Annotated in this window: 62 protein-coding genes and 4 pseudogenes (2 of these 66 only partly in view); 45 read left to right on the forward strand and 21 right to left on the reverse strand. The window is 46.3% G+C overall.

Features of this window, described 5'->3' with window-relative positions:
• The 20 genes and pseudogenes from ACYQ3L_RS18245 to ACYQ3L_RS18340 all read left to right on the forward strand — a co-directional run.
• Positions 1-1,594, forward strand: partial view of a sensor histidine kinase gene (locus tag ACYQ3L_RS18245; protein ID WP_380000886.1) — the 3' portion only. The gene continues 158 nt to the left of window position 1, outside the view; 1,594 of the gene's 1,752 nt are visible here — the last part of the coding sequence; its start codon lies beyond the left edge, outside the window; the stop codon is at positions 1,592-1,594.
• Positions 1,591-2,307, forward strand: coding sequence for a LytR/AlgR family response regulator transcription factor (locus tag ACYQ3L_RS18250; protein ID WP_380000884.1), 717 nt, complete (start codon positions 1,591-1,593; stop codon positions 2,305-2,307). The genes ACYQ3L_RS18245 and ACYQ3L_RS18250 overlap by 4 nt, the downstream gene beginning before the upstream one ends.
• Positions 2,308-2,336: 29 nt before the next feature.
• On the forward strand, positions 2,337-3,188 hold the full coding sequence (locus ACYQ3L_RS18255; protein ID WP_044164916.1) for an RteC domain-containing protein: 852 nt from the start codon (positions 2,337-2,339) through the stop codon (positions 3,186-3,188).
• A complete protein-coding gene (locus tag ACYQ3L_RS18260) occupies positions 3,169-3,618 on the forward strand; it encodes a helix-turn-helix domain-containing protein (protein WP_380000881.1) in 450 nt (149 codons plus the stop codon). Before ACYQ3L_RS18255 ends, ACYQ3L_RS18260 begins: the two co-directional genes overlap by 20 nt.
• 12 nt (positions 3,619-3,630) lie before the next feature.
• A complete protein-coding gene (locus tag ACYQ3L_RS18265) occupies positions 3,631-3,888 on the forward strand; it encodes a hypothetical protein (protein ID WP_380000879.1) in 258 nt (85 codons plus the stop codon).
• A complete protein-coding gene (locus ACYQ3L_RS18270) occupies positions 3,885-4,244 on the forward strand; it encodes a TIGR04076 family protein (RefSeq protein ID WP_380000877.1) in 360 nt (119 codons plus the stop codon). Before ACYQ3L_RS18265 ends, ACYQ3L_RS18270 begins: the two co-directional genes overlap by 4 nt.
• 79 nt (positions 4,245-4,323) lie before the next feature.
• The gene (locus ACYQ3L_RS18275; protein ID WP_380000875.1) at positions 4,324-4,800 is read left to right on the forward strand and encodes a GyrI-like domain-containing protein; all 477 of its coding nucleotides are present in this window, start codon (positions 4,324-4,326) and stop codon (positions 4,798-4,800) included.
• A gap of 6 nt (positions 4,801-4,806) precedes the next feature.
• Positions 4,807-5,559: a subclass B1 metallo-beta-lactamase gene (gene bla / locus ACYQ3L_RS18280; RefSeq protein WP_380000873.1), complete on the forward strand. Its 753-nt coding sequence runs from the start codon at positions 4,807-4,809 to the stop codon at positions 5,557-5,559.
• Position 5,560: 1 nt separating this feature from the next.
• Positions 5,561-5,884, forward strand: coding sequence for a carboxymuconolactone decarboxylase family protein (locus ACYQ3L_RS18285; protein WP_380000871.1), 324 nt, complete (start codon positions 5,561-5,563; stop codon positions 5,882-5,884).
• Between the two features lie 7 nt (positions 5,885-5,891).
• Complete coding sequence (locus ACYQ3L_RS18290; RefSeq protein WP_380000869.1) at positions 5,892-6,374, forward strand: flavodoxin domain-containing protein; 483 nt, start codon at positions 5,892-5,894, stop codon at positions 6,372-6,374.
• A gap of 6 nt (positions 6,375-6,380) precedes the next feature.
• Complete coding sequence (locus ACYQ3L_RS18295; RefSeq protein ID WP_380000867.1) at positions 6,381-6,803, forward strand: DUF3788 family protein; 423 nt, start codon at positions 6,381-6,383, stop codon at positions 6,801-6,803.
• A 25-nt stretch (positions 6,804-6,828) separates the two neighbouring features.
• Positions 6,829-7,602: a class I SAM-dependent methyltransferase gene (locus ACYQ3L_RS18300; RefSeq protein ID WP_380000865.1), complete on the forward strand. Its 774-nt coding sequence runs from the start codon at positions 6,829-6,831 to the stop codon at positions 7,600-7,602.
• A gap of 99 nt (positions 7,603-7,701) precedes the next feature.
• Positions 7,702-8,376: an HAD family hydrolase gene (locus ACYQ3L_RS18305; protein ID WP_380000863.1), complete on the forward strand. Its 675-nt coding sequence runs from the start codon at positions 7,702-7,704 to the stop codon at positions 8,374-8,376.
• 13 nt (positions 8,377-8,389) lie between these two features.
• Positions 8,390-9,547, forward strand: coding sequence for a class-III pyridoxal-phosphate-dependent aminotransferase (locus tag ACYQ3L_RS18310; RefSeq protein WP_380000861.1), 1,158 nt, complete (start codon positions 8,390-8,392; stop codon positions 9,545-9,547).
• A gap of 3 nt (positions 9,548-9,550) precedes the next feature.
• Positions 9,551-10,162 carry an NAD(P)H-dependent oxidoreductase gene (locus tag ACYQ3L_RS18315; protein ID WP_380000859.1) on the forward strand — a complete coding sequence of 204 codons (612 nt, stop codon included), beginning with the start codon at positions 9,551-9,553 and terminating at the stop codon, positions 10,160-10,162.
• A 14-nt stretch (positions 10,163-10,176) separates the two neighbouring features.
• Positions 10,177-11,016 carry a CPBP family intramembrane glutamic endopeptidase gene (locus ACYQ3L_RS18320; protein WP_380000857.1) on the forward strand — a complete coding sequence of 280 codons (840 nt, stop codon included), beginning with the start codon at positions 10,177-10,179 and terminating at the stop codon, positions 11,014-11,016.
• 17 nt (positions 11,017-11,033) lie between these two features.
• Positions 11,034-11,381 (forward strand): SH3 domain-containing protein, encoded by a 348-nt coding sequence (locus tag ACYQ3L_RS18325; protein WP_380000855.1) that lies wholly within the window; start codon positions 11,034-11,036, stop codon positions 11,379-11,381.
• A 309-nt stretch (positions 11,382-11,690) separates the two neighbouring features.
• On the forward strand, positions 11,691-12,302 hold the full coding sequence (locus ACYQ3L_RS18330; RefSeq protein ID WP_380000853.1) for a DUF1349 domain-containing protein: 612 nt from the start codon (positions 11,691-11,693) through the stop codon (positions 12,300-12,302).
• Between the two features lie 114 nt (positions 12,303-12,416).
• Positions 12,417-13,023, forward strand: a pseudogene (locus ACYQ3L_RS18335) (AraC family transcriptional regulator).
• Between the two features lie 432 nt (positions 13,024-13,455).
• Positions 13,456-13,788: a helix-turn-helix domain-containing protein gene (locus ACYQ3L_RS18340; RefSeq protein WP_380000851.1), complete on the forward strand. Its 333-nt coding sequence runs from the start codon at positions 13,456-13,458 to the stop codon at positions 13,786-13,788.
• Between the two features lie 108 nt (positions 13,789-13,896).
• Here ACYQ3L_RS18340 and ACYQ3L_RS18345 read toward each other — a convergent pair whose 3' ends face one another.
• From ACYQ3L_RS18345 to ACYQ3L_RS18360, 4 genes are all read right to left on the reverse strand, one after another.
• Positions 13,897-19,662, reverse strand: coding sequence for a helicase-related protein (locus ACYQ3L_RS18345; protein ID WP_380000849.1), 5,766 nt, complete (start codon positions 19,660-19,662; stop codon positions 13,897-13,899).
• Positions 19,649-20,095: a DUF1896 family protein gene (locus ACYQ3L_RS18350; protein ID WP_380000846.1), complete on the reverse strand. Its 447-nt coding sequence runs from the start codon at positions 20,093-20,095 to the stop codon at positions 19,649-19,651. The genes ACYQ3L_RS18345 and ACYQ3L_RS18350 overlap by 14 nt, the downstream gene beginning before the upstream one ends.
• Before the next feature lie 147 nt (positions 20,096-20,242).
• Positions 20,243-22,345, reverse strand: coding sequence for a type IA DNA topoisomerase (locus ACYQ3L_RS18355; protein WP_380000844.1), 2,103 nt, complete (start codon positions 22,343-22,345; stop codon positions 20,243-20,245).
• Positions 22,346-22,377: 32 nt separating this feature from the next.
• Entirely contained in the window at positions 22,378-24,255 is a 1,878-nt protein-coding gene (locus tag ACYQ3L_RS18360) for a DUF4099 domain-containing protein (protein ID WP_380000841.1), read from the reverse strand.
• A gap of 225 nt (positions 24,256-24,480) precedes the next feature.
• Between ACYQ3L_RS18360 and ACYQ3L_RS18365 the strand changes: the two genes are divergently transcribed.
• Positions 24,481-25,128 carry a hypothetical protein gene (locus ACYQ3L_RS18365; RefSeq protein WP_380000839.1) on the forward strand — a complete coding sequence of 216 codons (648 nt, stop codon included), beginning with the start codon at positions 24,481-24,483 and terminating at the stop codon, positions 25,126-25,128.
• Between the two features lie 86 nt (positions 25,129-25,214).
• On the opposite strand, the gene mobC is transcribed toward ACYQ3L_RS18365, so the two are convergent.
• On the reverse strand, positions 25,215-27,224 hold the full coding sequence (mobC, locus tag ACYQ3L_RS18370) for a conjugal transfer protein MobC (RefSeq protein WP_380000837.1): 2,010 nt from the start codon (positions 27,222-27,224) through the stop codon (positions 25,215-25,217).
• A 255-nt stretch (positions 27,225-27,479) separates the two neighbouring features.
• Between mobC and ACYQ3L_RS18375 the strand changes: the two genes are divergently transcribed.
• Both ACYQ3L_RS18375 and ACYQ3L_RS18380 read left to right on the forward strand, forming a co-directional pair.
• Positions 27,480-29,219, forward strand: coding sequence for a DUF262 domain-containing protein (locus ACYQ3L_RS18375; protein WP_380000835.1), 1,740 nt, complete (start codon positions 27,480-27,482; stop codon positions 29,217-29,219).
• Between the two features lie 4 nt (positions 29,220-29,223).
• Positions 29,224-29,781: a hypothetical protein gene (locus ACYQ3L_RS18380; RefSeq protein WP_380000833.1), complete on the forward strand. Its 558-nt coding sequence runs from the start codon at positions 29,224-29,226 to the stop codon at positions 29,779-29,781.
• A gap of 18 nt (positions 29,782-29,799) precedes the next feature.
• Here the strand turns inward: ACYQ3L_RS18380 and mobB are convergent, their stop codons facing one another.
• The 6 genes and pseudogenes from mobB to ACYQ3L_RS18410 all read right to left on the reverse strand — a co-directional run bounded on the left by mobB (position 29,800) and on the right by ACYQ3L_RS18410 (position 34,050).
• Positions 29,800-31,089, reverse strand: coding sequence for a conjugal transfer protein MobB (gene mobB, locus ACYQ3L_RS18385; RefSeq protein WP_380000831.1), 1,290 nt, complete (start codon positions 31,087-31,089; stop codon positions 29,800-29,802).
• Between the two features lie 10 nt (positions 31,090-31,099).
• A pseudogene (locus tag ACYQ3L_RS18390) lies at positions 31,100-31,207 on the reverse strand (plasmid mobilization protein); the annotation flags it as partial.
• A 73-nt stretch (positions 31,208-31,280) separates the two neighbouring features.
• Entirely contained in the window at positions 31,281-32,831 is a 1,551-nt protein-coding gene (gene tnpC, locus ACYQ3L_RS18395; protein ID WP_380002139.1) for an IS66 family transposase, read from the reverse strand.
• A gap of 71 nt (positions 32,832-32,902) precedes the next feature.
• Positions 32,903-33,265: an IS66 family insertion sequence element accessory protein TnpB gene (gene tnpB, locus ACYQ3L_RS18400; RefSeq protein ID WP_380002141.1), complete on the reverse strand. Its 363-nt coding sequence runs from the start codon at positions 33,263-33,265 to the stop codon at positions 32,903-32,905.
• A 6-nt stretch (positions 33,266-33,271) separates the two neighbouring features.
• Positions 33,272-33,658, reverse strand: coding sequence for a hypothetical protein (locus ACYQ3L_RS18405; RefSeq protein WP_459952242.1), 387 nt, complete (start codon positions 33,656-33,658; stop codon positions 33,272-33,274).
• A gap of 26 nt (positions 33,659-33,684) precedes the next feature.
• On the reverse strand, positions 33,685-34,050 hold the full coding sequence (locus tag ACYQ3L_RS18410; protein WP_379994335.1) for a plasmid mobilization protein: 366 nt from the start codon (positions 34,048-34,050) through the stop codon (positions 33,685-33,687).
• Between the two features lie 761 nt (positions 34,051-34,811).
• Here ACYQ3L_RS18410 and ACYQ3L_RS18415 point away from each other — a divergent pair.
• The 19 genes and pseudogenes from ACYQ3L_RS18415 to ACYQ3L_RS18505 all read left to right on the forward strand — a co-directional run.
• Positions 34,812-35,588, forward strand: a complete 777-nt coding sequence (locus ACYQ3L_RS18415; protein ID WP_379994336.1) for a ParA family protein — start codon at positions 34,812-34,814, stop codon at positions 35,586-35,588.
• Positions 35,581-36,036, forward strand: a complete 456-nt coding sequence (locus ACYQ3L_RS18420) for a DUF3408 domain-containing protein (RefSeq protein ID WP_379994337.1) — start codon at positions 35,581-35,583, stop codon at positions 36,034-36,036. Before ACYQ3L_RS18415 ends, ACYQ3L_RS18420 begins: the two co-directional genes overlap by 8 nt.
• A 23-nt stretch (positions 36,037-36,059) precedes the next feature.
• Positions 36,060-36,350: a DUF3408 domain-containing protein gene (locus tag ACYQ3L_RS18425; protein ID WP_379994338.1), complete on the forward strand. Its 291-nt coding sequence runs from the start codon at positions 36,060-36,062 to the stop codon at positions 36,348-36,350.
• Positions 36,351-36,413: 63 nt separating this feature from the next.
• Complete coding sequence (locus ACYQ3L_RS18430) at positions 36,414-37,100, forward strand: hypothetical protein (RefSeq protein WP_379994340.1); 687 nt, start codon at positions 36,414-36,416, stop codon at positions 37,098-37,100.
• A gap of 163 nt (positions 37,101-37,263) precedes the next feature.
• A complete protein-coding gene (locus ACYQ3L_RS18435; protein ID WP_379994341.1) occupies positions 37,264-37,563 on the forward strand; it encodes a DUF4134 domain-containing protein in 300 nt (99 codons plus the stop codon).
• Positions 37,564-37,584: 21 nt separating this feature from the next.
• On the forward strand, positions 37,585-37,920 hold the full coding sequence (locus tag ACYQ3L_RS18440) for a DUF4133 domain-containing protein (RefSeq protein ID WP_379994342.1): 336 nt from the start codon (positions 37,585-37,587) through the stop codon (positions 37,918-37,920).
• Positions 37,913-40,417 carry a TraG family conjugative transposon ATPase gene (locus ACYQ3L_RS18445; protein ID WP_379994343.1) on the forward strand — a complete coding sequence of 835 codons (2,505 nt, stop codon included), beginning with the start codon at positions 37,913-37,915 and terminating at the stop codon, positions 40,415-40,417. The genes ACYQ3L_RS18440 and ACYQ3L_RS18445 overlap by 8 nt, the downstream gene beginning before the upstream one ends.
• Before the next feature lie 42 nt (positions 40,418-40,459).
• Positions 40,460-40,648 (forward strand): hypothetical protein, encoded by a 189-nt coding sequence (locus ACYQ3L_RS18450; protein WP_379994344.1) that lies wholly within the window; start codon positions 40,460-40,462, stop codon positions 40,646-40,648.
• A 12-nt stretch (positions 40,649-40,660) separates the two neighbouring features.
• Positions 40,661-40,966, forward strand: a complete 306-nt coding sequence (locus ACYQ3L_RS18455) for a DUF3876 domain-containing protein (RefSeq protein ID WP_379994345.1) — start codon at positions 40,661-40,663, stop codon at positions 40,964-40,966.
• A gap of 62 nt (positions 40,967-41,028) precedes the next feature.
• Positions 41,029-41,649: a DUF4141 domain-containing protein gene (locus ACYQ3L_RS18460; protein ID WP_379994346.1), complete on the forward strand. Its 621-nt coding sequence runs from the start codon at positions 41,029-41,031 to the stop codon at positions 41,647-41,649.
• 2 nt (positions 41,650-41,651) lie between these two features.
• Positions 41,652-42,698, forward strand: coding sequence for a conjugative transposon protein TraJ (gene traJ / locus ACYQ3L_RS18465; RefSeq protein WP_379994347.1), 1,047 nt, complete (start codon positions 41,652-41,654; stop codon positions 42,696-42,698).
• A gap of 27 nt (positions 42,699-42,725) precedes the next feature.
• A complete protein-coding gene (gene traK / locus ACYQ3L_RS18470) occupies positions 42,726-43,349 on the forward strand; it encodes a conjugative transposon protein TraK (protein WP_379994348.1) in 624 nt (207 codons plus the stop codon).
• Between the two features lie 7 nt (positions 43,350-43,356).
• The gene (locus ACYQ3L_RS18475) at positions 43,357-43,647 is read left to right on the forward strand and encodes a TraL conjugative transposon family protein (RefSeq protein WP_379994350.1); all 291 of its coding nucleotides are present in this window, start codon (positions 43,357-43,359) and stop codon (positions 43,645-43,647) included.
• Positions 43,625-45,028, forward strand: coding sequence for a conjugative transposon protein TraM (gene traM / locus ACYQ3L_RS18480; RefSeq protein ID WP_379994351.1), 1,404 nt, complete (start codon positions 43,625-43,627; stop codon positions 45,026-45,028). Before ACYQ3L_RS18475 ends, traM begins: the two co-directional genes overlap by 23 nt.
• Positions 45,029-45,085: 57 nt before the next feature.
• Complete coding sequence (gene traN / locus ACYQ3L_RS18485; RefSeq protein WP_379994352.1) at positions 45,086-46,048, forward strand: conjugative transposon protein TraN; 963 nt, start codon at positions 45,086-45,088, stop codon at positions 46,046-46,048.
• A gap of 2 nt (positions 46,049-46,050) precedes the next feature.
• Complete coding sequence (locus ACYQ3L_RS18490; protein WP_379994353.1) at positions 46,051-46,635, forward strand: conjugal transfer protein TraO; 585 nt, start codon at positions 46,051-46,053, stop codon at positions 46,633-46,635.
• Between the two features lie 2 nt (positions 46,636-46,637).
• Complete coding sequence (locus tag ACYQ3L_RS18495) at positions 46,638-47,099, forward strand: DNA N-6-adenine-methyltransferase (protein WP_379994354.1); 462 nt, start codon at positions 46,638-46,640, stop codon at positions 47,097-47,099.
• Between the two features lie 29 nt (positions 47,100-47,128).
• Positions 47,129-47,563, forward strand: coding sequence for a DUF3872 domain-containing protein (locus ACYQ3L_RS18500; protein WP_379994355.1), 435 nt, complete (start codon positions 47,129-47,131; stop codon positions 47,561-47,563).
• A 209-nt stretch (positions 47,564-47,772) separates the two neighbouring features.
• A pseudogene (locus tag ACYQ3L_RS18505) lies at positions 47,773-48,153 on the forward strand (M23 family metallopeptidase); the annotation flags it as partial.
• Positions 48,154-48,262: 109 nt separating this feature from the next.
• Here ACYQ3L_RS18505 and ACYQ3L_RS18510 read toward each other — a convergent pair.
• The 8 genes and pseudogenes from ACYQ3L_RS18510 to ACYQ3L_RS18545 all read right to left on the reverse strand — a co-directional run bounded on the left by ACYQ3L_RS18510 (position 48,263) and on the right by ACYQ3L_RS18545 (position 52,070).
• A complete protein-coding gene (locus tag ACYQ3L_RS18510) occupies positions 48,263-48,583 on the reverse strand; it encodes a hypothetical protein (protein WP_379994356.1) in 321 nt (106 codons plus the stop codon).
• 165 nt (positions 48,584-48,748) lie between these two features.
• Positions 48,749-49,360: a hypothetical protein gene (locus ACYQ3L_RS18515; RefSeq protein ID WP_379994357.1), complete on the reverse strand. Its 612-nt coding sequence runs from the start codon at positions 49,358-49,360 to the stop codon at positions 48,749-48,751.
• A gap of 245 nt (positions 49,361-49,605) precedes the next feature.
• Positions 49,606-49,815, reverse strand: a pseudogene (locus ACYQ3L_RS18520) (DUF3873 family protein); the annotation flags it as partial.
• Positions 49,816-49,828: 13 nt separating this feature from the next.
• A complete protein-coding gene (locus ACYQ3L_RS18525; protein ID WP_379994358.1) occupies positions 49,829-50,308 on the reverse strand; it encodes a DUF7258 domain-containing protein in 480 nt (159 codons plus the stop codon).
• Between the two features lie 26 nt (positions 50,309-50,334).
• Positions 50,335-50,949: a hypothetical protein gene (locus tag ACYQ3L_RS18530; RefSeq protein WP_379994359.1), complete on the reverse strand. Its 615-nt coding sequence runs from the start codon at positions 50,947-50,949 to the stop codon at positions 50,335-50,337.
• 5 nt (positions 50,950-50,954) lie between these two features.
• Entirely contained in the window at positions 50,955-51,329 is a 375-nt protein-coding gene (locus ACYQ3L_RS18535) for a hypothetical protein (protein WP_379994360.1), read from the reverse strand.
• A 46-nt stretch (positions 51,330-51,375) separates the two neighbouring features.
• Entirely contained in the window at positions 51,376-51,807 is a 432-nt protein-coding gene (locus ACYQ3L_RS18540) for a hypothetical protein (protein WP_379994361.1), read from the reverse strand.
• A gap of 14 nt (positions 51,808-51,821) precedes the next feature.
• A complete protein-coding gene (locus ACYQ3L_RS18545; protein ID WP_379994362.1) occupies positions 51,822-52,070 on the reverse strand; it encodes a hypothetical protein in 249 nt (82 codons plus the stop codon).
• A gap of 377 nt (positions 52,071-52,447) precedes the next feature.
• On the opposite strand from ACYQ3L_RS18545, the gene ACYQ3L_RS18550 reads away from it, so the two are divergent.
• The 3 genes from ACYQ3L_RS18550 (at position 52,448) to ACYQ3L_RS18560 (ending at position 53,616) form a co-directional block, all read left to right on the forward strand.
• The gene (locus ACYQ3L_RS18550; RefSeq protein WP_379994363.1) at positions 52,448-52,867 is read left to right on the forward strand and encodes a hypothetical protein; all 420 of its coding nucleotides are present in this window, start codon (positions 52,448-52,450) and stop codon (positions 52,865-52,867) included.
• Positions 52,868-53,012: 145 nt separating this feature from the next.
• Positions 53,013-53,330, forward strand: a complete 318-nt coding sequence (locus ACYQ3L_RS18555) for a helix-turn-helix domain-containing protein (RefSeq protein WP_379994365.1) — start codon at positions 53,013-53,015, stop codon at positions 53,328-53,330.
• Positions 53,320-53,616, forward strand: a complete 297-nt coding sequence (locus tag ACYQ3L_RS18560) for a helix-turn-helix domain-containing protein (RefSeq protein ID WP_379994366.1) — start codon at positions 53,320-53,322, stop codon at positions 53,614-53,616. The genes ACYQ3L_RS18555 and ACYQ3L_RS18560 overlap by 11 nt, the downstream gene beginning before the upstream one ends.
• Positions 53,617-53,681: 65 nt before the next feature.
• Here ACYQ3L_RS18560 and ACYQ3L_RS18565 read toward each other — a convergent pair whose 3' ends face one another.
• Together ACYQ3L_RS18565 and ACYQ3L_RS18570 are read right to left on the reverse strand one after the other, a co-directional pair.
• On the reverse strand, positions 53,682-54,065 hold the full coding sequence (locus ACYQ3L_RS18565) for a virulence RhuM family protein (protein ID WP_379994367.1): 384 nt from the start codon (positions 54,063-54,065) through the stop codon (positions 53,682-53,684).
• A gap of 18 nt (positions 54,066-54,083) precedes the next feature.
• Positions 54,084-55,153, reverse strand: partial view of a site-specific integrase gene (locus tag ACYQ3L_RS18570; protein WP_379994368.1) — the 3' portion only. 139 nt of this gene lie beyond the right edge of the window; only the last 1,070 of its 1,209 coding nucleotides appear in the window; the start codon falls outside the window, past its right edge — the gene reads right to left on this strand; the stop codon is at positions 54,084-54,086.

Raw genomic sequence — 55,153 nt, forward strand, 5'->3', positions numbered from 1 at the left:
AATTTTGAATATCCGTGTACTCGTACCCCGCCTGTTATTGCGAAACCGTTTTACGGCATATATAGTTTCATTGCTGGCGCTTGCAATAATTTTTATCGCTATCGAAATAGGCTTTGAGCGCTTGTTCATCGACCACTATCACTTGTCGCCCGGAAGAGACTTGTATTTTTCGGAAGACAGTATTTTATTTTTTGAGATGCTCTCCGGCATTGCCGTTTACTTTATCAGTGTGGCAGGGACGGCGATTGTTATCTTCATGCGTCTCTGGAAGCAGTCAGGCGCACGGATGCGGGATTTGGAAGAACAGAGCGCCCGGAGCGAATTGGAGAAAGTCAGGACACGGATTGATTCCGAAGCATTGTTTGAGACGCTCGACAGGACAGCAGGTATTGTCCGGCAATCGCCTTCCGAAGCTTCCACCCTGTTGATGAAGCTAAGCAAATCGCTCCGCCTGCAACTGTATGAAAGTGAACACAAGCGGCATACCGCACCGGGGGAACTTCCCTCACAAATGTTCAACCTGTCATCACCCCTCCTGAATTTATTGACGGAGAAACGTTATCGTGGAGTACGGCATCTGTTGATGATAATAGTATTCACGCTGATACTAAGCTCCAATCTCAATGGAACATGGTTTTCGCTCCTGTTTATGCTGCCGTTATCACTGTCTATTTATCTAATCCTGATATATTTCAGTATCCATGTATTAATGCCGAAATTGATGATGCGGAACAGAATGCCTGCTTATTTGATGTCGGTAACGCTGTCGGCGCTCGTGGTTGTCATACCCATGCAGCTGACTTATTTTAAGGGAATCGCCGATAGTAATGGATGGTATAACGATCAGTTTACTTTCAGCGCCTGGCACTTCTCTGCGTGGATGCAGGTATTATATACCATTACCAATACCATCAAGATAAGTTTTCCGATGATTAGCGTGAATGTTTTCATCCTTTTCCAACATTGGGTACGGAACGAACGGCATATCGCCGAACTCGAAGCGGCAAGACTGCGCTCGGAACTGGAACAGTTGCAAAATCAGGTGAACCCACATTTCCTGTTCAACATGCTCAATAACATTATCGTCCTGACGAAGAAAAATCCCGACGAGGCGGCTAATGTCCTTCATAAATTGAGCAACATGCTGCAATATCAGTTCCACGGCTTCACGAAGCAATCCATACGCCTTGGCGATGATATACGTTTTCTGACCGACTATCTGAACCTCGAAAAGCTGCGGAGGGATAATTTCGAGTTCAGCATTACGGCAGACGACGGCGTAGAAGAAATTTCACTGCCTCCGCTGTTGTTTATTCCCTTTGTGGAAAATGCCGTGAAACATAACAACGACAACCGTAACCTCTCTTTCGTCCGGCTCCGGTTTGGCAGGGAAAACGACAATTTGTGTTTCGGGTGTATCAACTCCAAACCGCTCCGCCCGATGCGAAAGGACGAAGTCGGGGGACTGGGGCTTCCCAATGTGCGCCGCCGCCTCGATTTGCTGTACGGAAACAGGTATCGGCTGGAGATAACCGAAAACGAAACCTCCTACACGGTACAATTAAGTATTGAACTTAAATATAAAAAGATATGAACTGTATTATTGTTGATGACGAACCCTTAGGCCGCGAAGCTATCCGCCTGTTGGTGGAAGATACCCCGGCGCTGGACTTGTCGGGAAGTTTCGGAGATGCCGAATCGGCAGGAAATTTCCTGCTCGGCCATCCCGTTGATTTGGTATTCCTCGACATCCGTATGCCCGGCACGGACGGGATAACGTTTGCCCGCACCGTCAAGGACAACACTTTAGTGATATTCACTACCGCCTATCCCGAATATGCGGTGGACAGTTATGAACTCGATGCCGTGGATTACCTTCTGAAGCCCATTGAACCGCAACGTTTCCAAAAAGCCGTTTCCAAAGCCTGCGATTACCTGCAACTCTTGCAGGACAAATCACAGAAAAGCAGCGTGGAAACCATTACGCAGGAGCATATCTTCGTGAAGTCAGACCGCCGCTACTTCAAAATCCTTTTCCGCGACATCCTGTTTATCGAAGGATTGAAAGATTACGTAGTCTTTCAAACGGCAGACCGGAAAATCATTACGAAGCATACGCTGAAAGCCATTCAGGAGCAACTTCCACCGAAAATATTCCTGCGTACCAACAAGTCGTATATTGTCAATCTGGAAAAGATTGATTCCTTCGATGTGAACGATATTTACATAGGCACACACGAACTGGCTATCGGCAGCCGTTACAGGGACAGTTTTATGGAGAAGTTTGTAAATGGGAAACTTGTTTAGCAAGATAAGTGATTTCTAATAAAGGCAAGATGGAACAGTTTGTGTGTAATCTCAAGGAAAGTATTTATGCCGACATTCAGAAAATTGAATTGTCGGAGAGCGATATTTCTCAGAAGTCGTTGAAAATAATTCAAGTGCTGGAGAAAACCTTTGAAGATTTAAAAACATTCATTTTGGATTATACTTTCAAAGACCAAACGGAAGAAATAATTTTCTTTAAAGAAATCAAGCCTCAATTGTTCAGCCAATTAGTCTATCATAACAAAATTTACAATATTGAAATGCGGATGCCGACAGGCAGCTATAATGATAAAAAATCTTATCTGGAGAGTGTGTTAAGCAGAATCAAATATTTCTTCGATATGAATTTTGATTTTTACCATTATTACCGTTCCGGAAGTACTCACTTGGATAAATATTACTTTCTCATGGGGAAGCCTGATATACAACTCATTCTGGATAGCTTTTATTTTGAGCGGGATACAAAATTCTCTACAAGCCATGATTTCAAGGTAGCAAAAATATTGGCAAATGAAATGCTGACAGTATATGTAAACGGGAAAATTATCAAACTGGAACAACAGTCTCAATCCTTTACAGAAGAAAGTTATTGCATTTCCAAATCCAAACATACATGGACGGATTCAAAAACAGACCTTACGGAACTGATTTATGGATTATACGTTAAAGGAAGCATTGACAAGGGAAATGTTGATATAAAGGAACTTGCCGACTATTTTGGGAACTTTCTCAATATTGATTTGAAAGATATTTACCGTATCTATCTGAATATCAGAAGCCGTAAGGATAGCAGGACGTTATTCCTTGATTCTTTGACAGATGAACTTAATGACAAGATGGATGAAGATGATAAACGATAGTAGAAATGCAAGTATGGAAACGCTTATTCATATCGAATGGAACCTGAAAGGAACCATTGATATGCAACACCTTTCCAATGAATTGGGTTTTACGGAAAAACAACTCAATGAAGCATTCTATGAACAAACATCATTCAGTATTCAGGAATATATGGAGAAACGCCGCTTTACGGAGATAATGAAGCGTTTGGCGCAAACCTGCGATGAAGTAGCAGTAATTGCAGAAGATTTTTCTTTCCCCAATACCAATACTTTAGTGTCTTTTTTGCAGGAATTTAATGTTAATCCATTTTGTATCCGCAAAGGTTATCTGTTGGATGGATTTAACCTGACGGAATCAATAGTGGATTCAGTTATCAATCGTTTAAAGATTGCAGATTCGTATCAGACGGCGATAAAGTCATTAAATAGTAGTATTTTTGTAAGCTAATCGGACAAAAAGATGACGAAAATAAATACAAATTACAAAATGAGGAGGATTGAAAATATGAGTAAATACGAACCATTATGGAAACACCTGCAAGCAAATGGGAGTGAAACGCTGAAACTCACTTATGAAGACATCAAAGCTGTTCTCGGCTTTGATATCGACCATTCCTTTCTAACCTGCAAGAAGGAAGCGGCGCAATTTGGCTATCGTGTGGGGAAAATCTCCATGAAGGAGAAGCACGTTACATTTCATAAGGAGGAACAATTATGAAAAAATGGTATAAAGAAGAATACGAATTTACTGTTGAGGTAACCGGCTTTCTCCGTGGCGACCGCACCGAGGGATATTGCCGGAACGGCGAAGAAATCGGCGACAAATACACCTGTACATACGGCTGCCCTGTAAATTCAGATGGACAGGGGATTTGCTCCAAAGTGATGATGATTATGTTCCCGATTATGGAAGCCGTTAGGAGCGGCGGCGATTTAGAAAACATCGGTGGCGACGGCAAATACAGCAAGAACGTTGTATGCCCGGACGGTTGCGTTATATTTCGACTGACAGCAAAGAAACTTGATAACGAGAATTTTTTTAAAGGGAAGTTTATTAATCAGGAGGCGCTGTGATGAATGTTTCATTATTATGAGAGTAAAGGCAGCAAAATAATTAGTTTGAATAACCTGTTATGACAACAGAAAATAAAATATGAAGTACAGAACAGTTAATTTGGACGCATTCAGCGTCATTGGAGTAAAGAATTTTACATCCATCGAAAACGGCGAGAATTTCATCAAAATTCCGCGAATGTGGGCAAGTTTGCCCGAAGAAACAATGAACAGGCTGGGCGAACTTTCCAATCTGAAGCCGTCGGGCGTACTGGGTGTATGCGCGGAAATGCACGATAACGGCTTTGACTACTGGATTGCCGCCGCGACAACAAAAGAATGTCCCGCCGGATTTGAGAAGTTGGATATTCCCGCCGCACAGTGGATTGTCTTCGAGATAACCGGCGCGATGCCCAAAGCCGTACAGGACGGATGCCGGTACATATTCAATGAATGGTTTCCGTCGTCGGGTTATCAACATGCCGATGCACCGGAAATTGAGTGGTATTCCGATGGAGATATGAGTTCGCCCGATTATAAAAGTGAAATATGGGTTCCGGTTATTAAACAGGATTAGAATAAAATGAAGACACATCTGTTTTTTCTTTTTATATTGTTCATTCAGTTGCCTTTACGGGCGCAATCCGATTACCCGAAGATACGGATTTCCGAAGACGTCGAATTGATAAAACTTTCGGAAAAGGCATACGTTCATGTATCTGTTTCTGAAATAGACGGATTCGGCAAAGTCTCTTCCAACGGCTTGATTTTGGTAAGCAAGGACGAAGCGTTTCTTTTTGACACTCCGGCAACCGACAGTCAAACGGAAACTTTGGTGAAATGGATTGCCGATTCGTTAAAAGCCACTGTTTCTACTTTCGTTCCCAACCATTGGCACGAAGATTGTCTCGGCGGCTTGGATTATCTTCATTCAAAGGGCGTAAAATCATACGCCAATCAGATGACGATTGACATTACTAAAGGAAAGAGTTTGCCTATACCCCAACAAGGTTTTAGTGATTCACTTTCGTTAAAATTGCACGATATAGATGTTTCTTGCTACTATTTAGGCGGTGGTCATTCATCTGATAACATTGTTGTGTGGATTCCTTCAGAGAAAATTTTATTTGCAGGATGTATGGCAAAAGATATTCATTCCAAAGGACTTGGTAATTTATCAGATGCTGTTATAGACGAATGGAGTCCGACCATCAAAAAGGTTATAGCTAAATTTTCAGATGCCAAAATTGTAATTCCTGGTCATGGGCAAATCGGTGGCATAGAAATATTGCAGCATACAAAAGGATTATTACAGCAACATTTAAAAATAAAATAATATGGAAACAAAGAAACAGAAAAATTTAATGGAAGTCTTTCAGGAAGAATCTCCTGAAGTGGCACAAGCCTTCGGCGGATTAATCCAATCCGTCAGCAGCATGAAATCCTTGGAACCCAAGGTGAAGCAACTGATTTACATTGCTATTCGCGCCTCACAGGGCGAAACGACAGCAGTAACCGCCCATGTGCCGATGGCAAAACGGGCAGGCGCCACCCGCGATGAGTTGAAAGAAGCAATCATCATGACGACTACCGTTTGCGGTATCAAGGGAATTGCAAGTTGTTTGATTCCGGCTTTGGAAGCCTATGATAATGCAAAATAAAAAACTAATGAGAGCTGCTATTATTTATACATCCAAGCATGGAACAACCGCCAAGGTTGCGCAAATGATTGCAGGGCAATTAACCGGCAGTCAGGTATCAATCATTGACCTGAAAAAAGTGAAATGTCCCGACCTCAATTCCTTTGATGGAATAGTTTTAGGCACATCCATTTATGCCGGAACATCATCAAAAACGATGCAACGTTTCTGCAAGGACAACATTGCAGTATTGACGCAAAAGCGATTGGCGTTGTTCATTTGCGGAATGGAACCGGACACGTCCAAGCGACAACAGGAATTGACAAATGCCTATCCCCAGGCATTACATCAACATGCCGTTTCAACATGCTTTGCCGGAGGTGAATTTCAGTTCGAGAAAATGAATTTCTTTGAACGCGCAATTATCAAGCGTATTGCTAAAACGGATAAAAGCGTTTCGGACATAAACAGCGATAATATAGATAGATTTGTACAGGAAATCAACAAGTAAGGAATCATGAGTCAATTATTAAAGGAACAAAATATCTTTCCGTCAAAAGAAGTTTTAAAAGATGTACTCGGCAATGTTTACAATGTCTTTGAAGAAATGATAACAAGGCTAACTCAAGACGAATTTTCATTAACGGTCACTTGGAACTACTATAAAGACGGCAAATCATGGTTGTGCAAAGTTTGCGACAAGAAAAAGACAATCTTATGGCTTTCAGTTTGGGAAGGTTTTTTCAAAATCTCGTTTTACTTCACGGAAAAACACCTCGAAAGCATTGCGTCTTTGGATATTTCAGAGCAAATTAAAGAAGTATTTTTTCACACCAAACCGGCGGGGAAATTAATTCCATTAATAATCAATATCAATACGAGAGAACAATTAACCGATTTACTGAAAATAGCAAAGTATAAAAAGGATTTGACAAAATAATAAAATTAAAATAAAGTAAAAAACAATGAAAAATGAACAAATATCAATTATTGATTTAATCATTGAAACTCATGTAGGATTGGAGCGGCAGGGGCCTGGTAGTTCTGAAATGACTATTAAGGCATTAAGCTTCCTGGATAATCATAATCTTTCACGGGTAGCCGATTTAGGTTGCGGAACCGGCGGGCAAACAATGGTTCTCGCGCAAAATATTACCGGAATAATTACGGGTTTAGACCTATTCCCTGATTTTATTACTGTTTTTAACGATAATGCCAAAAAATTAAATTTCCAAGAAAGAGTAAATGGCATTGTTGGCTCAATGGAAAACCTTCCTTTTCAAAAAGAAGAACTTGACCTTATTTGGTCAGAAGGGGCTATTGATAATATAGGTTTTGAAAAGGGTTTAACCCATTGGAAAGACTTTCTAAAAAAGAGTGGCTATGTTGTAGTAACATGTCCTTCATGGTTTACTGATAAACGCCCTGCTGAAATTGAAAAATTTTGGTCTGATGCAGGTTGCAAATTAGATACAATAGGACATAATATTTCAATAATGCAAAAGGTTGGTTATATTCCTGTTGCATCATTTATAATACCTGAAAAATGTTGGACAGATAATTATTTTGCCCCACGAGAAGTAGCAGAAAAAGCACTTTTGGAAAAATATACCGGAAATCCTGCCGTAGAGGAGTTTATCGCCAATCAACGCCGCGAAGTTCAATTATACAACCGGCATAAAGCGTATTATGGCTATGTGTTTTATATTGGGAAGAAGAATGGTTACCCAATCGACTAATTTGAGTGTATATAAAATTGCTACGGAAATATTCATAGTAAAACCTGTCCATAAAATGTTGGTTAAATCGCAATTCAAAAAGAAAAAAGCATAGATTGAATGAATAAAAAAATCCGGATAAAAACGATTATACTCGACTTTGACGGCACGATTGCCGACACAAAAGACAGTATCATACAAACTATCCAGGCAACATTGGATGAGTTAGGTATTCAAAGAGCAAATGAATCCGGTATAAAGAACCTGATAGGACTTCCGCTCAGGGAAACATTTGTCAGGGTTGCGCACTTGATGGACAGGAATATGCAGGAGAAAGCGATAGTACTGTATAGAGAAAAATATAACCAAATTAGCCTTAATACGGTAAAATTGTTCCCCGATGTAAAGGAAACGTTAAAAGGACTGCATGATAACGGGCTAACCATCGCAGTGGCTTCCGGAAAAGGAAAGGAAGCGTTGTTGAATTTGTTGGACAGAATGGGAATTGCCCGGTACATCTCGCTGGTATTTGGGGAACAGGATGTGAAAAACAAAAAGCCTGCCCCCGACATGGCGCTGTTGATTCTTGAAAAAACAAATTCCAGCCCACAGGAAACTTTGGTGGTAGGCGACACGGTGTATGATATGGCAATGGGTCAGGAAGCCGGTTGCATCACATGCGGAGTAAGCTATGGAAACCATACGGAAGAACAACTCAAAAGCCGGAATCCGGACTTTATTATCGGAAAATTCACCGAAATAACAAGTATTATCGGGGAAATACATCAATTGTAAAACGACAAAGATTATGAAGCGTAAAGTAGATAATTCATACGGAATAATTCCCTTTTATATTCCATCCGAAAAAATAGTGGAAAAATCGAAAGGCTGCTACCTGTATGATTCGGAAGGAAAACAATATACCGATTTTGAATCGGGGGTCTGGTGCGCCAATCTGGGGCACAGTAACGACCGAATTGTGAAAGCAATGGAAGCGGGCATCCGTCAATCTATTCATCACGGGTACAAGTTCAGAAATCATCCGTCGGAATTTTTGTCTCAGGAACTTGTACGGATAACCGGATTGGAAAAAGGTTCGAGCGTTTTCCTGTCTTCCGGTTCGGAAGCGGTTAATCTTGCCATATCAATGGCGCGAAATATTACGGGACGCGAGAAAATATTGAAAATACACAATTCTTACCTGAGCGCATACGGATACGGGCAGATAACTCCCGGTAACAACCATATTGAGAATGTTCACTTTAACGATATGCAATCGTTGGATGAAACCAATTTTGGAGAGATTGCAGCGCTTGTTCTGGAAACAGGGGGAGCATCCATTGATATGGTCAGATTCCCGGATTATGCTTTTATCAAAGAATTAGTCGAATTATCAGTAGCTAACGGTTGTCTTGTCGTGGCAGACGAGGTTACTACCGGAATGGGACGTATGGGTAAATGGTTCGGATTCCAATACTATGATTTTTTACCGGATATAGTCGTAACCGGTAAGGCTTTGGGAAACGGTTATCCAGTCAGCGCGGTAACGGTCAGTGCAAAAATATCCGAATCATTCGGGAGCAATCCGTTCAGACATTTGCAATCCCACCAGAATGACCCGATGGGATGTGTAATCGGATTGGAGGTGATAAGGACAATTGGGGATGAAAATCTGTTGAATCGCTGTCTTGATACCGGACATTATTTCAAAGAACAATTATTATTTCTTAACACCAAATTCAAACAAGAAATAAGGGAAGTGCGGGGAAGAGGATTGATGATTGCTTTGGAACTGGATAACTCGGTCAATGGCGAACTTGTCAGCGATTTATTGTTTGAAAGAGGATTTGTTATTGGTTACAAAGCAAATACACTGCGTTTCTTACCTCCTTTGGTCATTGAAATAACAGAGATAGACAAGTTAATTACAAATATCGGTGAAATACTGGAACTGTTACGGCAATAGTATATGAATATCTTAATCATTTATGCGCATCCGAGCAATAAATCCTTTACATATAAGGTATTGCAAATTTTATTGAAGGCTCTGAATATGAGCAGTCACCAAGTTGAAGTATCGGATTTATACAAAATGAAATTTCAATCCGATATGACGGAAGAAGAATATGAAAGAGAGGGATTTGCAAAAACCGAACTTCCTTTATCCGAAGATGTTATCGCAGAACACCGGAAAATAGATTGGGCTGATTGCATTGTCTTTCTCTATCCGGTTTGGTGGAGTGATTGCCCTGCAAAAATGAAAGGTTGGTTCGACAGGGTTTATTCCGCCGGGTATGCTTATGGTTATAGCCAAAATGGAGAAAAAGCAATGAAAATGAAGCACATCAAATTGGGACTTGTCATTTGTACAGCAGGGCATCCAAACGATTTTTTAGAAGAAACAGGAATTGCAGGAAGTATGCGAAATGTAATGCTTGACGACAGGTTGGGAGTTCGATTCGAGAAGAAAGAAATGATGATACTCGGCGGCACACTGGAACTTGAGAAAGTAGCGAACAGTCATTTGGAAAAGATTATGAATTTAGGAATGAACATGGATAAATTTTGTGACACATTTTAAAAATAACGTCTGATATGCAACTGCAAAAGTACAATCGGCCGATACTGTTTTACGGCACATCTGTTTTGGTTCCGTGGCTATGTTGGTTTATATGGGCATGGTTAAGCCACAGTCAATGGCAAGGAAATCCGGCAGTGTTTTTTTGTGGGAGTATCCTTGGATTGACCGGTTTATGTGCTCCGTTCATTATTGCCATGATCTTGATACTTCCCGACAAGGAAATGAAACAGGAATTTGTTTCCGCAACGTTCCGGTTGAAAGGCATCCGACCTGTTTTCTGGACATTAACGATTTTCCTTTTCCCGTTGAGCATACTTGCAGCCCAAGCAATTTCCCTGTTTTTCGGATACAGCCTGTCTCAATTCAGGATTGTAGAACATCTCTCTTTTACGGCCGGTATTTTTCCCGCGTGGTTTTTACTGATATTAGCGCCCATTCTGGAAGAATTTGGCTGGCACACCTACGGGATACACTGTTTAAGAAACCGCTTTAATCTTCTGGTTACGTCTCTTATTTTTGCTATTGTCTGGGGAATCTGGCATATACCCTTATCTTTTGTGAAAGGCTACTATCAGAACGTTCTTGCGGAAACAGGCGTGATTTATTCCATCAATTTTCTGGTAAGCCTTATCCCTTATGTGATTATAGGCAACTGGCTGTATTACAGAACGAGTAGAAATATGCTGCTGGTGGTACTGTTTCATCTGCTGGCAGGATATTCCAATGAAATATTCCAGACACATCCCGACAGTAAAATTATACAAACGGTATTACTGTTGATATTTTCGACAGTCTTAGTATGGAAGGAAAAAGCATTTTTCTTTGACAAATCACATGAGAAAATATTCAATTAAACTATAAAAGAAATAATATGGAATATGTTGTAAATGAAGCGTATGAAACGGAATTTCCCAGTCCGTTACTGGTGAAGCGTAACGAAAAAGTAATCGTTAAAGGCGAATCGGAACATTGGCAAGGCTGGATTTACTGTATAAAGACGGACAGTTCTAACGAAGGATATGTCCCGGAACAAATAATAAGATACGAGGATAATTACGGAATCATAACGGAAGATTATTCTGCAAAGGAGTTGAATGTCAGGGAGGGAGATATTCTTGAAGGAATAAAAGAACTCAATGGATGGCTGTGGTCGGAAAATAAAAAGACCCATGAAATGGGCTGGATACCAGTAAAAAACATCAAATTATTGGAAAAATGAATGACGAAATGAAAAAAGAAGTAATACTTGGTCTGCTCAATGAGTTTGCAGACCGGGAGGAGTCGTTTATCGCTCCGGCCTTGAACGTCGGTTGCTTTGGACGCTGATTCTGCAAAATTATGAAACTCTCGTAAATAATAATTAACAAAAATAATAAAGATGAAAATTAATATGACGCAAATAAGACCTGTTGTAGAAGGTAACATTGAACAAACCCCAACTTCCATTATAATGAATTTATTTATTTGCATTATTATGGCGGCTGTATTTTTACTAACAAGTTGTAACACTGTTAAAAATAACACAGATATGAAAAATATTTCCTTGATATTCTCCGGTATTGAGTTTACCAAAGCTATCAATGACGCGGAGAATCATTATATGGTCAGTGACAGCCTTTTGGTTATTGATGGTATCGGAGGTTCCAATTATTTTATCTCGCCGGACGGTATGCGTGCCGAGGCCACCGCCCCTATACTTCTGAAAGAGATAGATAACAGCAGACCTTTCACTTTTACTACTTGTGTAGAGAGTAAAATAGAAAAAATATACGATGCCGGAACAATATATATCTACATTGATAATGAGAATTGGCTGAAATTTGCATTCGAACGCGACGAAAAACTTCGATGCCGTGTTGTTACCGTTAAAACGGATGGCTCTTCGGATGATAATAATCACGATATTATTGGGCAGGATTACGTGTACATGCGCATTGCATCAAACGGAAAACAAATAGGTTATTACTATTCGACAAACGGAGTCGATTGGAATCTTGCCCGGATATATAAAAACTATTATCCGCAAAAAATATGGCTGGGACTCAGTTCGCAATCTCCCAAGCCGGGTAATAATCCTGCTTCTTTCGGTAAAATGAGTTTGACTGATAGCTATATTTCCAATCACAGGTTGGGAAAATAACCGTGTAAATTCCCGATAAAGCATTGAAAGATGAATGAATCAAGTTCGCACCATCGGAAAAGCCGTAAAGTATAATCGCCCTTACCTTTGCGCTCAAGATAACATTCAGGAAAAATGGAACAACGACTATCGACAAAAGAAGATTACCGGCAGCGGGTTAATATCGTCATTGAGTACATCAACAATCATCTCGATGCAGTTATTGACCTTGAAAAACTGGCTGAAATATCCAATTTTTCAAAATGGCATTTCCAGCGCATGATGAAAGCGTATTTGGGTGAACCTGTTGGTGCGTACATCATGCGGGTGCGGGTGGAGACTGCGGCGAAACTGTTGCGGCGCATGGAGCAAATTGTGGCAGTATGTAAAGGAAAACAAGCTCTTTTCCGCAGGTATTGAACACATCGCCATCTATCACGACGACCCCAAAGTAACGGAAGCCGGCAAATTGCGTACCGACATCTGTTTAGTTTTGTCTAAAAAGGCTGAACCGAAAGGTGAAATCGGCGTAAAAACGATTGAAGGAGGCAAGTACGCAATGTTCCTCTATCAAGGCTCTTACGACAATTTGGGAGCAGTTTATGACACTATCTACGCTAAATGGTTGCCGGAAAGCGGCGAGCAACTGCGCAACTATCATTGCTTCGAGAAGTACATAAACAATCCCGAAGATACAGCTCCCGAAAAGTTGAAAACAGAAATTTATGTTCCAATAGAATAGACTCCGCCTTCTGCCACTGCAACTTATAGTTATCTTCATCGAAACAAACGAAGATTACATTTTTGATAGAATCATTCCTGGATAGAAAGCCCGCTACCGTGTAAAAAGCAATGGTAGCGGCTTTTTCTTTTCAAGTTAAAACAAATTCTATTATCAAGTTGATATAAAGTTCAATATCTATTTTAAGCCTCTTTTTGTCTCCAAATTGGGCGATTTTGAGGCGTTTTTCTACTGTTTCTGCCATAAAAAATAATTTCCAAAGCCGTTTTTTGTTCTTTGTTATTTCTCTAATAAAATAATCTGCTCATAATCAATCATGTAAAAATAATTTTCAAAAAAAGTATTATCAACTTGTCAATACCTGATAATTCAACTTCCGACCTTTGCAAAAACAACAACAAAAATGGCAAATAATCCTAAACAAAATAAGCCATGACAGACAGGGAATTAACGGCATTTATGCAAAACTGGTTTGAGCGGCTTATGGCACGGTTCGACCGATTGGACAAACATTTGGAAAAAATGGCGATAAAGGAGAAGTTGCTGGAGGGCGAACGGCTGTTGGACAACCAGGACGTTTGCCAGATGCTCAATGTAAGCAAGCGGACGCTCCAGCGTTACCGTTCGTCGGGCGAACTGCCCTACCAGATGCTCTATCATAAGACTTTTTACAGGGAAAGCGACGTGGAAGCCTTTATCAAGGCCAATTTCGCCAAAGGCGAAGACACGGACGACAATAATCCCGAAGAACCGGATGTTCCGTAATTGGTATTTTTCTTTTCTAAACACTATCGTTCAACAGAAGCCCGCACCGTCGTGATGACAGGCGCGGGCTTCGCTCATTTATGGTAATGTTCCCAACAATTTTTACTGTTAGATTTTGAAGCCCTTCCGCTCCAGTATTCCGACGGCAGGTCGGGCGACAACCAGCCTGTCGCCCATAATTGCCTTAATCGTCTGCAAATTATCCGGCATGGGTGCAAATTTATTTTCTTCTTTCGGGATACCCGCCATGATGCCGACGCTCTGCTCGATGGGTTTCAGCGAGGCTTCGATTTTACGCTCCATGACCACCATTTCCGCTTTCAGTCCCTTCAACTCGTCTTCCTTTTTCCAAAGGCTTTCCACCACTGCTTTGAGCGTGGGAACGTCCTTCATCAATTTTTCGTTGTCCGTCCTGTACTTCTCCAGCAGGGTGGGCATGGTGTCCAAGGCGTTCCGGAAATTGGCCGCCGCTGTCTTCGGGTCGGCTGCAAGGTGGCCGTGATTGTAGTTATACAAAATCTCGCCTTCTCCCTTGATAAAGAAACGGTTCTGTACCAAATCGAAGCCGTCCTTCACGGTGGTTTCCGATTTCACCAGCAGGGTAAAGCCATAAAGCGACCCGATGGGTTCCGACAGGCCGTGCGTCCGCGCTTTGTCGGCAATCTCGTTCAGTTTCTTACCAACGGACACGGGGTCGGTGGCGGCAAAGCCGTCCAGTTTTACAGGATTCAGGCGTGTGCCGTCCGGGGCAACCTGCACACGGGCGTTAAACGCTTCCACGTCTTTGGATATGCGGGCGATAAAGCCCTTGTTGGTTTCCACCGTCTGCATGATTCCCTCCAGCTTCCAGCGGGTCGAGGACTTGCCCTGCGTGAACGCCCGCCGTTCGCCCTCCAACGAAGTGATTTTTTTCTCTAACCGCGCTTTTTCCAGCAATTCGGTATTGCCGGAGAGGATTGCCACATATTCGGAGAAATTCATGCCGCTTTTCTCGTCCATACTGCCCTCGTCAATGGTACGGCTACCCATATTGTTATTCTTTAGCTGGTTAATAAATAGCTGCTTGTTGTGCAGCAACCCGAATTTATAAGCGTCCAGCGACTTTTCAACGGCATAAATCACCACATCGACCTTATTGTCGGCGTGTAGTTTGGCAACCTCGTTACCTTTGCGGATTGCCCTCCCGTCGCGCTGTTCCAGGTCGCTTGGCCGCCAGGGTGCGTCAAGGTGATGCACCGCTACGCACCGTTTTTGAGCATTAACTCCTGTCCCCAGCATTTCCGTACTGCCGAACAATACGCGGATTTTACCCTCGTTCATATCGCGTATCATCGCCTTGCGGGATTTCTCCGTTCCGGCTTCCTGGATAAACCGTATTTCGGATGCAGGGATGCCATACTGCGTGACGAGTTTGTTTTTAATCTCGCTGTACGGGTTCCAAATATCGGGTTTGTAGGTTCCCAAATCCGAAAAGACAAACTGCGTCCCTTTCTGCGGGGTATATGTCTTGTAGTAACCGGCAATGACGGCGGCGCAATGGCTGGCCTTGTTGTCGATATGGTCGCCGTACTTCTGCGGGTCTATCAGGCGCATGTCCAACGACATTTTACGGGCGTAGTCCGTTGCAATAAGCATCTTTGCCTTTTCCTCGCTTTCCGAAAGCGGCGGACGTCCCAAAATGGTGGCGTCGCCCGTTTTGGCAAAGGTCATGAGTTTCTGTATAAAATCCTGCTGGTCGGGCGTAGGCGGAATATTGTGCAGTATCTCGTTCTTCTCCGGGCGGTCGATACCGATGTCTTTCGCCGTGCGGAAATCGGTAATTTCCGAATAGAATGAAGCCAGTTCCGGCACTTTAATGAAGTACCGGAACCGCTCTTTCTGCACAATCTGGTTGGTTACCGAAAACTCGTAATCCTTCGTCTTCTTGGCGAAGATGGCCGCCCATGCGTCGAAGGTGTTGATGCCCTGCCTTTCGAGTTCCTTCGGGCGCAGGTACTTAAAGAGCAGGTACAATTCGGTGAGCGAATTGCTGATGGTCGTACCCGAAAGAAAGGTTGCGCCTAAATCCTTGCCCGTCCTGTCCTGGATGGTGCGCACGGCGAAAAGCATGTTAAGCGCCCGCTGCGAGCCGTCGGAGTTTCCCAGCCCCGCCACGCGGTCGTGCCGGGTGGTAAAGGTCAGGTTTTTGAATTTGTGCGATTCATCAACGAATAAATGGTCGATGCCCATCAGCCGGAAATCCACCGCGTCGTCCTTGCGGTTGGCGATTTGGTGGGTAATCCCTTTCAGGCGGGCTTCCAGATTGGTTTTCCGCTTTTCGACACCCCTGCGCATAAAATTGGAAACTTCCCCTCCCTTATTGCGCAGCACTTCCAGATTTTCTTCCACGCTGTCCAGCTCCTTTTGCAAGATGTCGCGCTGGATTTCGGGGGATTGCGGAATCATCCCGAACTGCTCGTGGGTCATTATCACCGCGTCCCAGTTATTATTTTTCATTTCGTTAAAAATGCGGGTGCGTTTGGCAGGGGTAAAATCCTCTTTCCCCGGATAGAGTACTTTCGCGTCCGGGTAGGCGGTGCAAAAGGTTTGCGCTATCTCGTGTACGTTGGCTTTCAGGGCGATTATCATCGGTTTGCCCGCTAATCCCAGCCGCTTCATTTCCATTGCCCCGCAGCACATAATCAGCGTTTTACCTGCCCCTACCTCGTGGTCGCAGATGCCGCCGCCATTGGTTTTGAGCATCCAGACGGCGTCCTTCTGGCTCTTATACAGGTCGTCGATACCCAGCGCTTTCAGGTCAAGCCCCGGAAAGGTCTGGTGGCTACCGTCATATTCGGGTCGCGCAAAACAGTTGAACGTGCGGTTATAGAGATTGGCCAGCCGGTCTTTGAACTCCGGCGACTGCTGGCGCAGCCAGTCGGAAAAGCCGTTACGGATTTCGTCGATTTTGCTGTTTGCCAGTTGGATGGCTTGCCCGTCGGGTACTTTGACTTCCTTATCGCCGTCCTTGATTGTCCTGGTAATGTCGGGCGTGGTGTCGTGCATGGCATGGCGCATCAAGGCAACTCCGTCGAACAGGCGGTTTTCGCTGCGGACGCCGTATTTCTCCGTGATGTTGGCGTTCCGGGAGCGGGCATTGAGGCTGAACTCGTCGCGGCTGGAGGCATACGTTATTTTTACATCGGTCTCAAACAGGTACGAAGCGTATGCGGCATAAATGCCGGTCGGTATCCACCTTTCGCCGAAATTAAAATCCAAATCGTCGAAGTCAATCGGCTTGGGCGCGGCTTCCTGCAAGGCTGCCAGCGATTCTTTGGCGGCTTCGTGGCCGGGATGACTGTCGATAAACTTTTGTACCTCGTCCGCTTTGGAAATAACATTTCCTGCGATAAACTTGTCGGCAACCTCATAGCCGCCCACCAGCGGATTGAAATAAACCCTGCTCTTCAATTCTGATAGTAGGCTTTCTTCCGGACTGCCTGTAAGCGAGGCCATATACTCCAAATCGACCTTGCCGTGCTTGTTGAGCGAAGCAGCCAGCGCGTCGCGGGCGTTGTCGGCGTGGGTAATCTCCCGGCTGTTGAACGCCACTGGACGTTCAAAGATGTCCGCCTTTACCGCCTTGCCCTCACGATAACGTTCCAAAGAGAGTATTTCCCGGCCTCCGGCGTCCATCTTAATCAGGTCAAGATTCTTGGGGTCGTTCAGATTGCCGAATTTCTCTGTAAAATCATCGTACAGACGATTGAGCATCTGCCGAAGCGCAGGATTTTCCTTCAACTGGCCGGCTTCGTTCAGGTAGAGGTGGTGGTAGGTATCGCGGATTTCGATGTAGAGCGATGCCCGTTTCCCCTGCTGCGCTGAAAGCTCCAGCGGGTGGAACATGGGGTTGAAACCGTTCAGGTCGCGAAGATAGCCGATGCGGTTGTCCGCATTTGTTACCAGCGAGCCTTCCCTGTAATGTTTCGGTAGCCCCTGCTCCGGCACAGCAAAGGGTACGGGTTTCATCCGTTCTTCCCGTTCCGTTTCCCTTTTGAGGTTTTGGGACTGTTCCTCCTTTCGGGCATCGGCGACAGGATAAACGGGTTTGGTATCTGTTTTTGTTTCCTTGGCTTGCCTTTCCGCTTCTTTCCTCTTTTTACCGGCTTCCAGCATCAATTCTTCCCGCCAGTCCAGCGGTGCGCGGTCATCTTCTTTTTTTGAAGATTTCCGCTTCTGCTTTGCTTTGGGCTGGGGTATCTCCATCCGGCGGCGGGAACGGCTGTTTTTGGGTTTGATTTGTGTGCGTTCCTCGGCGGACAACCCGAACAAATCATACAGCGATATGAGCGGTTGGTTTTGGATGTTATACGCCGGTTCCACCGCTTTCGCCTCCGCAGTCGGCTCTTTGGTTTGCGCAGGCGGCGGAACCGGGTCGGAAAAGTCAAACTGCAAGGAAGTTTGTGTTCCCGGCGGCATGTATGGCTGTTCTTGCGGCTTCAGCTCCCTTACCGGGGAAAAATCGTCATCCGACAGCACATCGTCAAAACCCAGCCTGTTTTCCTCCCAATCTAATTGCGCTGTACTTTTTCGTTCGGAAAAATCTTCCGGGGTGGCTTCCATAAACAATTCCCTGTCTTTTTCCTTGTTGGCTTCTACCATTTCGCCCATTTCCCGCCAGTCCTGCGCTGTCGGCCGGTAGCCCCGGCTTTGGGCGGCGGATTGCTCCACCTGCGGGGCGTGTTTTTGGTACAACTCCATATCCAGATGCCGCGAAAAATCTTCGCGCAGCATCCCGCGCAATGCGGCTGCAATGCCTCCCACTCCGCCGGAGTGGAGAAACTCCATCGCCGGTTTACCGTAAGGGTCGGTTCCGACCTTTACATTGTCGTGGATTACCCGGTCGAAATTCTGGAACAGGTTATTGACCGGTATGCCGTTGGAGAGCTTCCTGCTGTCGATAAAATCCTGCTGCCTTTGTGAGAGTTCCTTAACACCTGTTTTCTTCTGGAGGATAACGAGGTCGCTGCCTACTTCCGTTCCGGCATGTTCCGTAAAAAGGTTATTCGGGAAGCGGACGGCGGAAACAGGTTCGCACCGCTCCATCAGCCACTCGCGCACGGGGCGGTTGGCTTCGGAGTTCAATACGCCCTGCGAAGTGATAAAGGCGATCAGCCCGCCCTCGCGGACGCAATCGACGCCTTTCATAAAGAAATAGTTGTGTACTGTGCCGGATGCCTGCCGGTGGGCGTCGTCTTTCGCGTTGCTGTATGCGGGGTCGAATACCCTTACGTCGCCGAACGGGATATTGCTGGCGGCTACATCAAAATAACCGTTGTAACGGGCTTCGATGTTTTCAAATCCCTCTACCCGCACTTTTTCGGCAGGATTCAGGTGAGAAAGGATTTTTCCGGTCAGCATATCCTTTTCAAACTGTGTCGCTTCACATCCCGGATTCAGCAACCGGACAGATTCGGAAAAGATTCCTGTTCCGGCGGAGGGGTCGAGCAGGCGCACCGGTTCAACGCCGCTTTCTTTCAAGGCTGCAGCCAATGCGTCCACCACTTTGGGCGGGGTATAAAAGGCGGACAGCACGGAATTTTTCAGAGAACTTACATAGCGGTTATACTGCGGCGCGTTTCCCGCTCCCATGCGCAATATATCGTGCAACTGCGTAACCAGCGGAAACAGTTCGCTGTCGGTTTTTGTCCAGTGTTGTACGTCTTCCGGCTTGTCGGCGGGATTCAACACGGCTTTGATTCCCCCGAAACCGCAGTAGGTTTCCAATATTTCCCGTTCGGCGGGCGTTGCCTGCCGCCCTTCTTTTTCAAGGCTGAACGCTAAACGTATCGCCTCAATGTTGTCCCGAAGCCGGGCTTTCTTATTGAACGCCATCTTCGAGAAGTATTTGGATTGCGCCCGTCAGTTCCGTGTAGAGTAACCTGTACTCTGCACTATCGGCGAAATCGTCCGACAATGTATATTTTCCAATTACAGCCGAAAGGCGGGGCAGTAACTCTATTGCCAAGCCTTCGGCCAGCGCGGGGTCTGTTTCGTCCGTAAACTCGTCCCAAAGTATATTGACAATGGTGCGGTAAGGAGAGAAATGCAGTCCGGCATAGAGGATTTGGGAAGCGGCTTCTTCGGCTTCATCGTGCGAGCCGCCCGATTTGATAATGCTACTGTATGCTTCGGCTGCCGTATCACCCCGCGAGGCGATAAACTGTTTGTCGGTTGCCTTTTCGGGATGCGATTCACGTAAATAGGATAACAGGGAGAGCCGGAAATAAGACATTTCCACGTCTGCGGATTTATTTGTTGCTTTCATCTTTTGATTTTTTAGTGGTAAATAAATGGAGGGAAAGGAAAAAGCGACCGGAGCCTTGCCCCGGTCGCCACCACTAAAAAAATCCGATGTCAGGCAATTATCCCTAATTGGCAAGTCTTAGATTCTTTCAGTGGCAAAGGTAATCATTTACTTTGTTTTACCTTTCTTTCCGTTCTTGTTTTCAAACTCGAACACGGTTTTATAGTCGGCGTCAAAGGCTACGGCTGCATCGAACGGTTTTCCGGTCTTACTGCTCGTAAAGCCTTTGATGATGCCTGTTTTACCGTTCGTCAGCAAGGCGGTAAGCTGCGTATCGGTCAAATCCTTTTTGGCAATGGTTCGGAAAACCATTAGCCCGCAATGCTCATTATTGCATTTGGCAACCTTCGGAAAGAATATGACCTGTCCGCTTTTACATTTGAGGCAGCCGCAGCCGGGGCGGTCGTCCTGCCGTTCAAAAGCGATGCCGAGCAATTCCGTGGTGATTTGCGAAGCATACACCTCTATCGAGTGGTGGAATGTAGCTGCATCCATTTTCCCTTCACCGATTTTAGAAAGGGCGTGTTCCCAACTTCCGGTCATCGCAACATCCGCAATCTTTTTGTCTTTCACGGCAAGGTAAACTACCAGTCCCTTGTTGGTCGGAACCAACGCCTTCTTTTCGCGCACGATATATTCCCGTGCAAACAGCGTTTCAATGATGGCCGCACGGGTAGCAGGTGTGCCGATACCGGCGTCCTTCATCGCTTCGCGTTCTTCTTCGTTGGTACATTCCTTGCCTGCCGATTCCATCGAACCAAGCAAACTTGCCTCTGTATGCAGCGGACGGGGCTTGGTCTGCTTTTCCAACGCTTCCATATCCCGGACGGGAAGCATATCGCTTTCGGCGAGTTGGGGCAGCGTGGTTACGTCTTCGTCCTGCGCTTCTTCATCGGTGGCGTTAAACACAGCCCGCCAGCCGGGAAGTAGTGTTACGCTGCCCTTTGCGACAAAGTGTACGCCGCCCGCGTCAAGCGAAACGGCGGTGTTCTCTTTGGTGCAACGATTGGAGAATGATTCTAACATTCGACCGGCTATCATGTCATAAATCGTCCGTTCATCGCCGGTTAATCCGTCCGCCGGATCTCCGGTGATGATAAGCGCATGGTGGTCGGTTACTTTCTTGTCGTCCACGCAGCGGATATTGAGTACGATGTTATCCATTGAAGCGGCGTAAGCGCCAAAACGCGGATGGTTTTTCAGCGTGGCGATCAGGTGCGGTATCTCGTCCAGCACATCGGCGGAAATATAACGGCTTCCCGTGCGTGGATACGATATTTTTTTTGATTCGTACAACGCTTGGGCGATATTCAGCGTTTTGTCGGCTGAAAAACCATGTTTGCTATTGGCTTCCTTTTGAAGCGTGGTCAAATCATACAACAGCGGTGGTTCCTGCTTTACTTCTTTCTTCTCGACACCCGTAACGCGGACGGTTCCGGCAGCCTTCACCTGTTGCAATGCGCCATCGGCTGTGGAACGGGTATCGTACTTGTCCACCGACAAAACGGCAAATGCCGTATCATCTTTAGCCGTGTGGATTTTCAGTTTGAAGTACGTTTGCGGCTTAAAGTCCTTATTCTCCAGATAGCGGCTGCATATCATCGCCAGCGTGGGTGTCTGTACTCGACCGAGCGACCACGAGCCGCGCCCGGCGGCAATGCTCAACGCCTGACTTGCATTAAGTCCGACAACCCAATCGGCCTGGCTTCTTGCTCTCGCCGATAAATACAGGTTGTCGTAATCGCTGCCGGGGCGGAGATTCTGAAAACCCTCCTTAATGGCTTTGTCGGTCAAACTGCTTATCCATAAGCGTTGGCACGGGCGGTTGCTTCCCAAATATTCATAGATGTAGCGATGGATTAACTCGCCCTCCCGTCCGGCGTCCGTGCAAACGACAATGCCGTCGGCTTTGGAAAACAACTCTTTGATGATTTTCAGTTGCTTCATCACGCCGGGGTCATTTTTGTATTCCTTACCTTCTTTGATTTGGCGGGGAATGAGTATAAACTCCTTCGGCAATATAGGCAGGTTTTCCTTTTGGAAACCGGTAAACCCGTATGCTTCGGGCATGGCAAGCCCCACAAGGTGGCCGAACGCCCAGGTAACAGCCCAGCCGTTACCTTCCATATAGCCGTCTTTTTTACTGGTTGCGCCGAGTATGGCGGCTATACTTTTAGCCACGCTCGGTTTTTCTGCTATACAAACTTTCATATCGAATTTTTTTAGTGGTTTGAAAAATTGAATTACATTTTATGCCCCGTGCTTTTCCTGGGCTTGGCGGGAGATTGGCGCTGCTCCTGTTGCTCTTTCTTTTCCGCCTGCTTCCCGGTGGGCTGGGTCTGGCCTTTCTGCAATGGCTCGGTCGAGTGTTTGGTCGCCTCGTTGGTTTTACCCTCATTATTGACGGCAACCTGTGTTTTGAAGCCTTCGGCGGGTTGCGACTGCTTCTTGGCCAGTGCTTCTTTCCATTGTTCGGGAGGCAGGCTGGTATGGCGGATACGCCCGGCATCCTGATCCGGCCACACCCAGGCATTGTACTTCTGTCCCTTTTGGTCGGTGGACTCCACCTGCTTCACCCCTTCTTCCTGTTTGGGTTTATTGTTCTGGTTTACCATCCCTTCTACCCAGACAGGTTTATTTTCGCACAGGGTTTTGAACTGTTCGCGGGTGAGTTCGACGCCGCCCTGCACGGGACGCACCCATACTTCGCCGACCTTGCGGGCTTTGAGCGGCTGGTTGTCGTCCTGTCCCGTTTTTTGTTCCGCTTTCGCCGCCCGTTCCTGTTGGCGCTGCTGGCGTTGTTCGGGCGTAAACAGGAAGTCGAAATTTTTATTCACGGCATTATACTGGACAATGCGCGTGATTTTCCCGCCGGGTTCCTCGCCGGGGCGTTGCTTCTTGTCCATGTTTTCTACCAGCACGCCTTTACCGGCTTTCAACCCGTCCTGCTGTTCTTGCGAGAGTTCAACGCCTTTCAGTACTTTCGGGATTTGGATTTCCGATAGTGGGACGGCCTCGAAGCGGTTGGTGATTTTATCCAGCGATACGAGCGCCGGGACTTTTTCGCCGCCGGGGGTCATTTCCAGCTCAAAGACACGCCCGCCGTGGCCGGTAGCGGTGAGTTGCTTCCGGTCGTCGGGGGAGAACATGACACCCATAAACGGCTTTTCAAAATCAGGCTTCTCCTGAAAGGGGTGCGTCTGGATTTTGATTGTGCCGTCGGGCTGCTGCTCAAAGGACAGGCGGGCTTTTGCCTGCAACTCTTTACCGTCAATCTCCATGCGGATTTCGAGCAGTCCGGGCGACTTGTGGCCGTAGGACATGGCTTTGAGCGAATCCTGCAAGTTGTCGCCGGTCAAACCGTACTTTTCGACCTCTTTCCATTCAAGCTTGTTCAGGTCAAGCGGCTGGTACTTCCCCTGCGCCTGTTCCTGCATCTTGCCCTCCGGCGTTACACGGTACGGGTCGAGTACCTTGTCCTCCGGGTTGATCCTGATGATTTTGTCAAGGAAAGCCGCCATCATATCGACCGCTTTCCCGCTGACCGCGTAAATACCCGTGTGCGACGGGTTTTTGAACTGTGCCGTGAACTTCTGAAAGAAGTTCTCCAGTGCGTTGCCACGCGGGTCGATTTTCAAAAAACTGTCGGCATTCTCCTTTGTCGGATCGACCTTTTTCAGCTTGCCGTCCTTTCCTTCGGCGACGGCTTTCAGCTTGCCATCTTCGCCCTGCGTCAAAATGACTTTCGGGTCATGCTCCTGCGCCGCGCCCATGTAATCCTGGAGGCGGATACGGCTTTCGGTAACAATCCGCGCGTCCGGCTGGTGGTTCAAAAGCCCTTCCAGCACTTTTACCCCCATGTCCAATCCGTTTGCGCTTACCTTGTAAAATGCCGTGCCGGAAGGGTCGCCAGTCCGGGACATGAAGTTTTGGAAGAATTTTTCCATGTCGCCGGAATTTTTCTCGACGGTCAGGAACATCCGCTCGTTCCTCATCGACGGTTCTACGGTCTTGATTTTCTTCCCGTCCTCGCTCATGCCTGCAACGGCTTTCAGCCTGCCGCTCTTTTTGTCCGCGACAAGCAAAATGTCGCGGTCGTAATTAATCTGTTTTTCTGCCATAAATCATTGATTTTTAAGTTCCGCATTACTATTAATGCGGAACGAAAGTACGCCTATCTTACTATGCGGCAAAGGGATTTCAGGTGGCTGGCAGCTTGTGGCGCCGGTTTGGAAGCGTGTGGCGTTGATGCTTTGGTTTCCAGCGGGTTATTTGCCTGTCGGTTTTGCCCGGAAAAACGAAAAAAGCGGCGTATCTTTGCAGGGTAATTATATAAGTTATGAAGCATGGCAAAAAAGAAACCTCCGGGACATTACTGCCGAATCTGCGGTTGCCGCAAGCCTAACGAAAAGTTCAGCGGCAAGGGACATGCCGGGCATATCTGCAAGGAATGTTACTCGCTGCCGCAGGAAAAGAAGAACGAACTGCAATATATTAACCGGATAGACCGGATTGCGGAAAAATATCCACGCTCGCGGGAGGACTGGGAATACCTTGAAAAATGCGCGAAAAACAAAAAGTATCCCGAAGCGGCGGAGTTTGCCCAAATGATACTGGGCATGAGTGGCAGGGGAGTGAATGAACCGATTGAAAAAGGCTGTGAAAACGATGGGGATATTTATGATTATGCGGATATAGACAATCTTCCGGTATTTTCCGAAAAGAAGAAATTTGCCGGACTTGACGATGATGAAAAAAAATGGCTCCGGGATTATATCCGTTCGGAAATCATTGAACACTGGGAGCATTCAAATGTATGCCCGAATGAAAATGAGCTGGTTGAAATAAGAAAGCGGATGACGGGTATATTTGAAGAAGAATGCCATATCATCTTGAAGAACGACGCCACATTGAGGAAATTCTTTCAGGACAATGTAACTTCTGCAATGAATAAATTACAGAAGAAGACAGAGGTTAGCGTAAAAAACAGCTAACCCCTGTTCTCAGTTAATTATTACATATATATAATGTGTATGGAAACAGAGAGAGCCGCCCGAATGGGCGGCTCTCTCTGTTTCTCTTACTCCTGTTTTGGGAGTAAATGACACAGTTTGGGGTCGGCCTTGATACGTTCCAATTCTTCCGCGACGATTTGTTTTGTTTCGGCTTTAATGCGGTCGTAATTCTCTTTAATCATTTCCTTCATACGATCAACACCATTCTCATCTACAAAATTGGAGATGACGGGTATTTTCCGGTACGCCTTCATTTCTGCGGCTACCCTGTCGTTATCCACTACTATTTCACAATGGAAAATCTTCTGCTCAATGCGTTCGTCGAAGTTGTCGGCGACCGCCCCGACAAACATCCCCTGCGTCAGGTTGGAAATTTTCGACGGCGGTATCAATGAATCCATTTGCGTTGAAATGGATGTCGATTTGTCCTGCCGGTTAATGGTCATCGACTGGCGTTTCTGCAACACTTTCCCGAAGCGGTCGGAAAGGGTTTTGGCCGTATCGCCCACCACTTGACCGGAAAAGATATTGCCGACCGTGTTCATCACTACGGCGGCTTCCTTATCGCCATAATCCCGTTTTAGCTGTGAAAAGTCCTGAAAACCAAGCAATACGGCCACCTTGTTGCTTCGGGCGGTGGCAATCAGGTTATCCAACCCTTTAAAGTAGATCGTCGGCAACTCGTCGATAATGACCGAACTTTTTAGTTGGCCTTTCTTGTTAATGAGTTTCACGATACGGGAATTATACAGTCCCAATGCCGCCCCGTAGATATTTTGCCGGTCTGGATTGTTGCCGACTACAAGGATTTTCGGGTCTTCGGGGTTGTTGATGTCCAGCGTAAATTCATCGCCGGACATTACCCAATATAATTGCGGGCTTATCATTCGGGAGAGTGGAATTTTGGCCGACGCTATCTGCCCCATCAACTGATCAGCGGCACCTCCTAACCACGCATCCATAAAGGGGCTAAGGTAGTTTTCGAGGTCAGGATACGAAGTAAGTATCGGAAAAATATCTTCGTAGCGCTTGTTCAGGAACTCAACCGCATGGGGAAAGGTGCAATACTTCCCGTCCTGATAGATGCGAAGATACCAGATAATTGCTGCAAAGAGGATTATCGGGGATTCCACGAAAAAGTCGCCCTGCTTTTGCACCCACGTTTTGTTCAAATTTAACATTATTGTATAGGCTGATTCGTATGCGTCCGATATATCGTCCATGAAAGAGGGGTTAATCGGATTGCAGCGGTGAGAGCGCGAAGGGTCGTCGAAGTTTATCACATAAAAGGTTGGGACTTTGGCGTAACCCTCACGGTTGTTCAGCAGGTGATTATACGCAATCGTCGATAAATCAGGAAACTTGAAATCGTAAATGTAACCGGTAAATCCCTTTTCGATTTGCTGTTTGATGAACTGGTTTACCACGGCGTAACTCTTTCCCGAACCCGGCGTACCCAGCACAATCGCCGCCCGAAAGGGATTTACAATGTTTATCCAGCCTTTCCACGTCTTCTTTTTGTACCAAAAGCGGGTAGGCAGGTTTACCGAATATTCGTTTACCATTAACCTGGTTTCCTGCATGAAACTCTCGTTCTCCGTGTTAAACACGTCGTCCATCAGGTTGTTTTTCAACAAGCGCGACATCCATATCCCCGCCATGAGCAGCAGGATATAACCAACGGTCATGGTAAAAATGTAGAACCCGGCATTGGCTATAAGCGGGAACGGCAAAATCAAAAGCCACCAGTTCAGGAAGAAGAAAACGAACCCTACGCCCAAGCAGACGTAGATTTTATTCCATGTTATTTTCTCGTCTTTCACGCCCTTAGTTCCCAAACAGGACAGGGCAAGGAACACAACGGCAAAAATTTTTGTCCACAGGATGGAGGTAAACAATCCGGCAGTGCGGTTGAAATTCATCAGGATTTTATCGACCACCCCGATATTGACGCCCCACTCTTTAATTGCTCCGTAACAAAACCAGTATATGTTTATCACTACGAATAAAATACTTAGCGCCCGCATAAAGTCCATGACTTTTGCCAGCCCTCTCAAATCATCTTCTTGTTGCATAATCAATTTGTTTTTTAGTTGTTTGACAATGGATTGAAAATGCGAAAGTAGGAAGATGAAAACGCCCCGAAGCTATGTTTTCGGGGCGTGGCAGCTTGTGGCGTCGGTTTGGATGCTTGTGGCGTTGTTGTTAATGATATCAAAGGTTATAAGTGATTATTCTTCCTTTTCATCAAATATTTGCTAATTTTGTGGCGGCAAAATAAGTATCTACTATAGTAGAAAAATAAAATAAGAACCATAAAAAGTGATAATATGGCAATAACACCTCGCAACGAAATCAAGACGGATAAAATATACATTAAAGATGTATTTGAACAATGGTATCGTATTCCAGAATATCAACGTCCTTACGTATGGAGTAAAGATGAAGTTATAGAGTTATTGGACGATATTAGTTATGCATCTGTAAATACTCCTTCCAATGATTATTTTCTTGGCTCTTTTGTGTATCAGCACAGGAAGGCTGGCGGAGAACAAGAATTCATTGAAAATGATCTGCTTGATGGGCAACAACGTATTACTACTATATTTTTACTTTTTGCTGTCGTTCGCGATATTGAAACAAACAAGATAAGAAAAGAAAATTGCCAAAAGTATATTTTCCAAGAAGAAGATAAAGATACTAATACGCCTGAACGAATTCGATTGTTGTACAAGATTCGCTCTGAAGTAGAAAAATTTATTGATGAGTATGTGAAGCCTGAAAACAGCATCATTGATAAATGGGAAGATATTAAACGTATTGCGATTGAAGACAAAGATGTATCCATCAAGAATATGGCAAATGCTATCGTGAGCATTCGTACCTATTTTGAAGATAATAAAAACATTGATACTTTTTTCCCTTATTTACTACAGTATGTATTGATGATTTATGTGTATTCAGAGCAATTAGAAGACGCATTCCGCTTATTTACCATTTTAAATGATAGAGGCGTAAAACTACGTAATTCTGATATTTTGAAAGCACAAAACCTACAGTATGTTCCCGATTCCGAGCGCACTAAGTATGGACTCCAATGGGAAGAATTGGAAAGTGAATTAGGAGAGGAATTTGATCGTTTTCTGTCTTTCATTCGAACAATTGTAGTTAAGGAGAAAGCTCGTTTGAATTTGCTTCAAGAATTTGAAGATAAAATATACAATCCAAAGGAGAAAGATAAAACTACAGGTAAGTTAAAACCTGCTTTACTAAAAAGAGGAAAAGAAACTTTTGATTTGTTGAATAAATACTATGACCATTACGACCAATTGTTTGAAAACGACAACTATAATTTTACTAATGGGTTTGAATTCAACAATATGGTGGTAGTTATGAAAACTACGTTGCCATCTACCGATTGGATTCCTCCATTGCTTTCTTATTATAATAAATTCAATTCAAATCGTATATATGATTTCCTATTATTGCTTGATAAAAAATTCACAGGAGATTGGATTGGGCAGTTAACACCAACAGAACGAATTGAAAATATGAATGCTATTCTGAAAGGAATTGAATCTCATAAATCTCCTGACGATTTATTTAAGACGAATTTATTTGATTTTGATAAAGTAAGTTTGTTGAAAAATATTAGTCAAAAAGCATATGGAAGGCAATTTGTTAAAAACATTTTATTAAAACTTGATTTTCTTTATAATGACAATAAAGTAAATAAGTGGAGTTGGTTTGGTCAAATTACCATTGAACATATTCTACCTCAAAACCCCAAAGATGGTAGTCAATGGAAAAAAGACTTCACAGATACAGACCGAGCAGACCTAACCAATAAAATCGGAAATTTGATTTTATTGGGGCGAGGAAAAAATGCATCGCAAGGCCGATTTGATTATTCATTGAAGCATCAAAAATATTTTGCTGAAAACATAAATACATTTCCGAATTCATTAAGAGTGTTTAATAAATATCGAACTCAGTGGACAAAAAATGAATTAAATGAGAATCAAAAATATGTTCTTGACACATTGAAGGCATACTATAATATCGAATAATATTATGACACAGAAAGATGCTTTTTGTAATTTGCTACGAGAAAGATCAAAAGAACATAGATTAGCAATCTCTCTAATGATAGAAAATGGCTTATATGGACAGGCTATTTCGATACTTAGACAAGAATTAGATTCTATGGTAAGAACAATATTCCTTTTGGAGAAATCCGACATCAATGTTAGAAACCATTACATGTCGCAAACACTAAATAATCAGAAATGGACTTTTCCTAATTCAAGAACTTTAGTAACAGACAGACATATGGTAGAGTTTTCCAATAATCTATACGGCTGGTCTTTATCTGTTTATAAATTAGGTTGCGCGTTTATTCATCTTTCACCAATGAGTAACTACACGAATAAGAATCCATTTTTTTATTTACCGGATACTGAGATTCAGGATATAAAGCAACATCTACATCATTACCACAACTTTTCACTGGAAGAAGAATTAAATATGAATACGGTTATTCCATATTTGCAAAGAGTATTTACAAAGGTTGCAGATAACTTAGAATACAACATTACATTATTAGAAGAAGAAAAGATTAGTGAGTTTTAAGTAAGCTATTACTTAATTCTACACCTGCCTCCCATACCTCCGTTTTTTCTTTTTCTTTCGTGTCGGCGCTGGCTGGTTATCATCATGCTGATCCGGCTCCGGCGTCAGAACCGAAAGCAAACTGCCGACGGGCGAATCGTCCCCGCCGTGGCCTTTGACGGTAGCCGGTTGTTTATCCTCCTGCTCATGCTGCACAGCCGGACGTAAAGCCTCTTTCGCAGGTACATACAGAACGGATTGCAGATTCTCGCGACATTCTTGTGGCTGCGCAAAATCTGCGAACCGCGCGCCGAGGGCATTAGCAGAAAACTCCTTGCCCAGCGCGGAACCGTTCAGGACGGTGCGGCTGTTGTGGTCGATAAACGTTACCCCGAACAAGCGTCCTCCGTTTCCATAACGCAATATCATGTCGATACCTTTCTTCTGCAAGTCCGCCCGAAACTCGCTTCCTGTGCGGGCTTTCGTCATGGACACAGAAACGATAGCGCGGGTATCGGCAACGATTCCTTTTGATTTGATTTCCTCGCCGGATTTCTTCATCATCTGCTCCAATGCCTCGATGCCGTAATCCTTCCCGAACAGGGAAGATTTGAGCGGTTTGCCTACACGGTTGCCGTCGGCATCCAACGCCGAATACACCAGCCCCACATATTTATTCCCCGGATTACTACCTTCGACCTTTTCCACTCCGATATTATAGAGCGACAACAACGCCCTGTACTCGCCGAGCGATTGGAACCGGTACATTGTTGTCAGCGGTTTGATAGCATTGGCGGCTTGCTTTTTCAGGTCGCTGCGCGAAGCGTCCACCGGTGAAAGTTGCCATGCCTCGCCTTGCTTCCTGTCTTTCGGGTGCAAACTGTATTTCTTTTCAAGGTCATCGGTAATCTGGCGGCTTTTCTCATAATTCTTCTTGTCGCTGATTAACGTGCCGTCGTTGCGGACACGGGTGGAAACAATGTGCAAATGCTGGCGGTCGATGTCCTCGTGTTTGAAAATCATCCAGGGTTGGCCACCGAAACCCAATTTCTCCATATACTCCCGTCCGATGTCGGCTAATTGGTCGTCGTTTATCTTATCTTCCGGGTGCGGATTGAGGGAAATATGGATAATTCCGCGCGTGGTAGTTACCTGAGGAGGCATCGCGCGTTCAAAATCCCGCATACAATTCCCTACGGAAAACTGCCCGTCGGCAGGAACAAAGACACGGTTCGTTTCCAGAATCTTACCCAAACCCGCATCAACTTTCTCCTGATTATACGCCAATGCGCCGTACAAATTATTCCCTATGTGTATATCCGCAACCATTTTTTAAGGACTATTCAGGCAAACATTCTTTCTTGAACTGCTCGCACAACTGCAACACTTCCCGCCCGATTTTCGACAATTCTATCGTTTCCTGCTCCAGTTTATAGAGCATGGAAAGGGCTTTTTTCTGTAAGCGTCTCCGCGATGACGTCTATCCTGTAAAAAAAATAAGCAGGGAGTACGCTTGCCTGCTATTTTTTTGTCCACATGTCCGGGAGTAAGTCGCGGTATTTTTCGAGTGATGTATCCGGTGGAAGTGCCGCAGCATTGTTGATCACATCGCTAAGGTATTCGAAGAAGTTGATATTATTGAGCCTGCACGAACAAGCCAGCGAGTAGAAGATAACGCCTCTTTCGGCTCCCCTATGACTACCAAAGAACAGTGAGTTCCTTCTGGAAAGGGATATGTAACGGTTTAGCCTTTCAATAGTATTTGTATCAAGTTTATAAAGTCCGGAGGTAAAGATATTCTCCAGGCCTTTCCATTCACCCAGCATATAGTTTGCTGCTGCATACATCAGACTCTTTGGAGGATATTCCGGAGAAGATACTATTCTTTTGAGTGCGACCTTCAAGGCTTTCATGATATCTTTCGAGTATTTTCTTCTCCATTTCAAGTTATCATCCCGGGTCCACCCATCCACTCCAATACGATGCTGATGCTCTTGTCTGTAAAGCTGGTTGATCAGTTCGATTATGCTGTCCGCATCCGGATTGTCCCGGATATCCAAAAACTTGCGTTTACAATGCTGGAAGCATGACAGCCTGAGGATTCCATCCCCCAGGGATTTGTAAGGAGCATACCCGTCACTCTGGACTGTCCCTTTATACTTTTCCAGTTTCTTGTATATGACTGCACCCTGTCTTGAACCATTCTCGTAGAAGTAGTATGCCAGATTGAGGTTCATTGCGGATATGGCCCAGATATATTCCTTGTTGATGTTTGGCGCATCCGCATTATCAGCCCTGTCCATTACTTTATAGTAGGTCTCATCACAGCTTATGTAATCATCTTCCAATACAGCCCTGCCGAGAGCTGTATAAAGGTTCTCGAACATATCTGCCGTCTTGGACAACAGTCCGTTTGCCGTTGCCTTGTTTACATGAAAGCCGTTGTCATTGAAGTACCTGACTATTCGTTCAACAGGCATTGAGTAGATATACCTGAGCTGTGCCATTCCTGCTATAAAGGAACCGTCAAAACTTGAGTTCTGGAGCGGGGCCTGGCTTGCCTTACAGGAGTAAATCCGTTCATCCTGTCTGTATGTGTGAAGCCTGTAGACTATCTTCTGGAACTTCATCGGAACCATCCGGTACCGGATAGATTCACGGATGCCGATTTGGATAGCCGTTCGTATATCAAACTCCGTATCATCGGGATAGACATCTTTAACCACTTCTTCCAGTTCATAATGCATATCCCGTTTTGCTCCATTATTCTTGCGGGCTTTCAGGTCGGCTTTCGGCTTTACTTTTCCGGAAGCTGTTTCTTGTTCCTGCCTGGGTTGTGACTGCTTTTCTGATTTATTGGATATGAGTTTGGATATGCCTCTTATTTTATTTGCTGATTTAGTGAGGGATTCGTCTTTCTGAAGCAAGGCTTCCTGTAAGGAAGCGATGGTTCCCTCCATGGATTTAACCGTTGCGGATAGCGTTTCTATCTGGGCCAACAACTGCTTGTTGAACGCATTGACTGCTTCCAATTGCGCCGCCAATATTTCTTCCATTCTGCTTCCTGCCATGCTTTAAAGGTACAAAGAAATATGGAGATAAGCAAGAGTTTGCGTAGCTTATTTAATTGATTATCAAATTATTAAATGGACAAAAAGCGCGTTCTGTAGCGTTTGCGGAAGCGTACACTTTCAAGTGAGACCCCCGACATGATGAAGCTGAAAGTCTCCCAGGATAGCTCATAATAGCCTGTAGCCGGATCTATTTTAGGCAGTTCAAAACTGCCCCGTTCAAGGCGCTTGTGATATAACAGAAAACCGTCGGTATCCCACTTTAAGATCTTTACGTTTTGTCTGTTCTGGCCAAAGAAGATATAGATATCACCGTTCATTGGAGAAAGCGGGGATTCGGACTTGATCAGATTGAACAATGCGTCAATCCCTTTATTCATACGAACAGGGTGTTGGCACATAAAGTACCTTACATTATCGTTAAGGCCAAACATAGAATACTACTTTTCAGGATGATACAATGACAATAACGAAATCAGGCTTTCCGCCGTACATTCCTGCAAGGTCAGACTGATATTGTGTGGAAAGGTAATGCTGACTCCTTTGAGAACACTGCCTGTCCCGACAGGATGGCTCTGTGGCCTGAACTGGATAAAGGTTTGTTGATCTTCATTGGTGATACCTTCGCCTCTTGCCTCTGCTTGAAGCCGTCTCATAAAGATTCCGCGACGTTGCGCCCAATCTAAGATTTTTTCATATTTAATGTTATTATCCCGGCAATAAGATTTGAATGATAAATATGAATCTTTCTTCAAATATTCTTTATAACATTCAATAGCTCTCATCTGTACTGATGATTTATTCATTTCTACGAAATTATTTTCCATGCTCTTTTATTTGCAAATGTACAGGGTTACAAAAAGCGAATCAAGACGTCATCGCGGAGACGCTTACCTTTTTTCTCACCGAAAGTGGTGTGAAGCTGCTTCACCACCTGATTGTAATTCACGCCGACGGAACGGATTTGCCCGTACAGAGCGGACAGTTTCATCACAAAATCGACCGCTGAACTGTCGGTTTTTATCACGCGCAACGCTTCGCCGAAGATACGGGCAAGGATAAAACGCGCCTTCGAGCGGATGCCCGACTGCTCGTACATGGTGAGGAACCCGGCGTACTCGGCATCGGAAAAACGCACCATCAGGCAGTTTTCCGCCGGGTCGCTCTTGGGCGGTCGTCCGCCTTTTCCCCTTTTACGGGGTTCTTTACTTTCATTCATAACACGGATTTTTAAAGTGGTTCATAAATCCGTCACGACGGGTGCAGCATCGCCCCTAAACTACCGACTTCGGAGGTAGTTTGCCCCCTGCAAGGGTAAGGGTTTTCCGGTTACGGAAAACGTTTCGCGTTACGCGAAACATACCTTGCTATTTGCCCAGACGCAAATGAAAATCTGCCCACAGGGGCAGATTTTGTTCCGGCTTCGCCGAAAGAAAAGTCGGCACGTCAAAGGGCAGTTTGGGAAGGGGTAACTAAACCTTAAAAGCGACCCCGCACCCGACCGTAACATTTCATGCTGCAAAGTTACGGGCATATCCAATCCGCTGTGTGTCACTCATCGACGCCACTCGACGCCACAAGTTGCCACCGACCCGAAACATGGTGATTACCTCAAAAAGAAGGCTTTCCTTTGCCGCTGAAAACAATTTTAAAAGAACATGTAAACGCATAAAATTTCATGTGTTCCAAACTGTAAAATCGGGTAAGAATAAACAAACGGTTATATGAGCAGGCAGGTAAACGAACAAAGTAAATTTTCAAATCGTACGATTTGGAATGTGCAAAAAAATAAAAGCATGTATGCACATTTATTCCGATACGCTTTTATGCTTTTAAAGTTTTGTGCTTTTATGCTTTTACGATTTCATACAAACAGGCAGGCTTGTAAATGACAGAATAAACAAAGGTTTTCAGATGCAAACGAAAATGAAAACAGATAAATAGACAAACAATCAGATGTATAATTAAAAATGTAAAACAATGAAAGAGGAACCGATTTATGTGGCATTCTCGACCCAAAAGGGCGGAGCCGGAAAAACAACCCTTACCGTGTTGGCAGCTTCCTACCTGCATTACGAACTGGGTTACAACGTAGCTATCATTGACTGCGATTTTCCGCAGCACAGTATTCACAGCATGCGAAAACGGGATTTTAAAATGTTGGAAGACGACGAGTTTTACAAAGGAATGGCTTACGAGCAATTTACCCGGCTGGAAGGCAGGAAAGCTTATCCCATTGTAGAGAGCGACACCAGCAGGGCGATAGCCGATGCCGAACGAATAGTCGAAGATTATGATATGGATTTTGACATTATTTTCTTCGACCTGCCCGGCACGATGAATAACAGGGATTTGATTCTAACCCTGGCGCACATGGATTTTCTCATTGCGCCGATTGCTGCCTCGCGCGTGGTGATGGAAAGTACGCTGGATTACATGATTTCGGTAAGGGATAATATCATCGCTACCGGAAAATCCAATATCAAAGCGATGTACCTGCTGTGGAATCTGGTGGATGGGCGTGAAAAGACCGAACTGTACGAGGTGTACGAAGGCGTTATCAAGGAACTGGATTTTCCGCTACTCAAAACATTCCTCCCCAATGCCGTGCGTTTCCGCCGCGAGCAAAACATCGAACACAAGCCGCTGTTCCTCTCGACGCTGTTCCCGCCGGATAAATCTCTGTTGAAAGGCAGTAATGTTGATACGCTGGCTGATGAACTGTTGGAAGTCCTTAACCTTACCGGCCATGAGTAAGCGGGTAGATACATCCGGTATTAATCCCGATTTTGTTATTGCCCAAACTAAGAGCAGTAACAGGGAACTAAAAACCGACCCGGTACCGCTACCGGAACCGCAGGCTGCGCCGGAAGAAACGGTACTGCCATTACCGGAAGCGGTGGTTGCAGCGGCGGAACCTGTCAAAGAGTCGGAACCGCCGAAAGAAGAAAACAAGCGGCGGAAAAACAAGGCGCAGGAATACGAAACCCTGTTTTTCAAAGATGCCGCCATCAAAACGCGCAACGGGAAAGTGGTGTATATCCGCAAGGAATACCACGACCGTATCCTCAAAATCGTTCGGGTAATCGGTGAAAATGAATTTTCCCTGTTTGGCTATTTGGATAACATACTGGAACACCATTTTTCCACCTATCAGGACGAAATTACTGAATTGTACCGTAAGAAAAATACGGACGTATTTTAAACAACCCATTAAAAACAAAGAAAATGAAAAGGATAGTAGTATTCGGACGCGGCAAAGTCGCTCCGACAAAAGAGAGTAAGCCGCAGGATTACAAATCGCTGTTCATGCACGAAGCCGAAACAACAGCCCGGAGCGGTAAGACGGCTTATATCAGCAAGGAACATCACGAACGGATTATTAAAATCGTGCAGGTGATAGGCAAAAACGAAGTGTCCCTGTTCAGCTACATCCACAATGTGCTGGAGCATCATTTTGCCACGTACAAAGGTGATATTACCGACCTGTACGAAAAAAATATCGGGCAAATATTTTAGGCCATGATACGGATATTCATTACAGCCATCGTGCTGTACCTGATTTTCCTCGCCTGCTACCTCGTGTGGGAACGGTCGGTAAAACGGAAAAGGAATGCGGCGAAACGCCCGGCGTTCAACCCATTCAAGGCATCCCCGAAAGAGGACATTATCGGGAAAAGCGGCTTCGACCTGCGCCACTCGCTGCCACAAGCTACCACGCTGATTAAAAGCGATAAACGTGAAGAAAATACGCCTACATTTGCTCCCGGAAACGCAGGCAGGGAAAACCCGGAAACTCCGGCAACGATCCCTCCCTCCGAGTTGGACAAGGTTTTTTCTTCGGGCGGGACGGATGATTCCGGCGAAATAGATTTAAGTTTCAACGACGAGCCGGAGGGGTCAGCATCCGACGGTTACGAAGACAACGTAGATTCCGAAGAAAGCGGGGAAGCGGGGGAACCTGCCGGGGCAGGTATGGCGACCGGGGTAAACTTCGACGATTTGTCGGGCATGGTGAAAACGGTGGAAAATCCAGAAGCCGCCAGTTCCGAACAGCGGGAAGAAGCCGGGCGGGTTCTGGCAGAGGTCAGACAGACCGATATGTTTGAACAGGCCGTATCCGGCGAGCCGAAAAAGAAAGCCACCGCCGGTAAGCTGATGGATGACTATTTCGCCGCCTACCACCGCCGCAAGCGGGAAGCGGGCGAAACGAATGATGAACCAGGCGTGAAAGCGCCCAAAGACTTTGATCCGCGGGCATTCGCATAGTGATTAACAATTAAAAAAAAGAGGTATGAAGCAAAGAGATTACGGTTAGCTCACGGACGCCAACCACTGAAAAAATTCGAGAAAGTAAAAAAAGCAATTATCCACCGGCGGTGCGTGGGGACTAATCCCGCCCCATGCCCGCCACTTTAAAAAAAAATTAGCAATGACAAGGAAAAAGATTCTTATGTCGGCGGTGGCTATCCTTGCCGCTGCCAACGCCTTCGCACAAGGCAACGGTATCGGCGGTATCACCGAAGCGACCAACATGGTCACCAGTTATTTCGATCCAGGAACAAAATTGATATACGCCATCGGCGCGGTTGTGGGGCTGATCGGAGGCATCAAAGTGTATAACAAGTTCAGTTCAGGCGACCCCGACACATCGAAAACCGCGGCCTCGTGGTTTGGCGCATGTATCTTCCTGATTGTCGCCGCCACCATCCTGCGCTCTTTCTTTTTATAATCACTCCAAACAACTAACAGAATGGAGTATAATATAAATAAAGGAATCGGAAAGAGCGTCGAGTTCAAGGGCTTAAAGGCACAGTACCTTTTTATTTTTGCGGGCGGCCTGCTCTCCGTGTTCGTCGTCTTCGTCATCCTCTACATGGCGGGCGTCGATCAATGGTTTTGCATCGGCTTCGGTGTAATTGCCGCCTCTTGTCTGGTATGGCTGACCTTCAACCTGAACGCGAAATATGGGGAACACGGGCTGATGAAACTGCTGGCCAAACGCCAACACCCGCGTTTCCTTATCAATCGCAAAAACTCGTGCCGCTTCTTCCTGCACTGTAAGAGAAAGGAGGCCGCGTATGCGTAACACACTAAAAGCAGCCACCATCGAAAGCAAGTTCCCCTTGCTTTCGGTGGAGCACGGCTGCATCATCAGCAAGGACGCGGATATTACGGTCGCCTTTCGGGTGGACTTGCCCGAACTGTTCACCGTAACCTCCGCCGAATATGAAGCGATACACTCGGCATGGGCGAAAGCGGTGAAGGTGTTGCCGGATTACTCGGTAATCCAAAAGCAGGACTGGTTCACAAAAGAGAACTACAAGCCGGAAACGGACAGGGAAGACATGAGTTTCCTGTCCCGCTCGTTTGAACGCCACTTTAACGAACGCCCGTACCTCAATCACACCTGTTTCTTATTCCTGACAAAAACGACGAAGGAAAGGATGCGTATGCAGTCCAACTTCTCGTCGCTCTGTCGCGGGTTTATCCTGCCGAAAGAAGTAAATAAGGAAACGGCGGTGAAATTCATCGAAGCCGTCGGGCAGTTTGAGCGTATAGTAAACGATTCGGGGTTTATTACCCTGACGCGCCTGACCTCCGATGAAATCACGGGAACGCCGGAAAGCGCGGGGCTGGTGGAGAAGTACTTTGCCCTGTCGCTGGAAGACACCACCTGCTTGCAGGATATGGAACTCGGAGCCGACGGTTTGCGGATAGGCAGTAACACGGTCTGTTTGCACACGCTGTCGGACGTGGAAGACCTGCCGGGCAAAGTCGGGACGGACATGCGCTATGAAAAGCTATCTACGGATAGAAGCGACTGCCTGCTCTCGTTTGCCGCGCCTGTCGGCCTGCTGCTTTCCTGTGACCATGTGTACAATCAATACATTTTTTTGGATGACAGTGCCGAAAACCTGCGGAAGTTTGAAAAATCCGCAAGGAACATGCAGTCGCTTTCCCGTTATTCTCGTGGGAACCAGATAAATAAGGAGTGGATAGACAAGTACCTGAACGAAGCGCACAGCTTCGGCTTGACTTCGGTCAGGGCGCACTTCAACGTCATGGCGTGGAGCGACGACGCGGATGAACTCAAGCATATCCGCAACGACGTAGGCAGCCAGTTGGCGCTCATGGAGTGCAAGCCGCGCCACAACACGACGGACGCGGCAACGCTCTACTGGGCGGCCATGCCCGGCAATGCTGGGGACTTTCCGGCGGAGGAATCGTTTTACACGTTTATCGAACCCGCCCTGTGCTTCTTTACCGGGGAAACCAACTACAAAAGCTCCCCCTCGCCCTTCGGCATCAGGATGTGCGACCGCGTGTCGGGAAAGCCCCTCCATGTGGATATTTCCGACCTTCCGATGAAAAAGGGAATTACCACGAACCGCAACAAGTTTGTCTTGGGGCCTTCGGGTTCGGGAAAATCCTTCTTTATGAACCACCTCGTGAGGCAATACTGGGAACAGGGGACGCACGTCGTCCTCGTGGACACGGGAAATTCCTACCAGGGACTGTGTGAAATGATACGCCGGAAAACCAAAGGGGAAGACGGCATCTATTTCACCTACACCGAGGAAAGCCCGATTTCGTTCAATCCGTTCTACACGGACGACTATGTGTTCGACGTCGAGAAGAAGGACAGCATCAAGACGCTGCTGCTCACGCTCTGGAAATCCGAGGACGACAGGGTCAGCAAGACCGAAAGCGGGGAACTCGGCAGCGCGGTATCGGCCTATATCGAGCGGATAAGGGCAGACCGTTCTATCGTCCCCTCGTTCAACACCTTCTACGAGTTTATGCGGGACGATTACCGCAGGGAACTGGAAGAAAGGGAAATCAAGGTCAGCCGCGAAGATTTTAATATCGACAACATGCTGACCACGCTTCGCCAGTATTACCGGGGCGGCCGCTTCGACTTCCTGCTCAACTCGGACAAAAACATCGACCTGCTTTCCAAACGCTTTATTGTCTTCGAGATAGATTCCATAAAAGAGAACAAGGAATTGTTTCCCGTGGTTACGATTATCATCATGGAGGCGTTTATAAACAAAATGCGCCGCCTGAAAGGTGTCCGCAAGCAACTGATTGTAGAGGAGGCATGGAAAGCCCTTTCGTCCGCGAATATGGCTGAGTATCTGAAATATATGTACAAAACGGTAAGGAAATATTTCGGGGAAGCCGTCGTCGTAACCCAGGAAATAGACGACATCATCGCCTCGCCCGTCGTCAAGGAAAGTATCATCAACAACTCCGACTGCAAGATACTGTTAGACCAGCGCAAATACATGAACAAGTTCGACAGTATCCAAGCCCTTTTGGGACTTACCGAAAAGGAAAAGGGGCAAATCCTCTCCATCAACATGGCCAACAACCCTTCAAGAAAATACAAGGAGGTGTGGTTTGGTCTGGGCGGCGTTCAGTCGGCGGTGTATGCTACCGAGGTCAGCGCCGAGGAATACATGACCTACACGACCGAGGAAACGGAGAAGCTGGAAGTGATGCAAAAAACCGAAGAACTGGGTGGGAATATCGAACTGGCTATTAAACAGATAGCCGAAAGCAAGCGAAATAAAAATTAAGTATTAACCAGGGCTTTACGCCCCATAACCACTAAAAAAATCATGTTTGGCAAATTAAGTAAAGAACAATTGGAAAAGCTGGCGCTCTACACCGCGGGAATCAACAGTATCCTCGTGGAAGCGTTGCTGGCTTCGCCGTCGCCGGAATCGGAAGACGGGGAAGGAGAACGGGATGTTGAGGTAGAAATCTTCATTGTCGAAAAGGACAAAGAGCCGAAATCCCAAAAGTAAGGAGGATGCGCCATGTTCAGGAAAAATAGCAATGTATCAGACCCATGTACCGCGCGGACGCATTTCCCCCTGCGGGAAATTGCCGGACGGTGGGTAAGCCCCGGCGGGTCGCCGGAAGTGCGTATAGTTTTCACGGGGACGCGCTACCGGCTGGAGTTTTCCTATGACGCCGCCACGGTCTTTACCTGCCCAATCCGCCACCAGTGGGGAGTTACGTTCTTCTACCTGTACGGGCGCATCAGGATAAGTTATGACGCCGAAAGTGACGTACTCATACTTTCCGACTACGGCGAATATATCCGGGCGGATGAGGAATAGCCCATACGGGGCTGTTCCCGCGCCGGATAAAAAAATCAGTATTAACAATCAAAAAAATCAAAATGAAAAAGATGTTTGTATGCCTTATGGCAATCACGCTTTTCTTCGGTTATGAAGCAAAAGCACAATGGGCGGTCATTGACCCGTCGAACCTCGCGCAGAATATCCTGACGGTTTCCAAAACCGCCACCACTGCGACCAATGTAATTAACTCCTTCAAGGAAATGCAGAAGATTTACAGCCAGGGCAAGGAATACTACGACGCCCTCAAATCGGTGCATAACCTGATAAAAGACGCCCGCAAGGTCAGGGAAACGGTGGAACTGGTCAGCGAAATATCGCAGATATATTCCACCAGTTTCAACAGGATGCTGACGGATAAGAACTTCACGCCGGCGGAACTGGAAGCCATCGGGGAAGGGTACGCCAAACTGCTGAAAGAGAGCGGCAACCTGCTTTCGGATATAAAGGATATCGTTTCGGCCTCCAACGGGCTTTCCATGACCGACGCCGAGCGTATGAACGTGATAGGCGGGATACATGCCAAAATGGTAGAGTACCGCAACCTTGTCCGGTACTATTCCCAAAAGAGTATCTCTGTTTCCTTTATCCGCAGCCAGCAGTCGGGCGACATGGAGCGGGTACGCGCCCTGTATGGTAATCCATCCGAAAGATACTGGTAATTATGGTACTGCTTGCAATAGATTTTGAGAACCTGCACCAGCTTCTTCGGAACCTGTATCAGGAAATGATGCCCCTGTGCGCTGACATGGTGGGTGTGGCCAAGGGCTTGGCAGGCTTCGGCGCACTGTTCTACGTGGCCTACCGCGTATGGCAGGCTTTAGCCAGGGCGGAGCCGATAGACGTGTTTCCCCTGTTAAGGCCGTTCGCCATTGGGCTTTGCATCATGTTCTTCCCTACCATTGTTCTGGGAACTATCAACGCCGTTATGTCGCCCGTCGTCAAAGGGACGCATACCATACTGGAATCGCAGATAACGGACGTACACGACCTGCAGAAGCAAAAAGAACAGTTGGAATACGATGCGCGGGTGCGAGAGGGCAAGGCGTGGCTGGTCAATGACGAAGTGTACGACCAGAAGATGAAAGATTTGGGAATACTGGATGCGACAGAGAAACTCGGCATGTGGGTGGAACGCGGCTTTTACGACATGAAGATGTGGTTCCGGCAGTTGATCCGGGATTTCTTCGAGCTGCTGTTCAATGCCGCTTCCCTGACGGTCGATACCCTGCGTACCTTCTTCCTGGTCGTGCTGTCCGTATTGGGGCCGGTAGCCTTTGCCTTCTCCGTCTATGACGGCTTCCAGTCCACGCTGACCGGGTGGCTCTCCCGCTATATCTCGGTGTACCTGTGGCTGCCAGTAGCCGACCTGTTTTCGGCGGTGCTGTCCAAGATACAGGCGCTCATGCTGAAAACGGACATCGCCCTACTGCAAGACCCGTCTTACGTGCCGGACGGCTCGGACGGGGTACACATCATTTTCCTGATTATAGGGATTATCGGGTATTTCAGCATCCCGACGGTGGCTAACTGGATTATCCAGTCGGGCGGCATGGGAAGTTCGATGAAGGGGGTCAATTCGATGGGAAACAAAGGGGCTGCAATGGTTGGAGGCGCAGCCGGAGCCGCTGCCGGGAATATGGCCGGACGCGCCGGGGGCGCTGTTAAAAATGTCGCGGGACGCCTGCTGAACAGGTCGAAAAGTGAATAAATAAGCAATTAATTAATAAGTAAAACAATGGAGTTTAAATCATTAAAAAATATTGAAACATCATTCAGGCAGATACGCCTTTTCGGTATCGTGTTCCTGGTTGCCTGTACCGCCGTCACCGGTTATTCGGTCTGGTCGTCGTACAGTTTCGCCGAAGCGCAACGGCAAAAGATATATGTCCTCGACGGGGGCAAGTCCTTAATGCTTGCCCTCTCGCAAGACCTTTCGCAGAACCGTCCGGTGGAAGCCCGCGAGCATGTGCGCCGGTTTCACGAACTGTTCTTTACCCTTTCCCCGGATAAGTCAGCCATCGAAAGCAACATCACAAGGGCTTTGTTCCTGGTGGACAAGAGCGCTTTCAAGTATTACCAGGATATGGCGGAAAAGGGGTACTATAACCGGATTATTTCGGGCAATATCAACCAGACTGTTGCGGTCGATAGCGTGGCGCTTGACCTTGATGTTTATCCGTACATGGCTGTAACCTACGCCCGGCAAATGATTATCCGGGCGTCCAACATCACCCAGCGGAGTTTGGTTACGCGCTGCAATCTTATCAATTCGGTCAGGAGCGACAACAACCCGCAGGGTTTCACTATGGAGAAGTTTGAAATCATTGAAAACCGCGATGTGCGGGTAATGGAAAGGTAGGCAGGCTATGGTAAAGAAATTATTCAGCAAAATCAATGAGTGGCTGGAAGACATCCTGCGGGGCTTGCTCGGCAGAATGACCCCAGACCGCCGGGTAATCCTTATCGTTACCATGCTTATCGTATTCAGCGGCCTGTCCGTCTATATGACCGTAAGCAGTATCTACAATTTCGGCAGGGACAGGGGCGAAAAGATGCGGATAGAGCAGATAGAAACCCTTAAACTCCGGATGGAGCAGCAAAGGGACAGTATTAACCGATTAAACAATAATTACAATGGAACAGGAAAATTTGAATAAGGGGACGCCACCGCCGGAAACGGCGGCAGCGCCCGAAGTTAAACATGAAGGTAAGCAAGAATCCGGGAAGCTGGCTCAAAAACCGGTAAAGCCGAAAAAGGAACTTACTCCGGCTGAAATGCAAAAGCGCAGGAAAATGCTCGTCATGCCACTGTTCTTTCTGATTTTCGGCGCGGCCTTATGGCTGATTTTCGCCCCGTCCGGCAAGGACAGGGAGAAAGAAGCGCAGCAAGCCGGGCTGAACGTCGAACTGCCGATGCCGACCGATGGCGGGCTGGTATCCGACAAGCGCGACGCTTACGAGCGGGAAGCCATGAGGCAAAAGGAACAGGAACGGATGCGCTCTTTGCAGGATTTTTCAACCATGTTCGACCAAGCGGAAGAACCAAAGCAGACAGAATCCAGTCAGCCGGAGTATTACGAAAATCCGTCTGCACGGCAAACGAAACCTGCAAATAATTTACAAGCCTCCGCAAATGCCTATCAGGATATAAATAAGCAGTTGGGGTCGTGGTACGAAGAACCTGCCGGGAAGAGCGCACAGGAACTCGCTGTCGAAGAGCGAATGAATGAACTCGAACGCAAGCTGGAGGAAGCCGAACAGCGTAAGGCCACCGAAGATGAACAGGCGGCAATGCTGGAAAAATCTTACCAAATGGCAGCGAGATATATGCCGCAAACCGCACGGGAAGCAAGCGGAGCGGCAACGGGCGAAGCTGTCTCCGGATCTTCCTCGATGCAGGCGGGACAATCCGGCAAAACGGCAGCACAGCCAGTGAAGCAGGTGCGGCAAAACGTCGTGTCGCTGTTGGCGGCTCCCATGAGTAACGGGGAATTTATTTCGGCATACAGTCAGCCGCGTAATACCGGATTTCTGACTGCTGCCGGGAACGAAGGCGTACAGGATAAAAACAGCATTCGCGCCTGCGTCTATCAGACCGTCACGCTTACCAACGGGAAAGAAGTGCAAATACGCCTGCTGGAACCGATGCGTGTTGGGGATATGCTGATTCCTGTCAATACCGTGATAACAGGAAGCTGCCGGATTACGGGCGAACGGCTGGACGTAATAATTAATTCCATCCAGTACGCGGACAATATTATTCCGGTGGAACTGCTGGTGTACGACACGGACGGGCAGCGGGGAATATCCGTACCCGGCTCGGACGAAATCAATGCCGCCAAAGAGGTAGCCGCGACGCTGGCGAACTCTGCCGGAACCAGCATTATGATTTCCGACAACGCAGGGTCGCAACTCGCCGCCGATATGGGAAAGGGGCTGATACAGGGAGCATCGCAGTATGTGAGCAAGAAAATGAGCGTGGTAAAAGTAACGCTGAAAGCGAATTACCGCCTGCTCCTGCTTCCGAAAACACAATAAATAATCGCAAACACCACTAAAAAAATCTTTTTGTCAAACAATTAAAATTAAAAAGCAATGAAACATCTTTTGATTCTGCTTGCCTTCGCGGTAAGCGCAATGACTGCCAATGCGCAGGAAAACAGGCAACAGGCGGCTACCGATACACTCGCCGCAGTAACATCGCCCTCCACAGGGGATTATTATCAGGGCTATACGCGCCCGCTGACCTTCAACCGGATGATTCCGCCGTATGCTTTGGAGGTAACGTTTAACAAGACGGTGCATGTCATTTTCCCGTCTGCCATCCGGTATGTGGACTTGGGGAGCGCTGACCTCATGGCAGCCAAAGCGGACGGTACGGAAAACGTCTTGCGGGTAAAAGCCGCCCTGCGCGACTTCTCACGGGAAAGCAATCTGGCGGTGATAACCGAAGACGGAGCGTATTATGCCTTCAATGTGAAGTATGCGGACGAACCTGTAAAGCTATCCGTCGAGATGAGCGATTTTTTGCACGACGGCGAGGCGGTAAACCGCCCGAACAATGCCCTGCAAGTCTATATGCAGGAATTGGGGCAGGAATCGCCGCTGCTGGTGCGCCTGATTATGCAGTCCATCTACAAAAACAATGACCGCGAAATAAAGCATATCGGCTGCAAACGCTTCGGAATCCAGCACACGCTAAAGGGAATTTATACCCACAACGGACTGCTGTATTTTCACCTCCAGTTGAAAAACTCGTCCAACGTACCGTTCAACGTCGATTTTATCACCTTCAAAATCGTGGATAAGCAGGTGGCGAAGCGTACCGCTATTCAGGAACAGGTGATGTGGCCGCTCCGCGCCTACAACAACCTGATGCTGATTAACGGCCAGCACATCGAACGCATGGTGTTCGCGATGCCGAAATTCACGATTCCCGATGATAAGATGCTGGTCGTGGAACTGAACGAACAGAACGGTGGGCGGCATCAGCGGTTTACCGTCGATAATGCCGATTTGGTAAGGGCGAAAGTTATTAACGAACTCAAAGTGAAATAACCATGAAGCGGATAACAATTATTCTCACGTTGGTGTTATGCTTCGCCCTTCCGGGCGGGGCATACGCGCAGCGTTGTTTACCGGGTATGCGGGGCATACAGGTAACGGGCGGCATGGTGGACGGTATTTATTCGTCTGCAAATCAAAATGAAACGGGCTATTACTTCGGAGCTTCGATAGCGACCTACGCCGGACATGGCAACAAATGGGTGTTCGGTGCGGAGTATCTTGGGAGGTACTATCCCTATAAGGACAGCCGCATCCCTGTGGCGCAATTCACGGGAGAAGGTGGGTATTTCCTCAATATCCTCGCTGACGGCTCCAAAACGTTTTTCCTGTCGCTGGGCGGTTCGGCTCTGGCGGGGTATGAAACATCGAACTGGGGCGAAAAGCTGCTGTTTGACGGCTCCACGCCCAGGGATAAGGACGCTTTTATCTATGGCGGGGCGATTACCCTCGAAATCGAAACTTACCTGACTGACCGGGTTGTATTGCTCCTGACAGGGCGCGAGCGGGTATTGTGGGGCAACTCTACGGGACATTTCCATACGCAGTTCGGCATCGGTTTACGCTTTATGGTTGATTAGGTATGAAAACGAGCGACGAGTGGTACACGCCTGCGGAGATTATACAATCGTTGGGCGAATTTGACTTAGACCCTGCTTCTTCACCGGAAGCCTACCGGCAGAACCGTTCGGCAAAGCATTTCTATACCGCCGAAGAAAACGGTTTGGAAAAAGACTGGCACGGCAGGGTATGGCTTAATCCGCCTTACTCGAATCCGCTGGTACAGCAGTTCCTTACAAAAATGACCGGACACAATAACGGTATCGCCTTGGTCTTCGCCAAAGTGGAAGCCAAATGGTTTCACGACATTGTACTCCGGCACGCTACGGCAATCAAGTTCCTGTATGACAGGGTGCGGTTCTTCAGGCCGGACGGTACGCAGGGCTTACAGCCGAGAAATGGCTCCATGCTTATCGCATACGGAACGGAGAACGCCCGGATACTCTCCGGCAATACCCTGAAAGGGAAATTTTTGTATTTATAAAATCAGTTCATCAACAAAAAATAATCACAATGAGAAAGATAAAAAGTTTTTTCGGAATAACAGCGTGGCTGGCGGCTATGATGCTGCTGGCCTTAGCCTGTAGCGACGGTCTTGATATTCATCAACGCTACTTGTTTGGTTTGGAAACTATGCCGGTTCCTAAAAAGATTGTGCAGGGCGAAACGGTGGAAATCCGCTGTAAATTAATCAGGGAAGGCGACTATAAGGAGGCGCGGTACTACATTCGTTTCTTTCAAACGGACGGAACGGGGGAATTGCGCATGGACGATGGCAGGGTATTGACGTCTAACGACCTGTTCCCTCTGACAAAAGAAGTGTTCCGGCTGTACTACACTTCCCGATGCACCGACCAGCAAACGATAGACGTGTATATTGAGGACGATGCGGGGCAGGTCATTCAAAAAACCTTTTCGTTTCAGAATGAAGGGGCGGAAGAAGAATAAATGTAAAAATCAGGTAAGCAAGCGCCCGGAGCAATTCGGGCGCTTTTAATAACCGATAAGATACAGTTATGAAATACATCATATTGTTCTTCGCCGCTTTGCTGCACTTGTCCGTATATGGGCAGCCAAACCGAAAATCAGAAATAGAAAAATGTATGGGAAAGATTTATTCCGTAAAAGAGTTTCAGCGGATTGCAGGCTCATTGCAAATGTCGGTTTACGAATTATCCCGCTATCCCGTCATTTTTCCGGTTAAAGAACCGCATATTTCATCGGGGTTTGGAAAACGTAAACATCCCATTTATAAAACGCAAAAATTCCATACGGGAATTGATTTTGCCGAAGTAAGGGGCGCTCCCGTGTATGCCACAGGCAGCGGGGTCGTCGTCCGCAAAGGCTACGATTCGGGGTATGGATTTTTTATAGAGATTCAACATGCAGGCGGTTTCCGCTCGTTTTATGCACACCTAAGCAAAACGTTGGTCAATACGGGCGATTCGGTAAGGATAGGTAAACACATTGCCTGTGTGGGAAACAGCGGGCTAACGACGGGCTACCACCTGCACTATGAAATCAGGAAAGGCAACCGCTTCCTGAATCCGGTAGAATGGTGTTGCTGTTTGCTGAAAATGTTGAAGGCCGGATACATTGTTTGCATCATGGAAAAATTCGATGGTTATCTCATCGGATTTTTCTGTTTTATTCAGGGGTATTGCCCTCTTGCGCTCCGGCTGCCCGTTTCTTTGCTTTCTCCTTTTTCTTTTTCTCCTTGCGGGCTTTGTCGTCCGCTGCGATGTCTTTCAGCGACCGAACGGCAAGGGGTTCTTCCCGCTTGAAGCGTTTGTAGTAAATATCTTCAATGAACTGCGGCAGGGGCGTTTTCCATGTTTCCTGCTTGTGGTTATCTATCTTACCCAGCTTGTCGGGGTTTAAGCCCAATTCCCGCGCCATTTGGACGTGTTTGTCGGACAGTTTATGCTTCTTTTGGGCGGCAGCCCATTTCTCTATTTTTACGGCCATATATTTGATATTTTCAGGCTGTAAAGATAGGAAATGCCAGCGGATCAGGCTTAAAACTCGAAGGAAAATCCGCTGTCATGTTGGCTTTTTGTTCCTTTTTCTCCCGCATTTTTATAGGTCGCTCATGGAAAAAGTAACGGGCGGGATTTCCCCGCCCTGTGAAAATTATACTGCTGACTCACTGTATTCGTCCATGTTAATGGATTGCCCTCCCTTTGCAAAGAAATAATCGTTTATTTCGCATATTTCTCTCATTTCCTCATCGGATATTTTATAGAAATAGTCATATCCCCGTTTTTCCCATTCCCTGCAAAATGAAAAGTACCACGATTGAACGTTAGCGGCAATCCGCTCGATTATTTCCACCTGCCTGTCGGTTGCATCATCGTAAAAATGGCTGTCAATGCAGACGGTTTTAGCGTTGAAATAACGGTTGCAGTGTTCAAAGTCAATGCCCTGCAACACGTCATATACGGATTGTATTTGCCTGTAATGGATACCCTCGAAGGCTACCTTTTTAAACTTGCCGTTGCCGAAAAGTTCGGAATGGTTTATCCGTCCGTACAGGCACAGGCCGTCGCCCTGACAGTACGAAAGCGAATAGTAAGTTTTCAGGTGGTTTAATCCGTACTGTTCCTGTAATTCGGCGGTCAGGTCGTCCGAGAAAAATTCGGGCAGATGTTCTTCGGCAAGGTAATTTTCCCGTGCCTTTTCCCGTGCGTATTCTTCCAGTTCGCCATACCTGTACGCTGTGATTTCCCTTACTAATTTCTTCATTTTATTTTTTTATTACGGGGGGCGGTAACTTTCCGTCCCCCTGTTCATACTATTACATACTATTTTATTTCCGTTCCGAAAATCCGGTTGAATGTCGTTACGATTTCTTCCCTCCTGAAAAAGTCCCAACTGACCGCTACGGTGTGGCAGGATTCCACATGGCCGATTTGGTACGCCATTTCACTTTTGGTCAGCCGTTTGCCGTCCTGCATTTTTTGCAGGGTGCTGGGAAAAAGCCGCTTGCGGTTCTTTTCCTGCATCCATTTATCCCGTTTTGCCCTGCATAGTTCCAGTGTTTCCTGCAAGGTGGTAAATAACTCGCCATCTTTTGAGCGATAATCGTACTGGTAATAAATCGTTCCACGAAACGCCCCCAGAACGCATTTGGTGTACTTCTCCTTGCCTGCTTCGCAAACGGAACAGCCGTTTGCATTGATTGAATTGTTTGATTGCATGATATTTGATGTTTTAGATGATTGTTTCAATACTTGCTACGGGTGTATTCTTCATGAGCCACTCCCGTATATGCTCCATATTGTATTCGGAGGTAATAATGGCGCACCGTTCGCCGGTTTGAGTAAAACGGGACGATTCGTAATTATCTATCCGCTCTTTCAGATTGACACATTCCCAGTGCTTGTAACTGTCCGTAAACATGCGGTTTATTTCCTTGATACCCTGTGAAAAACTGACTTTGACGGTTCTATACCCGTTGTCGATGATTTCGAGGTGGTGTAACGAGCCGAACTCATCATGCAACCGGGCGAACGACCAGTCGCATTTATACCATTCTCCGCCCCAATTGTGCGGTTCATCAAAACGGACTTTTACGTTGGCTGTATGTTCATCCAACCTTATTTCTTCGATAACGCCCGTTACCATCAAGCCTGTAAAAATGCTCTTGCAACGCTTACCTATAATACTGTCGTTTACTTCTGCTGTTTTCATAATGCTTATTGTATTAATGTTAATGTTTAGAAAAATGATAACTGTACTGCCTTCCTGCCCGTGAGTTCATCGAACATGTCTTTCACCTGACGGACAATTTCACGGGATAATCTGGCGTTGAAGTTACCGCAGGTATCGCCTTTCAGGTCTTTTTCATACCTGCGGTGTCCGTCCATGATTTCCTGCAAAGCCGCTTTCAGGCACTCTTTACGGGTGTCGAATACTTTGCCCCAAACGCCCAGACCGTATCCGCAACCTGCTGCGCCTGTGGAGTAGCTTGCGCCATAGCTCCATTTGCCGTTCGCTCCCTGCCCGATGGTCAGGTGGTTGGAGGCTACGGGGCGGTCTTTGGGGGTGAACTCTATCTGTTCTTTTGCTGTAAAATCGGCGTTTTCAAGCCATCCGTATTTATTAAAACGCTTGCCGGTAAAGCCGAACTGCAACCCCGCATCGTATGTGCGTTTGTTCAAAAAGAACTGGTACGGACGGTCGCCGAAACTTTCGTATTCCTCAATAATGGCGCGGTTATCCGTGCGCAGTGCATTCAGGTACACGGCTGCATCGTGGCGTTCGGTACGAAAAAAATTCATTTCCCGTACACAGGCTATCTTTTCCGTATTGGATAATTGATTGTATTCCATGACAACTAAAAATTAATGTTTGATAACCGTTCTTCTATCTCATCGTACAGGTCGTTAAACCTGTCCTGATATTTTTCGTAAAACGAGCCGTTTTCGTCAATCATTTCCTCACGGGATATGCCGTATTCGCTTTCAAGGGCGATGTCTGCCAATTCGCACACGATTTCCATGAAAAGGCTGTGCTTATCGCCTTCGGACAGGCCAATGTTTCCTGCTTCGGCTTGTTGCCATTGGTAAATGTTTTGCTTGTCGCTCACAAACAAGTATTTCCAAAATACATCCGCTTCGTCTTCATCGTAAATGCCCGTTATAAGCGATTTAACGTCCATTGCCAATGTGTTCCACCATTTGTTTACCGTTGCTATTTGTATAATTTCCATTTTTTTGGGTATTGTGGGGGCAGGATGTTCCCACCCCCGATTCATACTATTTTTCCGTTTCGCCTGCCTGTTTCATATCGACAAAATACTGCAAGTTGCTGTCGGGGTCGGTGATATAATATCCCGAACCGTCTATGAGCATTTCAGAAGTGACGTTGTCGCCAAACTCAAAGGCGGATTTTGTCTTTTCCCATTTGCCTGCCTTTTCGCCTTTTACAAAATCCCTTTTGTAGCATTGGAAAACGGTTGCCGTAATGTGGTTTTTCAGGTTTTCAATGAAGTTGAGCAATTCGTCCAATCCGGCAGGTTCACGGGTTGAGTTGATTACCCTTTGGCACACAATCTTTTCATTGATTGCTTCGCCCTTAAAAATCCGTACCCGGAACAAGCCGTTACCGTACTCAAAAAAGACAGCGTGGCATCCTTTGGCTTCCAATTCCGCCAAAGCCGTAAAAATCTGAATGATTTTCGTTTTCATATTTCTGTATGTTTTTAAATGATTAAAAGAATGATTATTACTACTGAAAGCGTGATTACCACCGCAATAATAAGAAGCGATAGAAAGCAGGAAAGCAGCCCTTTAAGGAACTTGAACCCAATGTAAAGCCCTGCTATCACCGCTACGAAAGCCCAGCCCCACAGAGCAAAACCCGCTGCTGCAAAGGCTATTTTCAAAACCCAACCTATGCTAATTGGAAGGTAGGAGGTTCGATGTTTCATATTTTTTTCTGCCCGTATCATAATTTCTGACCTTTTTTTTAACGCTATGCCGTATCGGAGCCGGTGAGGAGTATTCGAGTTTCAGGGGCTTAAAAAGGGTAGTGTTCAGCCGACGCAAGGTTTTGGCGAATAAATACGCTCGCCCGGATAGATAAAAGAAGGGAAAGAGGAAGATTTTTCGACAAACCCGCAGGCTCGACCTTGCGGCGGCGTGAAGAACACGGAAATACCTTTGCGCCTGAAATCGAATACTCATTAGGCTTCGATGGCATTGAAGCTAAACGGGGAAGAAATTATAGAAAGATACGGGCAGGAAAAAACGAAAAATAAACTCCACGTTTGTAGAAATAGTGGCGTTTAATCGTTAATTTTGGCTCCGTTAATTAAGGATATATTTTATGGAACGATTTTATCCCCTGTTTGATTTTTCAACCCAACTGTTATGTGAACTGTTTGCAGACGCTTGTAAGGTGGGCAAGCTCCTTGTAGAATACGATAAGCCGGGCGAGGATGGAAGTTATGAGATTCCAAATTTCCCAATGGATGAGATATTTTGCAACATAAGTTCCGGTTGCCATACCAATTATTTCGTCTATATGAAAAACCATGAAGATTGGCCGGACGGGATAAGAATTGGGATGCCCCTGCTTGAACCAATGCATACGACCGCATATGTGGATATGGATATTTCCTATTTAGACTGGTTTGTGGAAAAATATAAATTGATACCGCAGCCCGATAATGAAATAAGTGCGGCAGAAAGTTTGATTATGGATTTTGAGTTCAAACTGCTTCAAGAACCTTCTTCTTTAAATTAGCATACCAGCCTCTTTTCGGAGGCTTTTTGGCTCCTTCCTGTGACACTCGCTGCCTGATGCTTCCACAGTTTATTTACTTGACAGCAAGCTGAAATAATCGGTTTATCTTTGCTCCCCCGTGAAATAAACCGATAAAAAATGAACAATGGAAATAGTAATGGTAGAAGCCCGCACATACGAGGCGATGATGTCCCGCTTCGAGGCATTTGCCCGAAAGGTGGAAGTCCTGTGCGAACGGCATCAGGATAAAGCGTTGAAGCAATGGCTGGACAACCAGGATGTGTGTATCATCCTGAACATAAGTCCGCGCACATTGCAGACTTACCGCGATAACGGAACCCTGCCTTATTCGCAGGTGAACCACAAAATGTATTACAGACCCGAAGACGTGCAGGCGGCGCTCCGGTTAATCGAAGAAAAGCGCCCGAAACTCGGACGAAAGGAGGCGCCTTATGGAAGATAACCTGATAACAAGGGACAATGAACGCCTGAAATCGTTTTTCAAAGCGCTTGACCGGATGCTGGCAGGATTGGAAAAAATGGCCGGAAGCTACCGCCCGCCGTTGGACGGCGAACGCTTCCTGACCGACAAGGAAGTTACCCGGCAGTTGAAAGTCAGCCGCCGCACGTTGCAGGAGTGGCGGTATAGCGGACGGATACCCTATCTCCAAATAGGCAACAAGATACTTTTCCGCGAGAGCGACATTCAGGCAATGCTCGACAGGAATCTGCATAAGGCGTTTAAGTAAGCGATTCTCCATTAAATAAAACAGCCGTAAGGTTTCCTTTGAGGGATATTCTTACGGCTGCTTTTTTAATTGTACAAAGCCCTGTTTGATAATTGCATGATGAGTTTTGCCGGTAACGGGTTGGCCGTTATTCTTCGGATTACCCGCTCCCTGAACAGTTCTGCTTCCGGTGAATGAACCCTGAAAGCAAGGGCGGTTATCATATCCAACCCATAAACAGCGGGTATTACGCTATTTCCCGTTACGGTCGCCGGACAGGAAATATCCGTCCGGATTACTCCTGATTTCAGGATCGCTTTTACATGGTCGTTAATTGTCCTGACATAAACACCGAACAAGGCGGCAATTTCAAATGATGTCATCATCACTTCACCGGATTGCGGTACGGATATGATTCCGTTTTCTATGGTTATTATTTGGCTGTCGCCGATTTTCAATTCCCTTTTCATTGTTTTACTTTTTTATATTTATATTGCTATTGATTGACTGTTCGTATTCCTGCGTATCAGCAGTTTATCCATATCTGCGGATATTTTTGTGTCTGTTATCCGGGCGTAACCCTGTGTGGTGGAAATGTTCGCATGCCCCATCATTTTGGCAATGCTCTCTATCGAAACACCCGCCGAAATCAACAGGGTTCCGAACGAGTGCCTGCTTTGATGATACGAAAGATTCTCTTTCAATTTCATAGTAATACCGATTTGATTTATATCGTACCAAATCATATCCCGGACAGGCAGCGGAAATACAGGCTTGCTGCCGTCGATAGTGTTATAGAGTGAAAGTATCTGCCCTGCTATCGGGTGCAGGGGAATGAATGCTTCCACGTTTGTCTTTACCCGTTGCTTGCGGATATAGAGCCTGCCCTCCGCCGTTTTTCCAATATGGTGCGGGTAAAGGCGGTGCATGTCCACGTAAGCCAGACCGGTCAGCGATGAAAAGATGAAAGCCCTGCGAACCAGTTCCATCCGTGGTTCAGGCATTGGAGTTTCCATTATCCGCTTTAAATCGTTTTTGCTTATGTAGCGGTGCCTGGCCGGTTCTTTCTTCTCGTATCTTACGTCTTCAAGCGGATTGCTTCTCAATACCTCTTGATCAATGGCAATGTAGATAAGGCGGTTGAGCCAGGTGATGCACTTGTTGATATACCCCGGTTTCCGCTCATGTACTGTTTTCATATAGGTTTTGAACGATTCGCCGAACTCTCCGGTAATATCCGTAAAAGAAATATCCTCCATTCCTCTTGAACGAAGGAACTCCTGCAAGTTCAGTTGTGAGAGTTTGGACTGCCGGTAGGTAGTGGTCGAGTTTATCTCTGTTGAGCGAATCCGCAGGCGTTCTATCTCCACTTCGCCCGCTTTGAGCAGACAAGTCGGAATGGAATTTACCCCGGCAACCGTATTTTTGAGTAGCTCGCTGCTGACTACTCCCTGTTCTTTCAGGATATGCTCATAGGTCTGTTCCAAACGTCGGCGGAAAGCAGTAAGCTGATTGTTATCCCTTTCGGACTTGATGATGCCTTTTTGGGCATTCCAGG

The organism is Dysgonomonas termitidis, from assembly GCF_054657735.1.

Excerpts from the sequence above, each read along its gene's own strand:
- ACYQ3L_RS18250 (WP_380000884.1), top strand. The coding sequence starts at position 1,591 with ATGAACTGTATTATTGTTGATGACGAACCCTTAGGCCGCGAAGCTATC.
- ACYQ3L_RS18255 (WP_044164916.1), top strand. The coding sequence starts at position 2,337 with ATGGAACAGTTTGTGTGTAATCTCAAGGAAAGTATTTATGCCGACATT.
- ACYQ3L_RS18260 (WP_380000881.1), top strand. The coding sequence starts at position 3,169 with ATGAAGATGATAAACGATAGTAGAAATGCAAGTATGGAAACGCTTATT.
- ACYQ3L_RS18265 (WP_380000879.1), top strand. The coding sequence starts at position 3,631 with ATGACGAAAATAAATACAAATTACAAAATGAGGAGGATTGAAAATATG.
- ACYQ3L_RS18270 (WP_380000877.1), top strand. The coding sequence starts at position 3,885 with ATGAAAAAATGGTATAAAGAAGAATACGAATTTACTGTTGAGGTAACC.
- ACYQ3L_RS18275 (WP_380000875.1), top strand. The coding sequence starts at position 4,324 with ATGAAGTACAGAACAGTTAATTTGGACGCATTCAGCGTCATTGGAGTA.
- bla (WP_380000873.1), top strand. The coding sequence starts at position 4,807 with ATGAAGACACATCTGTTTTTTCTTTTTATATTGTTCATTCAGTTGCCT.
- ACYQ3L_RS18285 (WP_380000871.1), top strand. The coding sequence starts at position 5,561 with ATGGAAACAAAGAAACAGAAAAATTTAATGGAAGTCTTTCAGGAAGAA.
- ACYQ3L_RS18290 (WP_380000869.1), top strand. The coding sequence starts at position 5,892 with ATGAGAGCTGCTATTATTTATACATCCAAGCATGGAACAACCGCCAAG.
- ACYQ3L_RS18295 (WP_380000867.1), top strand. The coding sequence starts at position 6,381 with ATGAGTCAATTATTAAAGGAACAAAATATCTTTCCGTCAAAAGAAGTT.
- ACYQ3L_RS18300 (WP_380000865.1), top strand. The coding sequence starts at position 6,829 with ATGAAAAATGAACAAATATCAATTATTGATTTAATCATTGAAACTCAT.
- ACYQ3L_RS18305 (WP_380000863.1), top strand. The coding sequence starts at position 7,702 with ATGAATAAAAAAATCCGGATAAAAACGATTATACTCGACTTTGACGGC.
- ACYQ3L_RS18310 (WP_380000861.1), top strand. The coding sequence starts at position 8,390 with ATGAAGCGTAAAGTAGATAATTCATACGGAATAATTCCCTTTTATATT.
- ACYQ3L_RS18315 (WP_380000859.1), top strand. The coding sequence starts at position 9,551 with ATGAATATCTTAATCATTTATGCGCATCCGAGCAATAAATCCTTTACA.
- ACYQ3L_RS18320 (WP_380000857.1), top strand. The coding sequence starts at position 10,177 with ATGCAACTGCAAAAGTACAATCGGCCGATACTGTTTTACGGCACATCT.
- ACYQ3L_RS18325 (WP_380000855.1), top strand. The coding sequence starts at position 11,034 with ATGGAATATGTTGTAAATGAAGCGTATGAAACGGAATTTCCCAGTCCG.
- ACYQ3L_RS18330 (WP_380000853.1), top strand. The coding sequence starts at position 11,691 with ATGAAAAATATTTCCTTGATATTCTCCGGTATTGAGTTTACCAAAGCT.
- ACYQ3L_RS18340 (WP_380000851.1), top strand. The coding sequence starts at position 13,456 with ATGACAGACAGGGAATTAACGGCATTTATGCAAAACTGGTTTGAGCGG.
- ACYQ3L_RS18345 (WP_380000849.1), bottom strand. The coding sequence starts at position 19,662 with ATGGCGTTCAATAAGAAAGCCCGGCTTCGGGACAACATTGAGGCGATA.
- ACYQ3L_RS18350 (WP_380000846.1), bottom strand. The coding sequence starts at position 20,095 with ATGAAAGCAACAAATAAATCCGCAGACGTGGAAATGTCTTATTTCCGG.
- ACYQ3L_RS18355 (WP_380000844.1), bottom strand. The coding sequence starts at position 22,345 with ATGAAAGTTTGTATAGCAGAAAAACCGAGCGTGGCTAAAAGTATAGCC.
- ACYQ3L_RS18360 (WP_380000841.1), bottom strand. The coding sequence starts at position 24,255 with ATGGCAGAAAAACAGATTAATTACGACCGCGACATTTTGCTTGTCGCG.
- ACYQ3L_RS18365 (WP_380000839.1), top strand. The coding sequence starts at position 24,481 with ATGGCAAAAAAGAAACCTCCGGGACATTACTGCCGAATCTGCGGTTGC.
- mobC (WP_380000837.1), bottom strand. The coding sequence starts at position 27,224 with ATGCAACAAGAAGATGATTTGAGAGGGCTGGCAAAAGTCATGGACTTT.
- ACYQ3L_RS18375 (WP_380000835.1), top strand. The coding sequence starts at position 27,480 with ATGGCAATAACACCTCGCAACGAAATCAAGACGGATAAAATATACATT.
- ACYQ3L_RS18380 (WP_380000833.1), top strand. The coding sequence starts at position 29,224 with ATGACACAGAAAGATGCTTTTTGTAATTTGCTACGAGAAAGATCAAAA.
- mobB (WP_380000831.1), bottom strand. The coding sequence starts at position 31,089 with ATGGTTGCGGATATACACATAGGGAATAATTTGTACGGCGCATTGGCG.
- tnpC (WP_380002139.1), bottom strand. The coding sequence starts at position 32,831 with ATGGCAGGAAGCAGAATGGAAGAAATATTGGCGGCGCAATTGGAAGCA.
- tnpB (WP_380002141.1), bottom strand. The coding sequence starts at position 33,265 with ATGTTTGGCCTTAACGATAATGTAAGGTACTTTATGTGCCAACACCCT.
- ACYQ3L_RS18405 (WP_459952242.1), bottom strand. The coding sequence starts at position 33,658 with ATGGAAAATAATTTCGTAGAAATGAATAAATCATCAGTACAGATGAGA.
- ACYQ3L_RS18410 (WP_379994335.1), bottom strand. The coding sequence starts at position 34,050 with ATGAATGAAAGTAAAGAACCCCGTAAAAGGGGAAAAGGCGGACGACCG.
- ACYQ3L_RS18415 (WP_379994336.1), top strand. The coding sequence starts at position 34,812 with ATGAAAGAGGAACCGATTTATGTGGCATTCTCGACCCAAAAGGGCGGA.
- ACYQ3L_RS18420 (WP_379994337.1), top strand. The coding sequence starts at position 35,581 with ATGAGTAAGCGGGTAGATACATCCGGTATTAATCCCGATTTTGTTATT.
- ACYQ3L_RS18425 (WP_379994338.1), top strand. The coding sequence starts at position 36,060 with ATGAAAAGGATAGTAGTATTCGGACGCGGCAAAGTCGCTCCGACAAAA.
- ACYQ3L_RS18435 (WP_379994341.1), top strand. The coding sequence starts at position 37,264 with ATGACAAGGAAAAAGATTCTTATGTCGGCGGTGGCTATCCTTGCCGCT.
- ACYQ3L_RS18440 (WP_379994342.1), top strand. The coding sequence starts at position 37,585 with ATGGAGTATAATATAAATAAAGGAATCGGAAAGAGCGTCGAGTTCAAG.
- ACYQ3L_RS18445 (WP_379994343.1), top strand. The coding sequence starts at position 37,913 with ATGCGTAACACACTAAAAGCAGCCACCATCGAAAGCAAGTTCCCCTTG.
- ACYQ3L_RS18450 (WP_379994344.1), top strand. The coding sequence starts at position 40,460 with ATGTTTGGCAAATTAAGTAAAGAACAATTGGAAAAGCTGGCGCTCTAC.
- ACYQ3L_RS18455 (WP_379994345.1), top strand. The coding sequence starts at position 40,661 with ATGTTCAGGAAAAATAGCAATGTATCAGACCCATGTACCGCGCGGACG.
- ACYQ3L_RS18460 (WP_379994346.1), top strand. The coding sequence starts at position 41,029 with ATGAAAAAGATGTTTGTATGCCTTATGGCAATCACGCTTTTCTTCGGT.
- traJ (WP_379994347.1), top strand. The coding sequence starts at position 41,652 with ATGGTACTGCTTGCAATAGATTTTGAGAACCTGCACCAGCTTCTTCGG.
- traK (WP_379994348.1), top strand. The coding sequence starts at position 42,726 with ATGGAGTTTAAATCATTAAAAAATATTGAAACATCATTCAGGCAGATA.
- ACYQ3L_RS18475 (WP_379994350.1), top strand. The coding sequence starts at position 43,357 with ATGGTAAAGAAATTATTCAGCAAAATCAATGAGTGGCTGGAAGACATC.
- traM (WP_379994351.1), top strand. The coding sequence starts at position 43,625 with ATGGAACAGGAAAATTTGAATAAGGGGACGCCACCGCCGGAAACGGCG.
- traN (WP_379994352.1), top strand. The coding sequence starts at position 45,086 with ATGAAACATCTTTTGATTCTGCTTGCCTTCGCGGTAAGCGCAATGACT.
- ACYQ3L_RS18490 (WP_379994353.1), top strand. The coding sequence starts at position 46,051 with ATGAAGCGGATAACAATTATTCTCACGTTGGTGTTATGCTTCGCCCTT.
- ACYQ3L_RS18495 (WP_379994354.1), top strand. The coding sequence starts at position 46,638 with ATGAAAACGAGCGACGAGTGGTACACGCCTGCGGAGATTATACAATCG.
- ACYQ3L_RS18500 (WP_379994355.1), top strand. The coding sequence starts at position 47,129 with ATGAGAAAGATAAAAAGTTTTTTCGGAATAACAGCGTGGCTGGCGGCT.
- ACYQ3L_RS18510 (WP_379994356.1), bottom strand. The coding sequence starts at position 48,583 with ATGGCCGTAAAAATAGAGAAATGGGCTGCCGCCCAAAAGAAGCATAAA.
- ACYQ3L_RS18515 (WP_379994357.1), bottom strand. The coding sequence starts at position 49,360 with ATGAAGAAATTAGTAAGGGAAATCACAGCGTACAGGTATGGCGAACTG.
- ACYQ3L_RS18525 (WP_379994358.1), bottom strand. The coding sequence starts at position 50,308 with ATGAAAACAGCAGAAGTAAACGACAGTATTATAGGTAAGCGTTGCAAG.
- ACYQ3L_RS18530 (WP_379994359.1), bottom strand. The coding sequence starts at position 50,949 with ATGGAATACAATCAATTATCCAATACGGAAAAGATAGCCTGTGTACGG.
- ACYQ3L_RS18535 (WP_379994360.1), bottom strand. The coding sequence starts at position 51,329 with ATGGAAATTATACAAATAGCAACGGTAAACAAATGGTGGAACACATTG.
- ACYQ3L_RS18540 (WP_379994361.1), bottom strand. The coding sequence starts at position 51,807 with ATGAAAACGAAAATCATTCAGATTTTTACGGCTTTGGCGGAATTGGAA.
- ACYQ3L_RS18545 (WP_379994362.1), bottom strand. The coding sequence starts at position 52,070 with ATGATACGGGCAGAAAAAAATATGAAACATCGAACCTCCTACCTTCCA.
- ACYQ3L_RS18550 (WP_379994363.1), top strand. The coding sequence starts at position 52,448 with ATGGAACGATTTTATCCCCTGTTTGATTTTTCAACCCAACTGTTATGT.
- ACYQ3L_RS18555 (WP_379994365.1), top strand. The coding sequence starts at position 53,013 with ATGGAAATAGTAATGGTAGAAGCCCGCACATACGAGGCGATGATGTCC.
- ACYQ3L_RS18560 (WP_379994366.1), top strand. The coding sequence starts at position 53,320 with ATGGAAGATAACCTGATAACAAGGGACAATGAACGCCTGAAATCGTTT.
- ACYQ3L_RS18565 (WP_379994367.1), bottom strand. The coding sequence starts at position 54,065 with ATGAAAAGGGAATTGAAAATCGGCGACAGCCAAATAATAACCATAGAA.